Below are 54,958 nucleotides of genomic sequence, written 5' to 3' on the forward strand. Positions count from 1 at the left end.
ATGCAGATGAATACGGCCAGGACGGCTGGTGCATTCGCAAACGGGGAAAATGCACGACAGACGCTCCCGCAAGAAGGGGCGCAAGAGGCGGCGGGGGTTGCATCCGACATGAAGCATGATGCGCTTTTCGAACGGGTCAGTGCGCGCCTGAAGGCGCAGGTTGGACCGGACGTTTTCGCAAGCTGGTTCGGACGCCTGAAAATCCATTCCGTATCCAAGAGCGTGGTGCGTCTGTCGGTGCCGACGACGTTCCTGAAATCTTGGATCAACAACCGTTATCTCGACCTCATCACCAGCCTCTTCCAGCAGGAAGACGCGGAAATCCTCAAGGTGGAGATTCTTGTGCGGACTGCGACCCGCGGCGTGCGCATCGGCGTGGCCGACGACGCCGTTGCCGTGGCGGAGCCCGCGCCGCAGGCCCAGCCGCGCCGTTCGGCGGGTAGCCCGCAGCCGGTGGCAAGCGTCGCCGCTTCCGTCACCGCCACGGCCCAGCCGCGCGCCCAGCATTCCGGCCCGCTCTTCGGCTCGCCGCTCGACCAGCGCTACACGTTCGACGCCTTCGTCGAGGGCACCTCGAACCGCGTCGCCCTTGCCGCCGCCCGCACCATCGCGGAAGCCGGTGCCGGCGCCGTGCGCTTCAACCCGCTCTTCGTCCATTCCAGCGTCGGCCTCGGCAAGACGCATCTTCTGCAGGCCATCGCGCTCGGGGCCCTTTCGAGCGCCCGCAACCCGCGCGTCGTCTATCTGACGGCCGAATATTTCATGTGGCGCTTCGCCACCGCGATCCGCGACAACGATGCGCTCTCCCTCAAGGAAACGCTGCGCAACATCGATCTCCTGATCATCGACGACATGCAGTTCCTGCAGGGCAACTCGATCCAGAACGAGTTCTGCCACCTGCTCAACATGCTGCTCGATTCGGCCAAGCAGGTCGTGGTCGCTGCCGACCGTGCGCCCTGGGAGCTGGAATCGCTCGACCCGCGCGTGCGCTCGCGCCTGCAGGGTGGCGTCGCCATCGAGATGGAAGCGCCGGACTACGAGATGCGCCTTGAAATCCTCAAGCGCCGCCTTGCCGCCGCGCAGCAGGAAGACCAGTCGCTCGACATTCCGGTCGAGATTCTCAGCCATGTCGCGCGCAACATCACGGCCAGCGGCCGCGAGCTGGAAGGCGCCTTCAACCAGCTCCTTTTCCGCCGCTCCTTCGAGCCGAACCTGACGATCGAGCGTGTCGACGAGCTGCTCGGCCATCTGGTCGCCGCCGGCGAGCCGCGCCGCGTGCGCATCGAGGACATCCAGCGCGTCGTCGCCAAGCACTACAACGTCTCGCGCCAGGAACTGGTCTCGAACCGCCGCACGCGCGTCATCGTCAAGCCGCGCCAGATCGCCATGTATCTGTCGAAGACCCTGACGCCGCGCTCCTTCCCGGAGATCGGCCGCCGTTTCGGCGGACGCGACCATACGACCGTGCTGCATGCCGTGCGCAAGATTGAGGAACTGATCTCGGGCGATACCAAGCTCAGCCACGAGATCGAGCTTCTGAAGCGCCTGATCAACGAATAGTACGGATCCGACCGGGCTCTGCTTAAAAAAGGGGGCCGCAAGGCCCCTTTTCTTTGCCGCGGGATCGAAAGTCCCTCTGCGTCATGGGTTGCGTGGGCGCGCGCGGACCCTCGGAGCGAGCCCGGCGGTCGGCGTTCAAGACAGATATGGGAGAGAGCGCCGGCCCTAGCAGGCGAGATCGGCGACGACGGCGTCGAGGATCAGCATCCCGGCCGGCGTGCAGCGCAGGCGCGAATTGCCGAGCCGCTCGATGAAGCCGTGATCGATGAGGAATTGTTCGCGGTCCGGGTCGAGATCGCGGCCGGAAAAGGCCTGCCAGCGGGCAAGATCCACGCCTTCCTTCAGCCGCAGGCCCATCAGCAGGAGCTCGTCCGCCTGCGCCTCGTATTCCAGCACTTCCTGGTCGACCATGCCGTGGCCTTCGGCCTCGACAAGCGACAGCCAGCCCTCCGGCTTGCGCTCCGTCGCGGTCGCGATCTTCGCGCCGCCCGTCGTCAGCCGGCCATGGGCGCCGGGGCCGATGCCGACATAATCGCCATAGCGCCAGTAGGTGAGGTTGTGGCGACTTTCCGAGCCGGGGCGAGCGTGGTTGGAAACCTCATAGGCCGGCATGCCCTCGCGCTCGGTGATCTCCTGCGTCGCCTCGTAGAGCACGGCGGACTGCTCTCCATCCGGCACCACCAGCTTGCCGGCCTTGGCGAGGCCGTAGAAGGGCGTGCCCTCCTCGATAGTGAGCTGGTAGAGCGAGAGGTGATCGACCGCGTAGGACACGGCCTCCTTCAATTCGCGGTCCCATTCCTCCACCGTCTGGTTCGGGCGGGCATAGATGAGGTCGAAGGACATGCGCGGGAAGATGTCGCGCGCAAGGCGGATCGCCTTCAGCGCGTCGGCGACGTCATGCAGCCGGCCGAGGAATTTCAGGTCCCGGTCGTTCAGCGCCTGCACGCCGAGCGAGACGCGGTTGACGCCGGCGGCGCGGTAGCCTCGGAAGCGCTCGGCCTCGACGCTGGAGGGGTTCGCCTCCATGGTGATCTCGATACCGTCAGGCACATGCCAGTGGCGGGCGATGCCGTTGAGAATGGCATCCACCGTCTCCGGCGCCATCAGCGAGGGCGTGCCCCCACCCATGAAGATGCTGGTGACAGTGCGCGAGCCGGTCAGCCGGCGCATCGTCGCCATTTCCTTCAGGAAAGCCTGCACGAAGCGCGGCTGGTCGACCGGCTGGTGGCGCACATGGCTGTTGAAGTCGCAGTAAGGGCATTTGGCGGCACAGAACGGCCAGTGCACATAGATGCCGAAGCCGGGATCGGAAAGGTCCGCTCCCGTGCTCGGCCGGATATCGAAGGGCACCGCCGTCATGACGTTTCAGGCTTTCAGGCAGGTTTCGACGAAGATCTTGAAGGCGCGGGCGCGGTGCGAGAGCGCGGTCGCGTCACCCGGCTTCCAGCCGTGCTTTTCTTCCGCGCTCATCTCGCCGAAGGTCGTCTCGTACCCTTCCGGCTGGAAGACGGGGTCATAGCCGAAACCCTTGTCGCCGCGCGGCGGCCAGACCACATGGCCCTCCACTTCGCCGCGGAAGAGTTCCGTATGGCCGTCCGGCCAGGCAAGGCACAGCACGGAGACGAAGCGCGCGGTGCGATCCTTGGCGTCCGTCGCGCCTTTTTCGGAAAGTGCCTTTTCGACCTTCTCCATGGCCATGGTGAAATCGCGCGTGCCGTCTTCCTTCTCCGCCCAGTTGGCGGTGTAGACGCCCGGTGCACCGTCCAGCGCGTCGATCACGAGGCCGGAATCATCGGAAAGGGCCGGCAGGCCGGAGGCCTTTGCCGAGGCGAGCGCCTTGATCGTCGCGTTTTCCTCGAAGGTCGTGCCGGTCTCGTCCGGTTCTTCGAATTTCAGTTCCGCGGCGGACTTGGCGGAAAAGCCGAAGGGGCCGATCAGGTCCTCGATCTCGCGGATCTTTCCGGCATTGTGGCTGGCGACGACGATCGTCTTGGTATCGAGCTTGCGCATAAGGGTTCCTAAGCGATGTTCCAGAGACCGGGCTCTGCACATTCGAGACTGTTGCCGGCGGGGTCGCGGAAATAGATCGAGCGGGCGCCGTTCGGCCAGCGAAAATCCGCTTCGATGGCGATTCCGGCTTCTTCCAGCTTTTTCACCCAGAAATCAAGCGCGGGACCGGCAACACGGAAACAGGCATGGCCGGGGCCGGCAGCGCCGTGCACCGGCACGGGAAAGGCCTGCGGCGGTGGGGGCACGGCGGTCTCCTTCGCATTGAAGATCAGGAGAACGCCCGGCCCGCAGCGGAAGAAGACGTGGCGGTTGCCGTGCCGCGTGATTTTCTCGAGACCGAGAATGCCGCCATAGAAGGCCTCCGCCGCGTCGAGGTCATCCGCGTAAAGCGCGGTTTCGAGAATGCCTTCAATCGCGGCGGTCATGGTCTTGCGCCTTTTCTCAGGCGATGGCCTGCTTCTGCAGGGCGACGAGGTCGGCAATGCCGCCCCGGGCAAGCGCCATCAGGCTGGAGAATTCCTCCTCCGTGAACGGCTTGCCTTCCGCGGTGCCCTGGATTTCGACGATGCCGCCCGAGCCGGTCATGACGAAGTTGGCGTCGGTCTCGGCGGCGGAGTCTTCGAGATAGTCGAGGTCGATCACTGACTGCGCGGCGAAGATGCCGCAGGAGATCGCAGCGACGTGGTCCTTCAGGACCTTCTCCACCTTGATCATGCTGCGCGCTTCCATCCATTTCAGGCAGTCGTGGAGGGCGATCCACGCGCCGGTGATGGAGGCCGTGCGGGTGCCGCCGTCGGCCTGGATAACGTCGCAGTCGACGGTGATCTGGCGCTCGCCGAGCGCTTCGAGGTCGACGATGGCGCGCAGCGACCGGCCGATGAGGCGCTGGATTTCCTGCGTGCGGCCACCCTGCTTGCCGGCGGCGGCTTCGCGCTTCATGCGGTCGCCGGTGGCGCGCGGCAGCATGCCGTATTCGGCCGTCACCCAGCCCTTGCCGCTGTTGCGCAGCCACGGCGGCGTCTTGTCCTCCAGACTTGCCGTCACCAGCACATGCGTGTCGCCGAACTTGACGAGACAGGAACCCTCGGCATGCTTGGAAACGTTGCGCTCGAAGGAAACCTTGCGCATCTGATCGGTTTTTCTGCCGGACGGCCGCATTGCGAACTCCTGTCTGAGATGTGTTTGAGGCTGCTTTAGACCGTTTCGCCGGGCGAGGGAATGGCGGAGGGGCAAGGTGGGGGAAAATCCGTTTTGCGCCGGCCGGTGAAATCACTATATTCCGGGCGGACAACAGGGTTGCAGTTCGAAGATGGTTTTGAAGAATCCTCCGGGACCTGACATTCAGGCGGCGCTCGACGAGCGTTCGGGCGAGATCTTCCGCCGCATTGTCGAGACCTATCTCGAGAGCGGCGAGCCGCTCGGCTCGCGCAACCTTTCGCGCATCCTGCCCATGTCGCTCTCGCCTGCCTCCGTGCGCAACGTGATGAGCGACCTGGAGGAGCTCGGTCTCATCTATTCGCCGCATATCAGCGCGGGCCGCCTGCCGACGCAGCTCGGCCTGCGCTTCTTCGTCGATGCCTTCATGCAGGTCGGCAATATCTCCGCCGAGGACCGCGCCTCCATCGAGCGCCATGTGCGTCCGCATGGGCAGAAGCACTCGGCCGTCGAGACCATGATGAACGAGGCGAGCCAGGCGCTGTCCGGCATGTCGCGCGGCGCCGGCCTCGTCATCACCACCAAGAACGACGCCGTGCTGAAGCATGTCGAGTTCATCCGGCTGGAGCCGACCAAGGCGCTGGTCGTGCTGGTGGGCGATCACGACCAGGTGGAGAACCGCATCATCGAGCTGCCGGCGGGGGTTACCAGCTCGCAGCTCACGGAAGCGGCGAACTTCCTCAACGCGCATCTTTCCGGCAACACGCTGCTGGAGGCGCGCTCGCAGCTGGAGCGCCTGCGCGGCGAGATCAGCAGCGAGCTCGACAAGCTGTCGCAGGACCTCGTCGAACGCGGCCTTGCCGTCTGGTCCGGCGGCTTCGAGGAGGCAAAGCCGACGCGCCTCATCGTGCGCGGCCGGGCGAACCTGCTGGAAGGCCTTGCCGGCGCCGACGATATCGACCGCCTGCGCATGCTCTTCGACGACCTGGAGCGCAAGGACAGCCTGATCGAACTCCTGAACCTTGCCGAGACAGGACCGGGCGTGCGCATCTTCATCGGTTCGGAGAACAAACTCTTCTCGCTCTCCGGCTCCTCGCTCATCGTCGCGCCCTACAGGGACGGCGACGACAAGATCGTCGGCGCGGTCGGCGTCATCGGGCCGACGCGGCTCAACTATTCCCGCATCGTGCCGATGGTGGACTATACGGCGCAATTGATGTCGCGGCTTTCGCGCTGAAGCATGCCGCGTGAAGGCGTGCAGCGGCCCTGCGAGAACGGCATGCCATCCGTTGCGCCGGCTTTCCGGCCGTCAGCCCTTGATTTTTCAGGCCCGAAGCTCGATATCGGGCGCAACCCCTTAGCAATGCAATTCGGAGTACGTCATGACCGACGAGACCAAGAAACACGGACCTGACGAAGCGGTGGACAGCAACCTTGCCGCTGAAGCATCCGCAGCGGACGCCGCCGTCGACGCGGAAGTCCCGGCCGAACCCGATCCGGTCGAGGTTCTGAAGGCGGAGAACGCCGACCTTCGCGACAAGTACCTGCGCCTCGCCGCCGAGATGGACAACCTGCGCCGCCGCACCGAGCGCGATGTGAAGGACGCCAAGTCCTATTCCGTCGCGGGCTTTGCGCGTGACATGCTGGCCGTGTCCGACAACCTGCGCCGCGCGCTCGACGCCATCCCGGCCGAAGCCCTCGCGGGCGACGATGCCGGCCTCAAGGCGCTGGCGGACGGTGTCGAGATGACCGAGCGTTCCATGCTGTCGGCGCTGGAGCGCCATGGCGTGCGCAAGCTCGATCCGATCGGCGAGAAGTTCGACCCGCATTTCCACCAGGCCATGTTCGAGGTGCCGAACCCCGACGTTGCCAGCAACACGGTCGTCCAGGTCGTGCAGGACGGCTACGTCATCGGCGAGCGCGTCCTGCGCCCCGCCATGGTCGGCGTCTCCAAGGGCGGCCCGAAGGCTCCCGCCGGCGAGACGAGCACCGCGCAGGCCTGACCGGTCTTCCAGGTAAGTTCCAACGCCCGCATCAGCAATGGTGCGGGCGTTTTCCTGTGCCGTTTCCGATGCGCCCGAAACGCGAAGACCGCCGCAGGATTCTGGTCCGCGGCGGTCTTCCCAAGCAATCGAATAGGGTATTGCGCAGCCTCAGGCCGCGGATGCCTGTTCCTCGCTGAGGCAGGCATAGATGGCGCTCTCGCTGTCGGAGGCGCGCAGCTTTGCGACCATGGCCGGGTCGCGCAGCACGCGGGCGATGCGCGAAAGGGCCTTCAGGTGGTCCGCGCCGGCGCCTTCCGGCGCGAGCAGCAGGAAGACGAGGTCCACCGGCTGGTCGTCCAGTGCCTCGAAGTCCACGGGGGTTTCGAGCCTCGCGAAGAGGCCGGTGATCTGCGAAAGCTCCTTCAGCTTGCCGTGCGGAATGGCGATGCCATTGCCGACGCCGGTCGAACCGAGGCGCTCACGCTGAAGGATGACGTCGAAGATTTCGCGTTCCGGAATCCCGGTAATCTTTGCCGCTTTTGCTGCCAGCTCCTGAAGCAACTGCTTCTTGGAATTGGCCTTCATCGCCGGAATAATCGCACTCTGCTGCAGTAGACCTGCCAATGCCATGCTCTTGTCCTCGTGCGCTGGGTGAAGGGTTTGAAGAAGCGTGGTGCCCGTCCCGGCACCACGCTCCCGTCACTCAGCCTTTGATACTGGCTGCATCGATCCAGCCAATATTTCCGTCGTTGCGTCGGTAGACGATATTGAGCTGCTCCGACCCCGCGCTGCGGAAAAGAAGAACCGGTTCGTCCGTCATGTCGAGCGCCATGACGGCGCTTGCCACGGACAGGGTCCGGAGTTTCTTCGTGCTTTCCGCGACGATGGTCGGCGCGTAGTCCTCGGGAAGCTCTTCGTCTTCGTCGGGGACCGAATCCATCACCGTGTAGGCCACCTCTGCAAAGGCGTCATGACCGTTGCCGTTATGGTGTGCCTTGAGTTTGCGCTTGTACCGGCGCAGGCGCTTTTCGATCCGCTCCGAGGCTGCCTGGAAGGCTGCCAGGGGATCGTTGGCCTCGCCATTGGCCTGCAACGCCGTACCTGTGTCCAGGTGAAGCTTGCAGTCCGCACTGTACCGCGATCCCGCCTTTTCCACGGTGACCTGGCTCGAATATCCTCCGTCGAAATATTTGGTTACGGCCTCCTCCACCTGCTCTTCAATACGCTGGCGGAAGCTGTCGCCGATTTCCATATGTTTACCGGACACACGCACACTCATGGAGGGTACCTCTCTTTCATGATTTGCGTACACCAGTCTATTCCAACCTCATCTGCGTTCCAAGCGTTTCACACACGCGCTGTTTGCTGCATCGCACGCTTGGGAAAAGCGGGGATAGTCTGGAAGTCCGGCCTGCCTTCCCTTCGGAAGTGGGGCGCGCATTAGCCCTTCCAGCCCGCGAAGTCAATCGGCCGATTCAGCCATCGTTAACTTCTCACAGGCCGGAACGCGGCTGTCCCGGGCTTTGTTTCAGGTGGCCGAGGCCTTGGCGAGCGCGCGTTTTTCGCGCCGGCGCTGCACGGAGGAGGGGATGTTCATCGCCTCGCGGTACTTCGCCACCGTGCGGCGGGCAAGTTCCACGCCGCCCTTGCGCAGGACATCGACGATGTCGTCGTCGGAGAGCACCGCCTCGGGGGCTTCCTGCGCGATCATGCTGCGGATGCGGTGGCGCACGCTCTCGGCCGAATGGGAATCGCCGCCCTCGGCCGAGCCGATCGAGACGGTGAAGAAATATTTCAGCTCGAACAGGCCGCGCGGCGTCAGCATGTACTTGTTCGAGGTGACGCGGCTCACCGTCGATTCATGCATCCTGATCGCCTCGGCGATCGTTTTCAGGTTCAGCGGGCGCAGGTGGTCGACCCCGTTGACGAGGAAGGCATCCTGCTGACGCACGATCTCGCTCGCCACCTTCAGGATGGTGCGGGCGCGCTGGTCGAGGCTGCGCGTCAGCCAATTGGCCGTCTGGAGGCATTCGTTGAGGAAGCCGTAATCCGCGCTGTCGCGGCTCGTGCGGCTGGAAACGGCGGTATAGTAGTCGCGGTTGACCAGCACGCGGGGCAGGGTGTCGGCATTGAGCTCGACATGCCAGCTTCCGTCGGGCGCGGCGCGCACGACGATATCCGGCACCACGGCCTCGGAAGCGCCCGTCTCGTAGCGCGTGCCGGGCTTCGGGTCGAGCTTGCGGATTTCCGCCAGCATGTCGAGAAGGTCCTCCTCGCCGACGCCGCAGAGTTTCTTCAGCGTCGCGAAGTCGCGCCGGGCGAGCAGTTCGAGATTGCCGACGAGCGCCGCCATGGCCGGGTCGAGCCGGTCCCGGGCCCTCAGCTGGATCGCAAGGCATTCGCTGAGCGAGCGGGCGAAGACGCCGGGCGGATCGAGCTCCTGCAGGCGGGCGAGCACGCGCTCGATCTCGGCGGCGGGCTTGCCGAGCTTTGCGGCGGTCTCCGCCGTGCTGCCCTGGAGATAGCCGGCCTCGTCGAGCTGGTCGACGAGATGCTGGGCGATCAGCCGGTCGACGGGGTCGGCAAGGGCGAAGGGGATCTGCTCGTTCAGGACGTCACGCAGCGTCTTGCGGCTCGCCACGAAGTCGTCGAGGTCGTAGCCCTCGCCGTCCCCGCCGCCGCCCGGCATGGACTTCCACTGGCCGATCAGCTCCGGCGCGTCCGCCGCGCGGGGCCCGGCATCGTCGGGAAAGACATTGTCGAGCCCGCCGTCGAGGGTTTCGGGCGCGCTGCCGGCGGTGCCGCTGGTGGCGGTTTCGTAAAGGTCCGCCTGGCCGCCATCCCCGCCGCGCTCGGTGGGGGATGGCTCGGCCTCGGCGGTAAAGCGCTCGTCGCGCCCACCGTCGTCGTTCGCGGCGATTTCGAGGAGCGGGTTCTTCTCGACTTCCTGCTCGATGAACTGCGTCAGCTCGCCATGCGTCATCTGCAGCAGCTGGATCGACTGCATGAGCTGCGGCGTCATGACCAGCGACTGGTTCTGGCGCAGGAAAAGGCTGGCGGCGAGGGCCATGCGGACGCTCTACTCTCCGGAAATCCGCCCGAAGCCACAGGATCGGGGCGGCAGAAACCAACTGGCCCAAAAATTGCTTTTTAAAAGCGTTTGGTCAAGCGGCGGGCGCGAACTTGATGAAGATCGCGGCAACCGGGCGCGTCCCGCCCTCAGAGGCTGAAATTGTCGCCGAGATAGAGGCGGCGCACGTCGGCATTGCTGACGATGTCGTTCGCCCGGCCGTGGGTCAGCACCTCGCCGGCATGGATGATATAGGCGCGGTCGATGAGGCCGAGCGTCTCGCGCACGTTATGGTCGGTGATCAGGACGCCGATGCCGCGCGAGGTGAGATGACGCACCAGCGCCTGGATGTCGGCGACCGAGATCGGGTCGACGCCCGCGAAGGGTTCGTCGAGCAGCATGAAGGTCGGGTCGGTGGCAAGTGCGCGGGCGATCTCGAGGCGCCGGCGCTCGCCGCCGGAAAGCGCGATGGCGGGCGACTTGCGAAGATGCGAGATCGAGAATTCGGCGAGCAGGCTGTCGAGTTTTTCCTCCCGCCGCGCCTTGTCCTTGTCGTGCACTTCCAGCACGGCGCGGATGTTCTCCTCCACCGTGAGACCGCGGAAGATCGAGGCTTCCTGCGGCAGATAGCCGACGCCGAGGCGTGCCCGGCGGTACATCGGCATGGTGGTGACGTCGTGGCCGTTGATCTCGATCGAGCCCTCGTCGACGGGCACGAGACCGGTGATCATGTAGAAACAGGTCGTCTTGCCGGCGCCGTTCGGGCCGAGCAGGCCCACGGCCTCGCCGCGCCGGACGACGAGCGACACGCCGTTGACGACGCGCCGGTCGCGATAGGTCTTCGTCAGCCCTCGCGCAATGAGGGTTCCCTCGTAGCGCGACAGGTCGGTGCTGCGGTGGGGTTCCTGCGCACCCTTCTTCGGGTGGCGCGTCAGGCGGGTGAGCAGGGAAGATGACACGGGAGAAGCGCTATATCAGTTCGTTTTCTGGCGGGATTTAGGGTCGAGCTGGATCATGACGCGGCCGCCGCAGGCATCCAGCTTCGCTTCACCGGTGCGCATGGTGACGGAGAGCTGACAACCGACGAAGACGTTCTCGCCTTCCGACAGCACCACCTTCTTGCCCTTGAGGACCAGCGTCTCGTTGTCGAGGTTGAACGTTCCGGTATCGGCGGTCGCTTCCTGCGTCTGCGACTTCAGGTAGACCTTGTCGAAGACGTCGATCTTCTCGATGTCGGCATTGCCGCTGGCGACCGAGCCCTTGCCGCCCGACTTGTAGTGAACGACCATGCGGCCGGCCTGCAGCGTCGTCGTGCCCTGCACGACCTTCACATTGCCGGTGAATTCGGCCTTGTTCTCCTGGTCGCGGATTTCCAGCGCGTCGCTCTGGATCTGGATCGGCTGGTCGTTCGAGAGCTGCACGCCCTTCATCTTGCTCGCCGTCTGCTGGGCGCCGGCATGGCCCGCGGCCAGTGCGAAGCCCGCGGCAAGAACGAAAAGGCTGGCGGCCCGGACAGGGGCGGAGAGAGTGGCGAACATGGCGCTCTTACTTTTCTCGGTTGCGGATGGCGGCAGGGTCGACGTCGACGACGACCTTGCCCTCGAAGACGACGACACGGCCTTTATCCGTCATTCGCAGCGACTGCGCAACAATGGATGCGCCGGGCGAATGGATGGAAACGGGGTCCTTCGTTTCCATCGTTCCGCCGTTGATGTCGAGATGGGCCGAACGGAAGGCGGCGGCAAGGCCGGTATTGAGGTTGATGGTGAAGGGCCGGGTCATGTCGAGCAGGTTCTTGCCGCGGTCGTAGACGCCGGTCTCGGCCGTCACTTCCGCGGTGGTCTTGTCGTTGACCGGCATCTTCGCCGTGATGTTCTCGAGCGTGATGACGTCGGGCGTCTTCATGTCCTGCAGCGCCCGCTCGGCCTTCATCGAATAGCTGATGCCGTCCTTGTTGCGGCCGGCGATCGCCGGATAGCGCATGACGATCTTGCCGTCCTCGATGGTGGCGCTCTCCACATGGAGGTCGGAGGGCAGGTAGGTGCGCACGATGGAGACGACGGCGAAGACCGCGGCGATGATCAGGGCTGCGACCGGCAGGGCGATCTTGAGGATCCGCACGCGCGCGGAATGGCGCGTCGCCAGGCGATAAGCCTCGGCGGAAATGCCCATGCCCTGTGCACCGGTCGGTGCTTCTGTCACGCTGTTCAGCATAGTGCCTGCTTGAATGGTCCGGTTTCGGCCCTCGCCGCGCATGAGGGGCCGCAACTATAACGGGCCCCATATGGCGATTATTCCTGAACAAACAATGGATGTCCAAGAAAGTTCGGCGACGAATTGCCATTTGAGCGGGGAATGCCATATCGATAGGGCCTTCCGCAAGCCACCTTGATGCAAGGCGGCCATCAGCACCGAGGACAGGACATGGAACAATCCGCCATCGCCGACCGCCGGCAACTGCGCCGCAAGCTCACCTTCTGGCGCGTCGCGGCCGTGCTGATCGCGCTGGCCGCGATCTGGGCCGCCGTTGCCTGGCGCGCGCCCGACATCGGTTCGGGCGACCATATCGCCCGCGTCAGCATTTCCGGCATCATCCAGGACGACAAGGACCTCCTGGAGCGCCTCGACCGCATCGCGAAGAACGACCGGGCCAAGGCGCTCGTCGTGACGATCTCATCCCCCGGCGGCACGACCTATGGCGGCGAGGTGATCTTCAAGGCGCTGCGCAAGGTGGCGGAAAAGAAGCCGGTCGTCTCGGACGTGCGCACGCTCGCCGCCTCCGCCGGCTACATGATCGCGACTGCGGGCGACACGATCGTCGCCGGCGAAAGCTCGATCACCGGCTCCATCGGCGTTCTTTTCCAGTATCCGCAGATGAAGGAGCTGATGGACAAGATCGGCGTCTCGCTGGAGGAGATCAAGTCCGCGCCGCTGAAGGCCGAGCCCTCGCCCTTCCATCCGGCCAGCGAGGACGCCAAGACGATGATCCGCGCCATGGTGATGGACAGCTACGACTGGTTCGTCGACCTCGTCGCCGAGCGCCGCAAGCTGCCGCGCACCGATGTGCTGCGCCTTGCCGACGGCAGCATCTTCACCGGCCGGCAGGCGCTCGCCGCCAAGCTGGTCGATACGCTCGGCGGGCCGGAGGCGATCCGCGCCTATCTCGACACCCGCAAGGTGGCCAAGGACCTGCCCTTCGTCGACTACGAGCCGACGAGCCGGTCAGGCATTCCCTTCATCGGCGGCAGCATCCGGGAATTGGCCCGCTCGGTGTTCGGCCTGTCGCTCGACCTTCAACCGACGATCGAAAAGCTGGCCGGCGAAAAGTTGTTTCTTGACGGTCTTGTTTCGGTTTGGCAGGTTGATCGCGATTGAAAAACAAGAATTTTTAAGGGGGATACCGTGATCAAGTCGGAACTGGTCCAGATCGTCGCAGCCCGTAATCCCCATCTCTATCACCGCGATGTCGAGAACATCGTCAACGCGGTGCTGGACGAGATCACGGATGCGCTGGCCGGCGGCAACCGCGTGGAGCTGCGCGGCTTCGGCGCCTTCTCCGTCAAGAACCGCCCCTCGCGCTCGGGCCGCAACCCGCGCACGGGCGATGCGGTCTTCGTCGAGGAGAAATGGGTCCCGTTCTTCAAGACGGGCAAGGAACTGCGCGAGCGCCTCAATCCCGGCCAGGCCGATCAGGACGATTGAAGCAATTCCGGCGGGCAGCGTGAAACGGCCTTGCGGGGATTGCCAGGGGCAGGGCGGGGCTTCCCGCCGGCGCCGCGCGCAAGAAAGGTGACGCAATGGTCAAGAGAATAGTCAACGTCCTCATCCTGATCCCGATCGCCATCGTGCTGATCGTGCTGTCGGTGGCGAACCGGCAGTCGGTGACGCTGGCGCTCAATCCGTTCCGGCCGGAGGACAGCGTGCTTTCGGTCACCGCGCCCTTCTTCGTCTATCTCTTCCTCGCGACGATCCTCGGCCTCGTGCTCGGCGCGCTCATCACCTGGTTCGCGCAGGGCAAGCACCGCAAGCGCGCCCGCATCGAGGCGAGCGAGGCGGTCAAGTGGCACACGGAGGCTGAAAGGCACCGCGGCCGCGCCGAGGCGCTGGCCTCGCAGGCCGTCGTGCCGGTTTCCGGGAAATGATCAGGCGGCTCCGCCGTTCAGCTTCGCGCCGAGATCGGAGAAGAACTGCGTCGCCAGTTTCTTCGACGTCGAATCGATGAGGCGCGAGCCGAGCTGGGCGAGTTTGCCGCCGATCTGCGCCTTCACGTCATAGGCAAGGATCGTCTCGCCGCCGTCCTCGATGAGGCGGACATCCGCGCCGCCCTGCGCAAAACCGGCAATGCCGCCCTTGCCCTCGCCGGAAATCGTGTAGCTTTCCGGCGGGTTGAGGTTGGAGAGCGTCACCTCGCCGTTGAAGGTCGCCGAGACCGGGCCGATCTTGATCTTCACGGTCGCCTCCAGCTCGGTCGGCGATTTCATGGTCAGCGACTGACAGCCCGGAATGCAGGCCTTCAGGATCTCCGGATCGTTGAGTGCGGCCCAGACGGCCTCGCGCGGGGCGGCAATGCGTTCTTCGCCGGACATGTCCATGGTCGATCCTCCTCCCGGAACGGTTCCAGATTTATCGCAATCGGAAAGCGCTTTGCCAAGTGGGGGAGGGATGGTATGGGAGCCGCTTGTTTTCCGGCTTTGCCGGCAAGGTTTCAACCGACGACGGACGATCGATCGTGAAGGACAAGCACCGCCGGCCGAAGAGCGGCCCCGCCGCGCCCGCCAGGGCGAAGGCCCATACGCGGCCGGCCGTGAAGGCTGAGGCTCCAAGGGCCGCGGCACCCAGGCCGCCGGCCCCGAACAGGGAGCCGCGCCCCGCGCCCGAGGCCCCCGCCCGCCCGCTGATGCGCCGCGAGGGCGAAAAGCCCGCCGAGCGCGTGCCGGTCATCCTCGAGACCGCCGGCTCCGACCAGTACCGCCTCATCGACAGCGGTGCCGGCGAGAAGCTGGAGCAATATGGCCCCTACCGCATCGTGCGCCCGGAGGCGCAGGCGCTCTGGCAGCGAAGCCTGCCGTCCCTCTGGGACAAGGCCGATGCCCTCTTCACCGGCGATACGGACGAGGACGGTATGGGCCGCTGGAAGTTCCCCAAGGCGGCGCTCGGCGAAACCTGGCCGATGCAGCTCCTCGGCGTCGATTTCCACGGCCGCTTCACCGCCTTCCGCCATGTCGGCGTCTTCCCTGAACAGCTCGCCCACTGGCGCTGGATGAAGGAGAAGGTCGAGACCGCCGGCCGGCCCGTCAAGGTGCTGAACCTCTTCGGCTATACCGGCGTCGCCTCGCTGGTCGCGGCAGCCGCCGGTGCCGAAGTCACCCATGTCGACGCCTCGAAGAAGGCCATCGGCTGGGCGCGCGAGAACCAGGCGCTCGGCCGCATGGAGAAGCTGCCGATCCGCTGGATCTGCGAGGATGCCATGAAGTTCATCCAGCGCGAGGAGCGCCGCGGCAGCAAATACGACATCATCCTCACCGATCCGCCGAAATTCGGCCGCGGGCCGAACGGCGAGGTCTGGCACCTCTTCGACCACCTGCCGCTGATGCTCGACATCTGCCGCGAGATCCTGTCGCCCAAGGCCATCGGCCTCGTGCTGACGGCCTATTCGATCCGCGCGAGCTTCTATTCCATCCACGAGCTGATGCGTGAGACCATGCGCGGCGCCGGCGGCACGGTGGAATCGGGCGAGCTCGTCATCCGCGAGAGCGGCCCGGACGGCGGCGAGGCCGGCCGCGCCCTCTCCACCTCCCTCTTCAGCCGATGGATCAGCGCATGAGCCACGACCACCACGGAACCCGCCGCGTCGGTCAGGTGAAGGAGGTCACGAGCCTTTCGAACCCGATCGTCAAGGACATCAAGGCGCTGTCCGACAAGAAGCACCGTGACGAGACGAAGAGCTTCATGGCCGAGGGCCTGAAGCTCGTCATCGACGCGCTGGAACTCGGCTTCGAGATCAGGACGCTGGTCTATGCCAAGAACGTCAAGGACAAGCCGCAGGTCGTGCAGGCCGCGACGAAGACCGTGGCGCGCGGCGGGCTGGTGCTGGAGGTCAGCGAGAAGGTGCTCTCGTCGATCACAAGGCGCGACAACCCGCAGATGGTCGTCGGCATCTTCACCCAGCGCTGGACGAGCCTGCGGGACCTGAAGCCGAAGGCGGACGAGACCTATGTGGCGCTCGACCGCGTGCGCGACCCCGGCAATCTCGGCACGATCATCCGCACGGCGGATGCGGCGGGCGCGAGCGGCGTCATCCTCCTCGGCGAGACGACGGATCCCTATTCGATGGAGACCGTGCGCGCCACCATGGGCTCGGTCTTCGCGCTGCCGCTGGTCAAGGCGAGTCCCGCCGACTTCCTCGCCTGGAAGAAGGGCGCCGGCGTTTCCGTCGTCGCCACGCACCTTGCCGGCGCGGTCGACTACCGCACCATCGACTACCGTAAGAAGCCCGTCCTCCTCCTCATGGGCAACGAGCAGGCGGGCCTGCCGGACGCGCTCGCCAGCGAAGCCGATGCGCTCGCCCGCATCCCGCAGGCCGGCCTTGCCGATTCGCTGAACCTTGCCATCGCCACCGGCATCATGCTCTTCGAGGCGCGCCGCCACCTCCTGACGCTGGAAGAGCGGGCATGAACGAACGCATTCCGCTGTTCTCCCGGCCGCTGCCGGTCGTCGTCTTCATCCTGCTCGCGCTGCTGCTCGATCAGGCGGTGAAATTCGCCGTGGAGACCTGGCTTCCCTTCCAGGAGGCGGTGCATGTCGTGCCCATGCTGGCGCTCTACCGCACCTACAATTACGGCGTCGCCTTCTCCATGCTGTCGGGCATGGAGGGCTGGTTCATCGTCACGCTCAGGCTCTTCGTCGTCGCCTTCGTCGTCTGGCTCTGGCGGCAGACGCCCAAGGCGCGGGGCCTTGCCCATGCCGGCTATGCCTTCATCATCGCCGGCGCCTTCGGCAACCTCATCGACCGCGCGCTCTTCGGTTACGTGATCGACTATGTGCTCTTCTATACCGAGACCTGGTCCTTCGCCGTCTTCAACCTCGCCGACAGCTTCATCACCATCGGCGCAGGCCTCGTCATCCTCGACGAGCTCCTGTCGATGCGCCGCGCGAAACGTTAAAATTCGAACGACTTGCTGAAGCCGTTCTGAACGGTCCGCATGCTATGCGGGCCTCATGAGCGAACCTGTCAAGCTACAGAACCGGCTCAAGGCCGAATTTGCCGAGGCGCCGCCCCGTGCCCCCCGCACCCGTTCCGAAAGGGCGGCGACGCCGGATGACCGCGCCGTGGAGGCGTCCGCCAGCGCGCCGGCGCCGGACAAAAATCTTCCATTCCGGGCCATTCTTTCCGGCCTCATCCTGTTCCTTTCCGGCCTCGCGCTGGCGACGGGCCTGTCGTCCGGCTTCCCTATCGCCGCCACGGCCCTTGGCCTTGCCGGTGTTGGGAGCGCCGCCTTCCTCTTCTTCACGCGCGGCGCCGCCACCGGCGTCGAGCACGCGCACGACCGCTCCTGGGAGCGCAGCGAAACCTCGCAGATCCTCTCGGCCATCCATGACGTGCTCGGCGACATCGTCGTCGTGCGCGCGCTCGACGGCCGCATCCTCAGCGCCAATGCCGTGCTCGGCGAGCTGACGGGCATGGCCGACGTCGAGGGCAGGACATGCGAGGCGCTCGGCCTCACCTTCCGCTCGCAGGCGATCCCCCATCGCTACGACGTCGATGTGGTGGGCCCCGCCTGCCGGCGCGTCTATTCCTGGCATGATGTCACCGTGCGCGATCCCGCCTCCGGCGAACTGGTCGTCCATTCCATCGCCCGCGACGTGACGGAGGAGCGCCTTGCCGAGGGCGAGCGCGAACGCGCCCGCCAGCGCGCGGAGGAGGCGAGCGCCGCCAAGTCGCGCCTGCTTGCCACCGTCAGCCACGAGATCCGCACGCCGCTCTCCGGCATTCTCGGCATGTCGCACCTCATCGGCCAGACGCGGCTGACCGCCGAGCAGAAGAACTATCTCGCCGGCATGCGCCAGTCCGGCCATGCGCTGGTGCAGCTTGTCGACGACCTCCTCGATTTCTCGACCATCGAGGCCGGCCGCTTCCAGCTCCGCCCCTCGGAGGAGCCGGTGCGCCCGATGCTGGAAAGCGTTGTGGAGATGCTCTCCCACCGGGCGCATGAGAAGGGCATCGAGATCGGCTCCTTCGTGGCGCCGGACGTGCCGGGCCTCCTGATCTACGATGCGCCGCGCCTGCGCCAGGTGCTCTACAACGTCGTCGGCAATGCCGTGAAGTTCACCCATGCCGGCGGCGTCTCGCTCGAGGCCGCGCTAGACCACGGCGCCGTCGTCATCCGCGTCACCGATACCGGCCCCGGCATGAATGCGGAGGAGCAGGCCCGCATCTTCGAGGAATTCGAGCAGACCGGCAGCCCGGCCCAGCGCAGCGGCGGCACCGGCCTCGGCCTTGCCATCTCCGCCCGCATCCTGAAGGAGGCCGGCGGCGCGCTGACGCTCGAAAGCACACCCGGAAAGGGCAGCACCTTCACCATCCGCATGCCCGTCGATATCCGCACGCCGAAGCCCGCGCGCGGCGCGCGCAAGGGCATCCTTGCCGGCAGCCTCGTTTTCCTGCTGGCCCCCGCCGGCCCGGCCTCGGCAGCGCTCGCCCGCACCGTGGAGGCCCTCGGCGGCGCTTGCCACCTCGCCACCTCCGCCGACGAGGCGCTCGACCTCGTGCAGCATCTTTCCGGCCGAAAGGCGAGGCTCACCGACATCATCGTAGACAACCGCCTTGCCGGCGCCTATCGCCGCGACCTTGCGGATCTCGCCTTCCTGCGCGACAGCAAAGCGCGCCGCATCTATCTCGTCAATCCGGAGGAGCGCGGCGGCCGGGCGCTCGGCAATGGCGAGGGTTTCGATTCCTGGCTCATCCGGCCGCTGCGCGAGCGCTCGCTGGTCGAGGTACTGCGCGGCCGCATGAAGGGCGTGGAGGTTCGCGACGCGATCAACGACAACCGCCCGATCCTCAAGGACCTGCCGCAGCAGACAATGTTTCCGATCCCGGCCGAGCCCGCCGGCATCCGCATCCTTTTGGCCGAGGACGATCCGGTGAACGCCATGCTGGTGCGCTCCGTGCTGGAGCGGGCGGGCCATACGGTGCGCCACGTGCCCGATTATCCGGCGCTCGTTGCCGCGCTTGCCGGCGCGACGGCGGCGGGGCCATTCGCGGCCGACCTCATCGTCACTGATCTCGGCATGCCGGGCGGCGACGGCAGGGAGATGATCGCACGCATCGTCCGGCGCGACTATGGCAATGCCGGCCTGCCGGTGCTGGTCCTGACGGCCGACAGCCGCGCCGGCCTGCGCGAGGAGCTTCTGGCCGTCGGTGCGGATGCGGTGCTGGCAAAGCCTGCCGATCCCGCGCGGCTCATCGCCGAGATCGCCCGGCTGGCGCGGCGCGCCAGCGCATAGGCGCAGACGCTTTGGGGTGTTCAAGCCTGCGTTGCGTCATTATCCTGTTGCAGAATCGTGGTTAAACCCACGAAGCTTCGCTTGACAGGTACATTGCCATGACGCTCGACCTCGCACAGACCATCGCCCCGGCGGATATCGCCAAGCAGCCGGCTCCGGTCGCGGGCCGCACGGCTACCGACGTGCTCGGCCGCATCGGCAATCTCGAAACGCGCGTCGCCCGCTCCGTCTCGGAGATCGATGCGGCGCAGGCCGTGCGCTACCGCGTCTTCGCCGAGGAAATGAACGCGCAGCTTTCACCGGATGCCGTGCGCCGCAAGCGCGATATCGATGCCTGGGACATGGTCTGCGACCATCTCCTCGTGCTCGACACCGCCATCGAGGGCGATGCCGAGGAGCAGATCGTCGGCACCTACCGCCTGCTGCGGCAGGATATTGCCACGGTCTCCGGCGGCTTCTATTCCCAGTCGGAATTCGACGTCGATACGCTGATCGCCCGGCATGCGGACAAGCGCTTCATGGAACTCGGCCGCTCCTGCGTGCTGCCGGCCTACCGCACCAAGCGCACGGTCGAGCTGCTCTGGCAGGGCGCCTGGGCCTATTCGCTGAAACACGGCATCGACGTGATGTTCGGCTGTGCCTCGTTCCACGGCATCGTGCCGGAGGAGCATGCGCTGGCGCTTTCCTTCCTGCACCACAATGTCCTGGCGAAGGACGAATGGCACGTCTCGGCCCGCCCGGAGCTTTTCCGCACCATGGACCTGATGCCGCCCGAGGGCGTCGATGCGCGCAAGGCGCTTTCCGCCATGCCGCCGCTGATCAAGGGCTATCTGCGCCTCGGCGCGGCCATCGGCGAGGGCGCCGTCGTCGACCACGGCTTCAACACGACGGACGTGCTGATCGTCCTGCCGATCGGCAAGATCTCCGGCCGCTACCTCAATTATTACGGTGCGGATGCGGGGCGTTTCGCCAGCTAGAGCATTTCCGCTTTTCTCCGAATCGCGAAAACGCTCTATCCTTTTGTTTCTACGCAATTCCGGACGCAAAACCGCTGCGCACTTTTGCTGGAATTGCTCTAGGGAAAAGTTCGGAATTTTTTGCCGCCCGCCCCGTGACCTCCGGGACGGGCGGTTTTTTATGCGTCAGGTGCCCGAATTATAGGCGGCCAGCGTCGCCATGTTGACGATGTCGCTGTCCTTGGCGCCCATGGTGACGATCTGCACCGACTTGTCGAGGCCGACGAGCAGTGGGCCGATGACGGTCGAGCCGCCGAGTTCCTGCAGCATCTTGGTCGAGATCGATGCCGAGTGGAACGCCGGCATGACCAGCACGTTGCCGGGGGCGGAGAGGCGGCAGAACGGATATTGCTCCATCATGCGCGGGTTGAGCGCCACGTCCGCGGCCATCTCGCCGTCATATTCGAAATCGACGCGGCGGCGGTCGAGGATCTTCACCGCCTCGCGCACCCGCTCGGAGCGTTCGCCCGACGGATGGCCGAAGGTCGAATAGGCGAGCATGGCGACGCGCGGCTCGTAGCCGAGGCGGCGGGCGAGGCCGGCCGCTTCCTCCGCGATATCCGCCAGCTCCTCCGAGGAGGGCATGTCGTGCACGGCCGTATCGGCGACGAGCACGGCGCGACCGCGGCAGAGCGCCAGCGAGGCGCCGATGACCCGGTGGCCCGGCTTGGCGTCGATGCAGCGGCGCACGTCCTCCAGCGCCGTGGAATAGTTGCGGGTCAGGCCCGTCACCATCGCATCGGCATCGCCGAGCGCCACCATGCAGGCCGCGAAGTGGTTGCGGTCGTTGTGGATCAGGCGCTGGGCATCGCGGAAGAGATAGCCCTTCCGCTGCAGGCGGGCATAGAGATAGTCGATATAGACATTGTTGCGGGTCGAGATGCGGGCGTTCACCAGCTCGATGCCGGGGCGGTCGAGGTCGATGCCGGCCCGTTCCGCCGTTTCGCGGATATGCTCCTCGCGGCCGAGCAGGATGGCGGTGCCGAGCTGCTGGTTGGCGTAGGAGACGGCCGCGCGCATCATCTGCTCCTCCTCGCCCTCGGCGAAGACGACGCGCTTCGGCTGGCGCCGGACGCGGGCATAGATCTGCTGGAGCGTCGAGGCGATCGGGTCGCGGCGGGCGCGCAGGTCGCGGGCATAGGCGTCGAGGTCGGGAATGTCCTTGCGCGCGACGCCCGTCTCCATTGCCGCCTTGGCGACGGCGACGGGGATTGCCGAGATGAGGCGCGGATCGAAGGGCACGGGGATGATGTATTGCGGCCCGAAGCGCGGGCGCACGCCCTGATAGGCGGCGGCGACGTCGTCCGGCACGTCTTCCTTGGCAAGATGCGCCAGCGCCTCGGCGGCGGCGATCTTCATCGCGTCGTTGATGGTGGAGGCGCGCACGTCGAGCGCGCCGCGGAAGATATAGGGGAAGCCGAGGACGTTGTTGACCTGGTTCGGATAGTCCGAACGGCCGGTCGCCACGATGGCGTCGTCACGGATGCGGGCGACTTCCTCCGGCGTGATTTCCGGATCGGGATTGGCCATGGCGAAGATGATCGGCTTCGGCGCCATGGAGCGGATCATCTCCTCCGAAAGCGCGCCCTTGGCCGAAAGGCCGAAGACGACGTCGGCGCCATTCATGGCCTCGGCCAGCGTGCGGCGATCCGTCTTGACGGCATGCGCCGACTTCCACTGGTTCATGCCGTCTTCGCGGCCCTGGTAGATAACGCCCTTGGTGTCGCAGAGGATGACGTTCTCGGGCGAAAAGCCCATCGACTTGATCAGCTCGATGCAGGCGATGGCCGCCGCGCCCGCGCCGTTGCACACGAGCTTGGTCGTCTTGAAGTCGCGGCCGGTCAGCGCCAGCGCGTTGATGAGGCCGGCAGCGGCGATGATGGCGGTGCCGTGCTGGTCGTCGTGGAAGACCGGGATATCCATCAGCTCGCGAAGGCGCTGCTCGATGATGAAGCAGTCGGGCGCCTTGATGTCTTCCAGGTTGATGCCGCCGAAGGAGGGGCCGAGATAGCGCACGCAGTTGATGAACTCGTCGACATTCTCGGTGTCGACCTCGAGGTCGATGGAATCGACGTCGGCGAAGCGCTTGAACAGGACGGACTTGCCTTCCATCACCGGCTTGGAGGCGAGCGCGCCGAGATTGCCGAGGCCGAGGATGGCGGTGCCGTTGGAGATGACGGCGACCATGTTGCCGCGCGTCGTGTAGTCGTAGGCAAGGCCGGGATCATCGGCGATGGCCTTCACGGGCACCGCGACGCCCGGCGAATAGGCGAGCGAGAGGTCGCGCTGCGTCGCCATCGGCTTGGTCGGCGTGATCTCGAGCTTGCCGGGACGGCCGTTCGCGTGGAAATCCAGCGCCTCCTGGTCCGTGACGGTTGCCCTCTGGCGATCTGATTTGTCGGTACCCGGCATGCTCCCCCCTTCACACTCCTGTGGGCGATAGGCCCGTAGCTGCTGACAGCTGTTGTTTTCTATATCGCTGCGCGGCTAGGGTGGCACCTCTTTTTTGGGAAGAACAGACCCTTCATTTTAGAAGAAACAGAATCTCCGTGAACGATCAGATCGTGCGACCGAACGATATCCTGTCGACGGCCGAGCTCGCCAGCGACGAAAGCCGCGCATCGGCAACGCCGATGATGGAACAGTATATCGAGATCAAGGCTGCCAATCCGGACAGCATGCTGTTCTACCGCATGGGCGACTTCTACGAGCTGTTCTTCCAGGACGCGGTGGACGCCTCCCGCGCGCTGGGCATCACGCTCACCAAGCGCGGCCAGCATATGGGCCTCGATATCCCGATGTGCGGCGTGCCGGTCCATGCGGCGGACGATTATCTCCAGAAGCTCATCGCCGTCGGCTTCCGCGTCGCCGTCTGCGAGCAGGTCGAGGACCCGGCAGAGGCCAGGAAGCGCGGCTCGAAGTCCGTCGTGCGCCGCGATGTCGTGCGCCTCGTCACACCCGGCACGCTGACCGAGGAAAAGCTCCTCTCGCCGTCCGACGCCAACTACCTGATGGCCGTCGCGCGCATCCGCGGCGGCGGCGAGCCCGCCATGGCGCTCGCCTGGATCGACATCTCCACCGGCATCTTCCGCCTCTCCGAGACGGCGCAGGGCCAGCTTCTCGCCGATATCCTGCGCATCGACCCGCGCGAATTGATCGTGCCGGACACTTTGTTCCACGACCCGGAATTCCGCCCGGTGCTGGACGTCGTCGGGCGCGTCGCCGTTCCCCAGCCCGCCGTGCTCTTCGACAGCGCGACGGCCGAGGGCCGCATCGCCCGCTATTTCGGCGTCGCGACGCTCGACGGCTTCGGCACTTTTTCGCGCGCGGAGTTGGCGGCCGCCTCGGCGGCGATCTCCTACGTGGAGAAGACGCAGATCGCCGAGCGCCCGCCGCTCGGAAGGCCGGAGCGCGAAAGCTCGGCCTCCACGCTCTTCATCGACCCGGCGACGCGCGGCAATCTCGAACTGGTGCGCACCCAGTCCGGCGACCGCGCCGGTACGCTGCTGAAGGCCATCGACCGCACCGTCACCAGCGGCGGCGCGCGCCTTCTCGCCGAACGGCTGATGTCGCCACTGACCGATCCCGAGGCGATCAACATCCGCCTCGATTCCATTTCGACGCTCGCCGACCGCCCCTCCTTCTGCGAGGACCTGCGCCGGACGCTGAAGCAATTGCCCGACATGCCGCGCGCCCTCTCGCGCATCGCGCTCGGCCGCGGCGGCCCGCGCGATCTCGGCGCGATCCTCCAGGGTCTTTCCGTGTCCGCCGACATCGCGCGGCTGATGGCGGTGGAAGAGCTGGAAGGCGAGCTTGCCGGCGCCCGCACCGCCATAGCCGAACTGCCTGTCGACCTGTCGCACCGCCTCGCCGTGATGCTGGCCGACGAGCTGCCGCTCCTCAAGCGCGACGGCGGCTTCATCCGCGAGGCGGCGGACGGGGAGCTGGACGAGATGCGCGCGCTACGCGACCAGTCCCGCCGCGTCATCGCCGGCCTGCAATTGCAATATGCCGAGGAGACGGGCGTCAAGTCGCTGAAGATCAAGCACAACAACGTGCTCGGCTATTTCATCGAGGTCTCCGCCGGCAATGCCTCGGCGCTGACGGACGGCGACGAGGCCAAGGCCCGCTTCATCCACCGCCAGACCATGGCCGGCGCCATGCGCTTCACGACCACGGTGCTCTCCGAGCTCGAAACCAAGATCGCCAATGCCGCCGACCGGGCGCTCGCCATCGAGCTTACCGCCTTCGACGGGCTGGTCGAGGCGGTCGTCGCGGAGGCCGAAGCCATCAAGGCGGCGGCGCGGGCGCTTGGCGTGGTCGACGTCTCCGTCGGCCTTGCGGCGCTTGCAGAGGAACAGGCCTATTGCCGGCCGGTGGTCGACAATTCCACCATGTTCGCCATCGTCGGCGGCCGTCATCCGGTGGTGGAGCAGGCGCTGCGCCGCCAGCAGGCCGCCGCTTTCGTCGCCAATTCCTGCGACCTCTCGCCGACGGACGGCAAGGGCCACGGCGCGATCTGGCTGCTGACCGGCCCCAACATGGGCGGTAAGTCGACCTTCCTGCGCCAGAACGCCCTCATCGCCATCCTAGCGCAGATGGGCGCCTACGTTCCGGCCGAAAGCGCCCATATCGGCGTGGTCGACCGGCTCTTCTCGCGCGTTGGCGCCTCGGACGATCTGGCGCGCGGCCGCTCCACCTTCATGGTCGAGATGGTCGAGACGGCGGCGATCCTCAACCAGGCGACCGAGCGCTCGCTGGTCATTCTCGACGAGATCGGCCGCGGCACGGCGACCTTCGACGGGCTTTCCATCGCCTGGGCCGCCGTCGAGCACCTGCACGAGGCGAACCGCTGCCGCGGTCTCTTCGCCACTCATTTCCACGAGCTGACCGTGCTGTTGGAAAAGCTCGCCCGCCTTTCCAATGCCACGATGCGCGTCAAGGAATGGGACGGCGACGTCATCTTCCTGCACGAGGTCGGCCCCGGCGCGGCGGACCGCTCCTACGGCATTCAGGTGGCGCGCCTTGCCGGCCTGCCGCCCTCGGTGGTGGCGCGGGCGCGGGACGTACTCGCCAAGCTGGAGGATGCCGACCGCAAGAACCCGGCAAGCCAGCTCATCGACGACCTGCCGCTGTTCCAGGTCGCGGTGCGCCGCGAGGAGGAGAGGCGCAGCGGCCCGTCGAAGGTGGAAGAGCTGGTCAAGGGCCTCAACCCGGACGACATGACGCCGCGCGAGGCGCTCGATGCGCTCTACGCGCTGAAGAAAGAACTTGGCAAAGCCTAGCGGCTCGGATCATTGTCCTTGCATGCTGAAAGGGTCTATAGGCATGCGAATCGAACGGGCGATGGACGATAAGCGGGACCCGGGCCGGCATCCGATGGAAAAGAAGCTTCTGGCACCGGCCGAATCCGGTCTCCTCGACGTTCCGGCGCTGCGCGCCCGCTGCGAGTTCATCGCCAGCACCAATGCCGATTACCGCGACCGCATGCGTGGCGCGCTTCTGGCCGAGTTCAAGAAGGCCAATGCGGCGGGCCGCGAGCGGGCGCGCGAACTGCTTTTCGAGGACGGCAGCGGCCTGCAATGCGCCGCGCGCATTTCCTGGCTGCAGGACCAGCTCATCGCGGTCCTGCACGATTTCGCGCTCAACCATGTCTTCAGCGCGGGGCAGGCCCCGCCCGCCGCGCGCATCACGGTCACGGCCGTCGGCGGCTACGGGCGCGGCACGCTGGCGCCGGGCTCCGACATCGACCTGCTCTTCCTGCTGCCGGCAAGGCCGGCCGCCTGGAGTGAGCCGGCCATCGAGTTCATGCTCTATATCCTGTGGGACCTCGGCTTCAAGGTCGGCCATGCCACGCGCAATCTGGAGGAATGCATCCAGCTCTCCAAGGGCGACATGACCATCCGCACGGCGATCCTCGAGGCACGCTACATCTGCGGCTCGGCGGCGCTGTTCGAGGAGATGGCGGTGCGCTTCGACCGCGAGATCGTGCGCGGCACCGGCCCGGAATTCATCGCGGCGAAGCTCGCCGAGCGCGACGAGCGCCACCGCAAGGCCGGCGACACGCGCTATCTCGTCGAGCCCAACGTCAAGGAAGGCAAGGGCGGGCTTCGCGACCTGCACACGCTGTTCTGGATCGCCAAATATTTCTACCACATCAAGGACCCAGCCGAGCTGGTGAAGCTCGGCGTCCTCTCGCGGCAGGAATACAAGCTGTTCCGCAAGGCGGACGATTTCCTCTGGGCGGTGCGCTGCCACATGCATTTCCTGACGGGCAAGGCGGAGGAGCGACTGTCCTTCGACATCCAGCGCGAGATCGCCGAATGCCTCGGCTATCAGCCGCATCCCGGCCTTTCCGCCGTCGAGCGCTTCATGAAGCACTATTTCCTCGTGGCCAAGGATGTCGGCGACCTGACCCGCATCTTCTGCGCCACGCTGGAGGACCAGCAGGCCAAGGAGGCGCCCGGCATCACCGCCGCGATCAGCCGCTTCACGCGGCGCGCGCGCAAGATCGCCGGCACGCTGGATTTCCTGGAGGACCGCGGCCGCATCACCATCGCAGACCCGGATGTCTTCAAGCGCGATCCGGTCAACCTCATCCGCCTGTTTCATATCGCCGACATCAACGGGCTGGAATTCCATCCCGATGCGCTGAAAGAGGTCACGCGCTCGCTGAAGCTCATCAACGCCGCGCTGCGCGAGGACGAGGAGGCGAACCGCCTGTTCCTCTCCATCCTCACCTCGCCGCGCGATCCGGCGCTGATTCTCCGCCGCATGAACGAGGCGGGCGTGCTCGGCCGCTTCATTCCGGATTTCGGCAAGATCGTCGCGATGATGCAGTTCAACATGTATCATCACTACACGGTCGATGAGCACCTGATCCGCTCCGTCGGCGTGCTGGCGGATATCGACCAGGGCCGCGAGAAGGAGGCCCACCCCCTCAGCTACCAGGTGATGCCGAGCATCGAGGACCGCATCCCGCTCTATGTCGCGGTGCTGCTGCACGACATCGCCAAGGGCCGCCCGGAGGACCATTCCTCGGCGGGCGCGAAGGTCGCGCGAAAACTCTGCCCGCGCTTCGGGCTCTCGCCCAAGCAGACGGAGCTGGTCGTCTGGCTGATCGAGGAGCACCTGACCATGTCCATGGTCGCGCAGACCCGCGACCTCAACGACCGCAAGACCATCGTCGACTTCGCCGACAAGGTGCAGTCGATGGAGCGGCTGAAGATGCTGCTGGTGCTGACGGTCTGCGATATCCGCGCGGTCGGCCCGGGCGTCTGGAACGGCTGGAAGGGCCAGCTCCTGCGCACACTCTACTACGAGACCGAATTGCTCATCTCCGGCGGCTTTTCCGAGCTGTCGCGCAAGGAGCGGGCGCAGGCCGCCCGCGAAATGCTGTCGGAGGCGCTGCCGGCCGACTGGAGCCAGAAGGACCGCAACACCTATGCGCGCCTCCATTACGAGCCCTACCTGCTGACCGTCTCGCTGGAGGACCAGGTGCGCCATGCCGCCTTCATCCGCGAGGCGGACAGGGCGAGGCAGACGCTCGCCACCACGGTGCGCACCCATTCCTTCCACGCCATCACCGAGATCACGGTGCTCTCGCCCGACCATCCGCGCCTGCTGACGGTCATCGCCGGGGCCTGCGCGGCGGCGGGGGCGAACATCGTCGATGCGCAGATCTTCACGACTTCCGACGGCCGCGCGCTGGATACGATCCTCGTCAACCGCGAATTCCCCGACGATGCCGACGAGATGCGCCGCGCCGGCACGATCGGCCGGATGATCGAGGACGTGCTGTCCGGCCGCAAGCGCCTGCCGGAGGTGATCGCGACGCGCGCCAGGGGCCGCAGGCGCAGCCGCACCTTCACGGTCTCGCCGGCCGTCACCATCTCCAACACGCTGTCGAACAAGTTCACCGTCATCGAGATCGAGTGCCTCGACCGTCCCGGGCTTCTCTCCGAGGTGACGGCCGTGCTTTCCGACCTCTCGCTCGACATCGCCTCGGCGCATATCACCACCTTCGGCGAGAAGGTCATCGATACCTTCTACGTCACCGACCTTGTCGGCCAGAAGGTCACCAACGAAAACCGGCAGGCCAATATCGTCGCGCGGCTGAAGGCCGTGATGGCCGACGAGGCGGATGAACTGCGCGATCGCATGCCGCCCGGCATGATCGCGCCCGTTGCCGCCATGGCGAAAAGGATCAGGGCAGAACAATGAGTCTCGTCAGGAAATTCGCGACCGTGGGCGGCGCGACGCTCGGCAGCCGCGTGCTCGGCTTCGCGCGTGAAACGCTGATGGCCGCGGCCCTCGGCACCGGGCCGATGGCCGACGCCTTCTACGCCGCCTTCCGCTTCCCCAACCTCTTCCGCCGGCTCTTCGCCGAGGGCGCCTTCAACGCCGCCTTCGTCCCACTCTTCGCCAAGGAGATCGAGGAAGGCGGCATAGACGGGGCCAAGCGCTTCTCCGAGGAGGTCTTCGGCGTCCTCTTCACCGTGCTCCTGATGCTGACGATCGCGATGGAGCTGATGATGCCGCTCATCGTCTCCTGGATCATCGCGCCGGGCTTCGTCGGCGATACGGAAAAATTCGATGTGACGGTGAAGCTCGCCATCGTCATGTTCCCCTATCTCATGTGCATGTCGCTGACGGCGATGCTGTCGGGCATGCTGAACTCGCTGCATCACTATTTCGCCGCCGCCGTCGCCCCCGTCTTCCTCAATTTCGTGCTGATCGGCGCGCTCGCCTACGGACTCTGGCAGGGCGCCTCGCCGCTCGATACGGCCTGGTATCTCTCCTGGGGCGTGCTCGCCGCCGGCCTTCTGCAGATGGCCGTGCTCTATGCGGGCGTGCGCCATGCCGGCATGCGCATCGGCTTCCGCCGCCCGCGCATGACGCCGAACGTCAAGCGGCTTTTGTGGCTGGCGCTTCCGGCCGCAGTGACGGGCGGCATCACCCAGATCAACCAGCTCATCGGCCAGATGATCGCCTCCACCAAGGACGGCGCCATCGCCGCCCTGCAATATGCCGACCGTGTCTACCAGCTTCCGCTCGGCGTCGTCGGCATCGCCGTCGGCGTGGTGCTGCTGCCGGAGCTGGCGCGGGCGCTGAAGGGCGGCCACGAGCGCGAGGCCGGCAACCTGCAGAACCGCTCGATGGAATTCGTGCTGTTCCTGACGCTGCCGGCCGCCGGCGCCCTCTGGGTGATGTCCGACGAGATCGTCCGCGTCCTCTACGAGCGCGGCGCCTTCAGCCCCCAAACCACGTCCGTCGTGGCGGGCACGCTCGCCATCTACGGCCTCGGCCTGCCCGGCTTCGTGATGATCAAGGCGCTCAATCCCGGCTTCTTCGCCCGCGAGGATACAAAGACGCCGATGCGCATTACCCTCTTCTCGGTGGTCGTCAACTGCGTGCTGGCCGTCTCGCTCTTCCCGCTCTTCTACGAGCGCGGCATCGCCACCGCCGAGGCCGTCTCCGGCTGGCTGACGGCGCTGATGCTCTTCGTCACGCTGGTGCGCCGTGGCCACTGGCCGCTGGAAAAGGCGCTCGCCTGGCGCGTCGCGCGGCTGCTGGTCGCGACCGTCGTCATGGCGGCCACGATCGAATATGCCTCCGGCTACCTCGCCGACCGCCTCTCCTCCACTGCGCGGCTCTACGAGCAGGTCTCGGCGCTCGGCATGCTCATCGTGCTTGCCATGGTCGTCTATTTCTCCGTCGCCTTCCTTATCGGCGGCGCCGACCTTGGCATGATCCGCCGCAATCTCAAGCGCGGCGGCAAGGCCGAAGCGGCGCCGTCGGAATAGGTCGGGCGGGCAGGCGCTTGCCGCGTCAGCGGGCGGCGAAGCGCGCCCGCTTCGTCAGGCGCGCGAGCCCGCCGCAATGGCTCCAGCTCCGCCTCGGCCCCACATCGACATGCACGATGCCGTTGCAATAGGTACCGACACCGCCGATGGCCGGTGCAGAGCGCGCCGCCGCGAGGATCCTCTGCACGGCAATGCCGGGAACGCGAATATCGGCGGCAAGGCATTTGCGGTGATAGGAGCCGCGCCGTCCGTTCGAGCGGTGGCCGGAGGTGACAAGCGGCCGCCGGCCGACCTGCCGCGCGATATGGGCGAGCACCGCCCGCAGCCGGCCCGGAAAGCATCGGTGCCGCACGCGCGGCGTCTGGATGGAATAGATCTTCGCCACGCTCGCCTTTTCGGTGCGGGAGGCATGCCTGTGGCTGCGGCCCGCGCTGGTCTCGGTCGCCAAGAGCGATGTCAGCGCGACGACGCAGGCAAGCAGGATGGAACCGTTCTTTCGCACGGGTCATCTCCGTTCTGTGCCCCTTCGTCACAAAACGGCCGATCGGGACCGGCCTTCCCCCAAATCCCCGCCGGGAAGGGACGACCGGAAAATGTCTTTTATAAGGACTCCCTCATGCGCGAGGCGCCCACTTGATCGGGGCTTCGGCGCCGTGCATAAGCGCGACGTATTTTTTACGCAGTTCCGGCTGAAAAATTCCCCGGAATTGCTCGTGTAACAGGGACCAGGCCCTCCACCCGCCTGAAGGAAACACCGTCATGAGCGCATTCAAGCCTCTCGTCTTCTCCGGCGTCCAGCCGACCGGCAATCTCCACCTTGGCAATTATCTCGGCGCGATCCGCAAGTTCGTCGCCCTGCAGGAAGACAACGATTGCATCTATTGCGTCGTCGACCTGCACGCGCTCACCGCGCAGCTGGTGCACGAGGACATGCGGAACCAGATCCGCTCCATCGCCGCCGCCTTCATCGCCTCCGGCATCGACCCGAAGAAGCACATCGTCTTCAACCAGTCCGCCGTGCCGCAGCATTCGGAACTCGCCTGGATATTCAACTGCGTGGCGCGCATCGGCTGGATGGAGCGCATGACGCAGTTCAAGGACAAGGCCGGCGGCAAGAATGCCGAGCAGGTCTCGCTCGGCCTGCTCGCCTATCCGAGCCTGATGGCCGCCGACATCCTCGTCTACCGCGCGACCCACGTACCGGTCGGCGACGACCAGAAGCAGCATCTGGAGCTGACGCGCGACATCGCGCAGAAGTTCAACATCGATTTCGGCAGCCATATCCGCAAGGCCGGCACGGGCGTCGACATCGTCGTCGGCGAGGAGCCGGTGCATGCCTATTTCCCGATGGTAGAGCCGCTGATCGGCGGCCCGGCGCCCCGCGTCATGAGCCTTCGCGACGGCACGAAGAAGATGTCGAAGTCGGATGCCTCGGACCTGTCGCGCATCAACCTGCTCGACGACGCCGACACCATCTCCAAGAAGATCCGCAAGGCCAAGACCGACCCGGATGCCCTGCCGAGCGAGGCCGAGGGCCTGAAGGGCCGCCCCGAGGCGGAAAACCTCGTCGGCATCTATGCGGCGCTCTCCGACAAGTCCAAGGCCGATATCCTGGCCGAGTTTGGCGGCCAGCAATTCTCCGTCTTCAAGCCGGCGCTGGTCGACCTTGCCGTCAACGTGCTCTCGCCGATCACCGACGAGATGCGTCGCCTGATGGACGACACCAGCCATATCGACGCGATCCTCCGGGACGGCGGCGAAAGGGCGCGGGCAAGGGCGGAAAAAACCATGAAGGAAGTTCGCGACATCATCGGCTTTGTGCAGTAAGGTCGCCGCGAAAAGACCGCATATCAGGAGCGCGCATGGTTTCTCGACGACTTTCCCGCCTTGAAGGTCACCGCCGCAAGTTCCTCGCGGTCATCGACGATACGCCGGAATGCCAGCGTGCCGTCCATTTCGCGGGAATGCGTGCGAAGAACTCCAATGGCGGCGTCGTCCTGCTCTACGTGATCGCCAATGCCGATTTCCAGCAATGGCTCGGCGTCGAGGAGATCATGCGGGCGGAAGCCCGCGAGGAGGCGGAGGCCGTGCTCGCCAAGGCGGCGCAGGCGCTGCGCCAGGCGATCGGCATCGAGCCGGAGACGGTGATCCGCGAGGGCGTGGCCAGCGAAGAGATCAACGGCCTCATCGAGGAGGACCGCGATATCGCGATCCTCGTCCTGGCCGCCGGCTCCGCCAAGGAAGGGCCGGGGCCGCTGGTCTCCTCGCTCGCGAGCCGGGCGCAGGCCTTCCCGATCCCGGTGACGGTCATTCCGGACCAGCTCACCGACGAAGAGCTGGACGCGATGAGCTGACCTTCGCCTTGAAGAGTGGCGACTTGAAGAGCGGCGCCGAAGCGCCTATCTTCTTTTGAATTGTTCTAAATGTACGGGGCCGACCCAAGCGCCCGGCCGCACGGAGAGAAAGATGTTCATCCAGACCGAAGCGACGCCGAACCCGTCGACCCTGAAGTTCCTGCCGGGCAAGGTGGTGCTGGAGACCGGCACGGCCGAGTTCCGCGACGAGACGGAGGCGCGCGCCGCCTCGCCGCTCGCCGCCCGCCTCTTCGGCATTCCGGGCGTCACCGGCGTCTTCCTCGGCTACGACTTCATCACCGTCACCAAGGACGATGCCGACTGGCAGCACATGAAGCCGGCCATCCTCGGCAACATCATGGAGCATTTCATGTCCGGCCAGCCGGTGCTTGCCGGCGGCGCGCTCGGCGGCAGCGACGACATGGAAGGCGAGTTCTTCGACGAGGGTGACGAGACCATCGTCGCCACCATCAAGGAACTGCTCGACACGCGCGTGCGCCCCGCCGTGGCGCAGGACGGCGGCGACATCACCTTCAAGGGTTTCCGCGACGGCGTCGTCTATCTCAACATGAAGGGTGCCTGCTCGGGCTGCCCCTCCTCGACGGCGACGCTCAAGCACGGCGTTCAGAACCTTCTTCGCCATTTCGTACCGGAAGTGCAGGAAGTTGAAGCCGTCATGTAAGGCCCGCCGCGGGATGCCGGAGTGCCCCGCATGATCGTTCTGGCCATCGATACGGCGGGCGTCGGCTGCTACGCGGCGCTCTACGATCCCGATCAGGATGCCGTCCTCGGTGCCGCCGGCGCCGAGATCGGTCGCGGCCATGCCGAGCGGCTGATGGAATTCGTCGACGCGGCGCTCGATGCGGCCGGCATGGACCTTGCGGCCGCCGGCCGCATCGCCGTCACCGTCGGCCCCGGCTCCTTCACCGGTATCCGCGTCGGCGTCGCGGCCGCCCGCGGCCTTGCGCTCGCCCTCGGCGTTCCGGCCGTCGGCGTCTCCACCCTTTCGGCACTCGCCGCCGAGCACGGCGCCGGCGCGCCGCTTCTGGTGGCGATGGATGCCAAGCGCGATGAGGTCTACTGGCAGCGTTTCGCCGCAGACGGCGCGGAGGCGTCGCCGCCGGCGCTCGCCGCGCTTTCCGAGGCGCGCGATATCGCCGCCGGGCACGAGGGCGTGCTCGCGGGCTCCGCGGCCGCCCTTCTGCGCGACGATGCGGCGCCTGCGGCCGACGGCGTTTCGATCGTCACCGTCGCCCGCCTCGGTGCCCGGCTCGATCCTTCGAGCCATCAGCCGAAGCCGCTTTATCTGCGCGGTCCCGATGCCAAGCCGCAGGCGGGTTTCGCGATCCGGAGAGCCTGAATGTCCCTCGGCGACTATTTCACCCGCAAGCCCGTCTTCGAGATCTTCCCGCTCGAAACGGACGATGCCGGCATTGCCGCGGCCCTGCATCGCACCCGCTTTCCCCAGCCGTGGAACGACGGCGAATTCCATTCGCTGCTCTCGCAGGACCCGGTCTTCGGTTTCCTTGCCCTGAAGGAGGGCGTGCTCGGCCGGACGGCCGGCGGCTTAGTGCTGGCGCGCGCGGCGGCGGGCGAGGCGGAGATCCTCACCATCGGCGTCGACGAGCGATTCGGCCGTGCCGGCCTCGGCTGGCGGTTGATGCTGGCGGCGCTGCGCGAGGCGAAGATGCGCGGCGCGGAGGCCATCTTCCTCGAGGTCGACGAGGGCAATGCCGCTGCCCGTGGGCTCTATGCCAAGCTCGGCTTTTCCAAGGTCGGCGAGCGCAAGGCCTACTATGCCGCCGCCGATGGCAGCCGGTCCACGGCGCTTGTCATGCGGCGCGATCTTCGCTAGTCCCCTTGCGGGGGGCATAACGAGAAGGGCTGGTCGCATGGCGGACGCGGAAAAATCGCTGGAAGAGCTTTGTGTCGAGCGCGGCATGCGCATGACCGAGCAGCGCCGCGTCATCGCGCGCGTGCTGGAAGCCTCCGACGATCACCCGGATGTCGAGGAACTCTACCGCCGCTCCTCCGCCGTCGACGCGCGCATCTCCATCTCCACGGTCTACCGCACGGTCAAGCTCTTCGAGGATGCCGGCATCATCGAGCGCCACGATTTCCGCGACGGTCGCTCGCGCTACGAGACCGTGCCGGACGAGCACCACGACCACCTGATCGACCTGAAGAGCGGCGAGGTCATCGAATTCCATTCGCCCGAGATCGAGGCGCTGCAGGAGCGCATCGCCCGCGAGCACGGCTTCCGGCTCGTCGACCACCGGCTGGAGCTCTACGGCGTTCCGCTCAAGGAGGGCGAGTGAGGCGGACGGTATTGCGGCACCCCCCTCTGCCCTGCCGGGCATCTCCCCCACAAGGGGGGAGATTGGATGGGGCGCTGTCTCGCCCATCTCTGACGTTGCTGATTGAGCAAGGTTTGCGCGTCTTGCCGATCTCCCCCCTTGTGGGGGAGATGCCCGGCAGGGCAGAGGGGGGTAGCTGCGGAACGCGAGGAGAAGCCTTCCCCCACCTTTCGGTGATCCCGTGATCACCTGGCTGCGCATCGCCCTCGGCCTCGTCATCCTCGCCACGGTCACCCTCGTCCTGCTGCCGGCCCAGCTTGTCGGCCTGCGCTTCAATCTGAAGATCCGCCGCTACCTGCCGCGCCTCTGGCACCGCGTCGCCTGCCGCGTGCTCGGCCTCAAGGTGCGCGTGCACGGCGCGCTGGAGAAAAACCGCCCCCTCCTGATCGCCGCCAACCATGCCTCCTGGAAGGACATCATGGTGCTCGGCTCCGTCGCCGACGTCGTCTATATCGCCAAGTCCGAGGTGCGAGGCTGGCCGGTCTTCGGCATTCTCGCCCGCCTGCAGGCGACGATCTTCGTCGAGCGCGAGCAGCGCCAGAAGACCGGCGACCAGGTGGACGAAATCGCACGGCGGCTGGCGGACGGCGAGATCGTCGTGCTCTTTCCGGAAGGCACCACCTCGGACGGCAACCAACTCCTGGAGATCAAGTCCTCGCTCTTCGGCGCCGCCGCCTCCGCCGTGCCGCATGCGCCGGAGGGCGTCGTTCATATCCAGCCGGTCTCCATCGCCTATACGGGCCTCCACGGCATGGCGATGGGCCGCTACCACCGCCCCATCGCCGCCTGGCCCGGCGATATCGAACTCCTGCCGCATCTTCTCGGCATTGCGCGGGAAGGGGCGGTCGATGTCGACGTCGATTTCGGCGAGCGTGTCGACTACACGCGGGCAAGCAACCGCAAGGACGTGAGCCGCACGGTCGGAGCGCGCATCCGCGCCATGCTCGGCGCTCGGCTGCGCGGCCGGTAGAGGCGAGATGCGGCGGGGCTTCAATTTCCGGCCTTTTTCCACTATGGAACGGCCATGAGCGAACAGTCCGTCATCCCTTCCCCGGCCGATGCCAAGCCGAACACCCGCAAGGTCTTCGTCAAGACCTACGGCTGTCAGATGAACGTCTATGACAGTGAGCGCATGACGGATGCGCTGTCGAAGGACGGCTATCAGGCGACGGACGTGCTGGAAGAGGCCGATCTCGTTCTCCTCAACACCTGTCATATCCGCGAGAAGGCCGCAGAAAAGGTCTATTCCGAGCTCGGCCGCCTGCGCGAGATGAAGAAGGCCCGCGCCAGGGACGGCCGCGAGATGGTGATCGGCGTCACCGGCTGCGTCGCCCAGGCCGAAGGCAAGGAAATCCTGCGCCGCGCCCCCGCCGTCGATCTCGTCGTCGGCCCGCAGACCTATCACCGCCTGCCGGAAGCGCTGCGCCGCGCCAAGGGCGGCGAGCGCGTGGTCGAGACGGATTATGCGCTGGAAGACAAGTTCGAGCACCTGCCCGCGCCGGAAAAGGCGAAGACCCGCGCGCGCGGCGTCACCGCCTTCCTCACCGTGCAGGAAGGCTGCGACAAGTTCTGCACCTTCTGCGTGGTGCCCTATACCCGCGGCTCGGAAGTCTCCCGCCCCGTCATGCAGATCGTCGCCGAGGCCGAGCGCCTCGCCGAGGCGGGCGTGCGCGAAATCACCCTGCTCGGCCAGAACGTCAACGCCTGGCACGGCCTCGGCCCCGATGGCCGCGAATGGGGCCTCGGCGATCTCCTCTATCGCCTGGCCGAAATCGAGGGCCTCGCGCGCCTGCGCTACACCACCAGCCACCCGCGCGACATGGACGACCGCCTCATCGAGGCGCATCGCGACCTACCCAAGCTGATGCCCTATCTGCATCTGCCGGTGCAGGCCGGCTCCGACCGCATCCTGAAGGCCATGAACCGCCGCCATACGGCAGCCGAATACATCGCCCTCATCGAGCGCATCCGCGCCGTCCAGCCGGAGCTCGCCATATCCGGCGATTTCATCGTCGGCTTCCCCGGCGAGACCGATCAGGACTTCGAGGACACGATGCGCCTCGTCGAGACCGTCGGTTATGCACAGGCATTTTCGTTCAAGTATTCCACCCGCCCCGGCACGCCCGGCGCGGAGATGGACGGCCATGTCGAAGAGGCCGTGAAGGCCGAACGCCTTGAAAGATTGCAGGCTTTGCTCTTTCGCCAGCAGGGCGAATTCGCCCTCGGCTGCGTCGGCAAGGAGATCGACCTGCTTCTGGAGAAGCCTGGACGCAAGCCCGGCCAGCTTGTCGGCCGCTCGCCCTGGCTGCAGCCTGTGAATATTGATGCAAAAGGTTCGGAAATCGGTGACATTATCCGGGTACGAATCACCGATGCCGGGCCCAACAGCCTCTTCGCGCAAGCGATCGGTTGACGGGCGGATTTCAAGGAGCTTGACCGCTTGAACGGACACGAACTGACGACGTCATCGCCGCGCCAGTCGAAAAGCCAGACCGACGCCAATCAATTCGTGCTCACTTTCGAGAACAATCGATACGCAAGCGAGCTTTTCGGCCAGTTCGACCAGAACCTGAAGCTTCTGGAACAGCGCCTCAACATCGATGCGCGAGCGCGGGGCAATTCCGTTTCCATCTCCGGCGAAGTGATGGCCACCAACCAGGCCCGCCGCGCGCTGGATTATCTCTACGACCGGCTGCAGAAGGGCGGCTCGATCGAGCTTTCCGATGTCGAGGGCGCTATCCGCATGGCGATCGCGGCCGACGACCAGTTGTCGCTGCCGACGATGGAGCGTAAAGCCAAGCTCACCATGTCGCAGATCTCCACCCGCAAGAAGACCATCGCCGCCCGCACGCCGACGCAGGATACCTACATCCGCGCGCTGGAGCGCTCCGAGCTCGTCTTCGGCGTCGGCCCGGCCGGCACGGGCAAGACCTATCTCGCCGTCGCCTATGCCGCCCAGCTTCTGGAGCGCGGTGCCGTCGACCGCATCATCCTCTCCCGTCCGGCCGTCGAAGCCGGCGAACGCCTCGGCTTCCTGCCCGGCGACATGAAGGAGAAGGTCGATCCCTATCTCCGCCCGCTCTATGACGCGCTTTACGACATGATGCCGGGCGACAAGGTCGAACGCGCCATCACGGCCGGCGTCATCGAGATCGCGCCGCTCGCCTTCATGCGCGGCCGCACGCTCGCCAACGCCGCCGTCATCCTCGACGAGGCGCAGAACACGACCTCGATGCAGATGAAGATGTTCCTGACGCGTCTCGGCGAGAACGGCCGCATGATCGTCACCGGCGATCCGAGCCAGGTCGACCTGCCGCGCGGCGTGAAGTCCGGCCTCGTGGAAGCCCTGCAAATCCTCAAGGGCGTCGAGGGCGTCTCGGTCGTCCGCTTCAAGGATGTCGACGTCGTGCGCCATCCGATGGTCGCCCGTATCGTGCGCGCCTACGAGGCGCAGACGGCCGTGCAGGACGAAAGCGAGCTGCCGGACCGCTGAGGTCCGGATACCTGATGAGCGAACTCGATATCCAGATCTCCATAGAGGAGGGCGCATGGCCCTCCGAGGAACACCTTTTCGAAATGAGCGGGCGCGTGCTCGGCGCAGCGGCGGATTACCTGCGAAAGCAGGAAAAGCAGCCCTTCCCGAAGACCGGCGCGCCGGAAGTCTCCCTCGTCTTCACGAATGACGAGAGCATCCGCGCCATCAACGCGGAATGGCGCAGCCAGGACAAGCCCACCAACGTTCTGTCCTTCCCCGCCTTCCCGGTGACGCCCGGAAAAATGCCGGGTCCGATGCTCGGCGACATCATCTTCGCCGAGGAGACATTGACCCGCGAAGCGGCCGATCTCGGCAAGTCTTTCGACGATCATCTCACGCATCTCATGGTGCATGGATTTCTGCATCTCTTCGGTTATGATCATATGGAAGACGAAGAGGCTGAAAAAATGGAGGGGCTGGAGACTCGCATTCTTGCCGAGCTTGGCCTATCTGACCCCTACGGGGATGGCCCCGAAGAATAGTTTGGACCAATGAGCGACTTTAGAAATCAGCCGGCAGCGGCGGAAAAGAACGAGGCGGACGCCTCAAGTCAGGACGAGGCGGGCAGTAGTAGCAGCGCGCCGAAGCAGGAAAGCGGGGGCCGGTCATCCTTCTGGTCCCGCGCGACACGGCTTTGGCGCATGACTGGCGCCTCCACGCTGCGCAAGGACCTCGCAGACGCCCTGATGACGGAAGACACCGGCGGCGAGCCGGCCTTCCTGCCCGAAGAGCGGGCGATGCTGCACAATATTCTCCGCTTCCGCGAGGTGCGCGTCGAGGACGTCATGGTCCCGCGCGCCGATATCGAGGCCGTCGACCAGGACATCACCATTGCCGAGCTGATGGTGATCTTCGAGGATTCCGGCCGCTCGCGCATGCCGGTCTATAACGAGAGCCTCGATGATCCGCGCGGCATGGTCCATATCCGCGACCTGCTCGCCTATGTCACCAAGCAGGCCCGCAACAAGCGCCGCACCGGCGCGAAGAACGGCAGCGCCGCGGCCGCTACCGGCGAAAAGCCGGCGCGAACGCCGAAAGCCGAATTCGACCTCGGCCGTGTCGATCTTTCCAAGACCGTTGCCGAAGCCGGCATCATCCGCCAGGTCCTCTTCGTCCCGCCGTCCATGCTGGCCGCCGACCTCATGGCGCGCATGCAGGCCGACCGCACCCAGATGGCCCTCGTCATCGACGAATATGGCGGCACGGACGGCCTCGCCTCGCTGGAAGACATCGTCGAGATGGTCGTCGGCGACATCGAGGACGAGCACGACGACGAGGAGGCGATGATCCAGCGCGTCAGCGACGACGTCTTCATCGCCGATGCCCGCGTCGAGCTTGAGGAACTGGCCGAAGCCATCGGTTCCGATTTCGACATCCGAGAACAGCTGGAAGACGCCGATACGCTCGGCGGCCTGATCTTCGCCTCGCTCGGCCGCATACCGGTGCGCGGCGAGGTGGTACAGGCCGTGCCCGGCTTCGAATTCCACGTCCTCGACGCGGACCCGCGCCGCGTCAAGCGCGTGCGCGTCACCCGCAAGCGCGCCAGCTCCGTCCGCCGCCGCGAGCGCCGGCCCGGCGAGAGCCTTCCCGCCGATCGCGCCAACCCGGCCGAGCAGCGCAGCGACGAGGCGGGGGCGGAGTAAGGCTCACTTCTTTACGGAACAGGGCGTCGTATTGTCCCTCACCCTGACCCTCTCCCCGCAAGCGGGAGAGGGGACTTGCCCTACGCATCGTTGGAGAGTTGAGGAAAACGGTGCGGCATATCTCCTTCGCCCCGCTTGCGGGGAGAAGGTGGCCGGCAGGCTGGATGAGGGGCAAGGCATCCCCACTACCCTCCAGAAAGCGCCATCCCGACATCCCCCCTCATGACACAGGACAAGACGCTGCTTTTTTGGAACACTGGCGCGGCTGATTCGGGGACATGTGAAGGGGACGGCATGGAGCGGCTGGCGGGCAAGGTCATGCTCCTGTCTGGGACGAGACGGGCGCTGACGGCATTTCTTGCGGGGGTCGCCGGCGTGCTGGCGCTGCCGCCCTTCGGCTTCTTCGCGGCGCTCTTCGTGTCCTTCACCCTGCTAGTCTGGCTGCTCGACGGGGCGAGCGGCGCGCCGGAAGCCGGCTTCCTCCGGCGTCTTGCGCCCGCCTTCCGCATCGGCTGGTTCTTCGGCTTCGGCTATTTCGTCGGCGGGCTCTGGTGGCTGGGCAATGCGCTGCTGGTCGAGGCGGATGCCTTCGCCTGGGCGCTGCCGCTCGCCGTCTTCGGCCTGCCGGCCTTCCTCGCCATCTATTACGGCATCGCCGCCGCGCTCGCCCGGCTCCTCTGGTCGGACGGCATGGGCCGCATCGCCGCGCTCGCCTTCGCTTTCGGGGTGGGGGAATGGCTGCGCGGCACGCTCTTCACCGGCTTTCCCTGGAACGCCGTCGGCTACGGCATCATGCCCGTGCCGCTCCTCATGCAGTCGTCCGGCATCGTCGGCATCGCCGCGATGAACGTGCTCGCCGTTTTCGTCTTCGCCGCGCCCGCCCTTCTCGGCACGCGGCGGGGCAGGGGGATCGGCCTTTCGCTCGCCGCGCTGCTCTTCGCCGCCCATGTAGGCTACGGCTACTACGCGCTGAACCTCCTGCCGGCGCCGGACGACGACAGCACCGTCGTCCGCCTCGTCCAGCCGGTGATCGACCAGGCGATGAAGCTCGACGACACCGCAAGGGCCGAGATCTTCGAGCGGCATCTGGCGCTGAGCGCCGCAAAGCCCGAGGGCGGCGGCAAGCGGCCGGACATCATCGTCTGGCCGGAAACCTCCATCCCCTTCATCCTGACGGACAATCCCGATGCCCTCGTGCGCATCGCCGCCGTGCTCGACGACGACCAGGTGCTGATCGCCGGCGCGGTGCGCACCGAAAGTGCGGGCTCCGGCAAGGCGCCGCGCTACTACAATTCCATCTACGCCATCGACGGCAAGGGCCAGATCATCGGCGCGGCCGACAAGGTGCATCTCGTGCCCTTCGGCGAATACATGCCCTTCGCCGAGGTCTTCGAGAGCTTCGGCGTCAGCGCCGTCGCCATGCCGGGCGGCTTTTCCGCCGCGCGCGAGCACCAGCTCCTGACGGTCCGCGGCAAGGGGCTCTATCCGCTGGTCTGCTACGAGGCGATCTTCCCCTCCGAGATCAACGGCGCGGGGAAGACGGCCGCCGCGCTGCTGAACGTCACCAACGACGCCTGGTTCGGCAATACGCCCGGTCCCTACCAGCATTTCCTGCAGGCGCGACTGCGCGCGGTCGAGCGCGGCATGCCGCTGATTCGCGCCGCCAATAACGGCATTTCGGCCGTGGTGGATGCCAAGGGGCAGGTCGTTTCCGGCCTTGCCTACGATGTCCCCGGTTTTGTGGATGCAACCCTTCCGGGTAAATTCGCGCCGACGGAACGGGCAACACGGCAGAACCGGGCGTTTCTGATTGCCCTGTCCATTCTCCTCGGGACGGCGCTTATTTCTCGCATGGGTTTTAGAAATCGGATGAATTGACCCAAAACCCCTAAAATAGCATAGTGCACGCCGCCGGCCGTTCTCCTGTATTGTAGCGACCTTCAGAGTCTGCGCATACAACGTGACGTTAAGTTTTCGTTAAGGCTGCCGGTGGGTAGGGGCCATTCCGCGTTAGGACGAAAGTGATGATGGAAAACAAGAAGAAGCCGAATCCGATCGATATACATGTCGGCAGCCGGATCCGGCTTCGCAGGACCATGCTCGGCATGAGCCAGGAGAAGCTGGGCGAAAGCCTCGGCATCACCTTCCAGCAGATTCAGAAATACGAGAAGGGCACGAACCGCGTCGGCGCCAGCCGCCTGCAGAACATTTCGAGCATTCTCAACGTGCCGGTCTCCTTCTTCTTCGAGGATGCCCCGGGCGAGCAGGCGGATGCCCAGGCCGGCTTCGCCGAAGCCTCCAGCTCCAACTATGTCGTCGACTTCCTCTCCTCCTCCGAAGGCCTGCAGCTCAACCGCGCCTTCGTGAAGATCGGCGATCCCAAGGTGCGCCGCAAGCTGGTCGATCTGGTGAAGGCGCTGGCCGCCGAGGCCGAGGTCGAGTGACCTGTCCCTGCCGGAACGCATGAAGGAACGGCCCTGCGGGGCCGTTTTTCATGCCTGCCGGCCGCTTCTGCGCGGCGGATGCGGCAAATCATCCGGGAATTTGGGACATAAAGATATACTTATGTCCTTGTCTTTGCCGCGCGAACTGAATAACTACGGTCGTAGTCCATTTCTTTGAGGGGAATTCCCGCATGCGCAGCAGTTACCTCTTCACCAGCGAGTCCGTCGCCGAAGGCCATCCGGACAAGGTGTGCGACCGTATCTCCGACGAAATCGTCGATCTGGTCTACCGTGAAGCCGTGAAGTCGAAGATCGATCCCTGGTCGGTCCGCATCGCCTGCGAGACGCTTGCAACGACCAATCGCGTCGTCATCGCCGGTGAGGTCCGCCTGCCGCCGAGCCTTCTCAAGAAAGACAAGAACGGCGCCGACGTCATCAATCCGTCCAAGTTCAAGTCCGCCGCCCGCAAGGCGATCCGCGATATCGGCTACGAGCAGGACGGCTTCAACTGGAAGACCGTGAAGATCGACGTGCTGCTGCACTCGCAGTCCGCCGACATCGCCCAGGGCGTCGACAACGCCGCCGACAAGCAGGGCGACGAGGGCGCGGGCGACCAGGGCATCATGTTCGGCTATGCCTGCCGCGAAACCCCGGAACTGATGCCGGCCCCGATCTACTATTCGCACCGCATCCTCCAGCTTCTCGCCGCCGCCCGCAAGACGGGCGAGGGCGATGCCGGCAAGCTCGGCCCGGACGCCAAGAGCCAGGTGACCGTGCGCTATGTCGACGGCAAGCCGGCCGACGTCACCTCCATCGTGCTGTCCACGCAGCATCTCGATGCGAGCTGGGATTCCAAGAAGGTGCGCCAGGTCGTCGAGCCCTATATCCGCGAGGCGCTGGCCGACCTGAAGATCGCCGACGATTGCTCCTGGTACATCAACCCGACGGGCAAATTCGTCATCGGCGGCCCGGACGGTGACGCCGGCCTCACCGGCCGCAAGATCATCGTCGACACCTATGGCGGCGCGGCCCCGCATGGCGGCGGCGCCTTCTCCGGCAAGGACACGACCAAGGTCGACCGTTCGGCCGCCTATGCCGCGCGCTATCTCGCCAAGAACGTCGTTGCCGCCGGCCTTGCCGACCGCTGCACGATCCAGCTCTCCTACGCCATCGGTGTCGCCCAGCCGCTATCGATCTATGTCGACCTGCACGGCACCGGCAAGGTGAGCGAGGATGCGGTGGAAGCGGCGATCCGCAAGGTCATGGACCTGTCGCCGTCGGGTATCCGCCGCCATCTCGACCTCAACAAGCCGATCTATGCCAAAACCTCCGCCTATGGCCATTTCGGCCGCAAGGCCGGCCGTGACGGCTCGTTCTCCTGGGAGCGCCTCGACCTCGTCAAGGCCCTCAAGGACGCCATAAAGAACTGAGGCCGACATGACCGATGCAGAGCGCCGTAGCCGCGCGACCGAAGCCTTCTTCGGTCGCCGCAAGGGAAAGCCGCTGCGCGAGCGGCAGGCGCAGCATCTCGAGACGCTGCTACCGGTGCTGAAGGTCGACCTCTCGACCCCGGCTCCGGCGGATCTCGCAACGCTCTATGATTTCACGCCGGCCCGCACCCGCCTCGAGATCGGTTTCGGCGGCGGCGAGCACCTGATCCATCGCGCGGTGGAAAGCCCGGACACCGCCTTCATCGGCGTCGAGCCCTTCGTCAATTCCATGGCGAAGCTGGTCGGCAGCGTGGAGGAGAAGGGCGCGAGGAATATCCGCCTTTACGACGACGATGCGACGGAACTCCTGGACTGGCTGCCGGCGGCCTCGCTCGACCAAATCGACCTGCTCTATCCCGATCCCTGGCCCAAGCGGAAGCACTGGAAGAGGCGCTTCGTGTCGAAGGTCAATCTGGATCGCTTCGCCCGCGTTATGAAGCCGGGCGGCATCTTCTGCTTCGCGTCCGACATCGACACCTATGTCAACTGGACGCTGATGCATTGCGGGGCGCATCCCGCCTTCGTCTGGACCGCGGAAAACGCGGCCGATTGGCTGACGCCCTATGCCGGCTGGCCGGGCACGCGCTACGAGGCCAAGGCCAGGCGCGAGGGCCGCAAGTCGGCCTATCTCACCTTCCGCCGGCTCTGACGGAAAGCGTTTTTCAGGGCACTATCGTCAGTGCAGGCTGACCGTGCGCAGATCGTCCTCGGCGGCCTTGTAGAAGGTGCTGGAACGGTTGTCGGTGAGCAGGATCGGCGTGCCGTCCGCGCCGAACAGCGCCCACAGGTCGAGGCTCGGGTCGATTTCGGGCGCTTCCGGGAAGACGCGGGAGACTTCCTCGGCCTTCATCTTGCGGATGTAGCCGACTTCGCCGGCGCCCAGATGCGCAAGATCCGCCTTCGATACGGTGGTGGGGGTAACGGTTTTCAGGCCCATTTTTGCCTCCATGGCAATGCCGGACTTGCCGGCCACCGGACGCTGATGGCCACCATGGCCCATCGGTCGTTCGGCGATCAGGTTATGCGCGAAACGGTCCGGCGGGTGTTCCCGCAGGAACGGCTCACGTTCTAGTCTGGTACGGAAATGTTAATTTTCTTTACCATACGCACGGGCTCCGGCCGGACGAGGTCCACCGAGAGCAGGCCGTTCTTCAGTTCGGCGCCGGAAACATGCATGCCGTCGGCAAGCACGAAGGTACGCTGGAACTGGCGGGCGGCGATGCCGCGGTAAAGATAGTCCCTTTCGCCGGGGTCTGTCTGCCGGCCGCGGATGACGAGCTGGTTTTCCTCCGTCGTCACGTCCAGCTCCTCCTCGGAGAAGCCCGCCACGGCAAGCGTGATGCGCAGGCGCTCCGGGGCGCCCGTCTCGCCGTCCGGCCGAAGCCGCTCGATATTGTACGGCGGATAGCCATCGTTGCCCTTGGCGATGCGCTCGAGGGTCTTTTCCATGGCGTCGAAGCCCAGCAGCAGCGGGCTCGTGAAAGGGGTCATGCGTGTCATCGTCCAGTCCTTGGCTTCAAGCGACTTTGGCGAGGCCCGGCTGCGGCGCCCCGACGGCTGCAATATGGTGATTGCGCGATGCCGGCGCAAGACGCTTGCGAAAGGCGGCCCGGCAAATATAGTCGCCGCTTCCCCGCCGGTCCGGCGCAATCAGAAAACAGGAATGAAGCGGCATGTCCGAGCCAAGGAAAATCATCATCGACACCGATCCCGGCCAGGACGACGCCGCCGCCATCATGCTGGCGCTTGGCAGCCCGGAGCTGGAAATCCTCGGCATCACCACGGTCGCCGGCAACGTGCCGCTGTCGCGCACCTCCACCAATGCCCGCATCATCCTGGAATTCTGCTCCCGGCCGGACGTCAGGGTCTTCGCCGGCGCCGACAGGCCGATCGCCCGTCCGCTGGTGACGGCCGAGCACGTCCACGGCAAGACCGGCCTCGACGGCCCGGACCTGCACGAGCCGAAGATGCAGCTCGAAACGCAGCACGCCGTCGACTTCATCGTCGAGACGCTGAAGCGCGAGCCGGCCGGCACCGTAACGCTCTGCACGCTCGGCCCGCTGACCAACATCGCGCTCGCGCTGGAAAAGGCGCCGGAGATCGCCGGCCGCGTGCGCGAGCTGGTCATGATGGGCGGCGGCTTCTTCGAGGGGGGCAACATCACGCCGGCCGCCGAATTCAACGTCTATGTCGACCCGGAGGCGGCCGCCGCCGTCTTCAGGTCCGGCATCCCGATCATCATGATGCCGCTCGACGTCACCCACAAGGTACTGACGCTGAAGAGCCGCGTCGAGAAGCTGCGCGCGATCGGCAACCGCCCGGCGCTCGCCCTCGTCCAGATGCTGGAATTCTTCGAGCGCTTCGACATCGAGAAATACGGTTCCGACGGCGGCCCGCTGCACGATCCGACCGTCATCGCCTATCTGCTGAAGCCGGAGCTTTTCGGCGGGCGCGATTGCAATGTCGAGGTCGAGACGGTTTCGCCGCTCACCGTCGGCATGACCGTTGTCGATTGGTGGCAGGTGACCGACCGCAAGCACAATGCGCGCGTCATGAAGGATGTCGATGCGGACGGCTTCTTCGCGCTCCTCACCGAGCGCGTCGGACGCCTTTGATGCGCGGCCCCGCTCCGGGGACCGAGGCCCGCTTCCACAAGGAGATGGCGGGCCTCTACGACCGCTTCGCCGAACTCGGCTTCCGCCCCGTCCTGCTGCGCCGCTGCGTCACGCTCAATGGCGGCGTGGCGGCGGCGAAGGAGTTCGTCTTCACGCCCGGCGCGACCGGCCTTGAGCGCCTTATCGACGCCGGCAAGCCGGAACTTTCCATGGAAGCGCTGATGCTGCGTCCCGAATACCGGGGCCTCTTCACCGAGCTGGAGCTGAAGGAGGCCGCCCGCCGCCTCGCCAATGCCGCGCCCGGCCGCTCCCGCGGCCGCCTCCAGCCCCAGCCGACGGAACGCAAGTAACCGGCCCGCAGGCGCGGCGTCACGTTCATTCGCCTGTCATCGCGGCATGGTCAAAGAGGCCATGCTCGAAGACATCGCTCCAGATTCGTCCTTCCCCGCCGCGTCCGATGACCGGGCGCCCACCGTCCTCGTCGTGACGGATGCCTGGCGGCCGCAGCTCAACGGCGTGGTGCACACGCTGGAGGAGCTGGCCCGCTCGGCGGCGGAGGAGGGGGTCGATGTCGTCTTCCTGACGCCCGAGAAATTCACGACCATCCCGCTGCCGTCCTATCCGGAGATCCGGCTCGCCATCGCCTCGAGCCGCCAGGTGCTGGCCGAGATCGAGGCCGTCGCGCCGGATTACATCCATATCGCGACCGAGGGTCCGCTCGGCATGGCGGCGCGGCGCGCCTGCCTGCAGCGCCGGCTGCCCTTCACCACGGCCTATCACACGCGCTTTCCCGAATTCATCAGCGCGCGCCTGCCCATACCGGAAAGCTGGAGCTATTGGTGGCTGCGGCGCTTCCACAATTCCGGCGCGGGCATGATGGTGGCCACCAGGTCGCTGGGTGCGGAAATGGCGGCGCGCGGCTTCGTGCGCATCAAGCGCTGGTCGCGCGGGGTGGATACCAAGCTGTTCGACCCGGCAAGGCGCCGCGATCTCGGCCTGCCACGGCCGGTCTTCCTCAATGTCGGGCGCGTGGCGGTGGAAAAGAACCTGCCCGCCTTCCTCGGCCTCGATTTACCGGGCAGCAAGGTCGTCGTCGGCGACGGGCCGGACCTTGCGGCGCTGCGCCAGCGTTATCCCGACGTGCATTTCCTCGGCCGCAAGACCGGCGAGGAGCTTGCGGCCGTCTACGCCTCGGCCGACGTCTTCGTCTTCCCGAGCCGCACGGATACGTTCGGCAATGTCATGCTGGAGGCTTTGGCGAGCGGCGTTCCCGTTGCCGCCTTTCCAGTCACTGCCCCGCGCGATGTGCTGGGTGAGGCAGGTGCCTTGTCGGAAAACCTGCGGGAAGCAGCCCTTGCCGCGCTCGATATCCCGAAGGAGGTCGCGCTTGCCCGCGCGGCCACCTATAGCTGGCGCGCCTGCGCCCGCGAATTCCTCGGGAACCTCGCCCGCGTGCCGCGCGGTGCTTTCGCGGCACGCCGTTTGAGCCTGCGGTAGCATTTCCAGCAAAAGTGCGAAGTGGTTTTGCGTTCGGAAATGCGGAAATAGTCTAGTTTGCAGCCTTCAGCAGCGCCGCGACCAGCCCGGCCGTCGAGGAATCGTGCCCTGCAGCGCTCTCCTTGCCTTCCACGACCGGCAGCAGGCCCGTCGCCAGCTCCTTGCCGAGTTCCACGCCCCACTGATCGAAGGAATTGATGTTGAAGAGCGCGCCTTCCACGAAGACGCGGTGCTCGTAGAGCGCGATCAGCCGGCCGAGCGCGAAGGGCGTCAGGCTGTCATAGACCATGGTGATCGACGGGCGGTTACCCGAGAAGACGCGGTGCGGTGCGATCCGGTCTGCCTTCGCCTCGTCCATGCCCTTCGAGGTGAGCTGCGCCTTCGCCTCGGCGAGCGAGCGGCCCTTCATCAGCGCTTCCGACTGCGCAAGGCAATTGGCGATGAGCAGCTGGTGCTGGTGGCGCAGGTTCTCCTCATGGCCGTTGGCCGCGATCATGAATTCGGTCGGGATGATCGAGGTGCCCTGGTGGATGAGCTGGTAGAAGGCGTGCTGGCCGTTGGTGCCGGGCTCGCCCCAGACGACCGGGCCGGTCTTGCATTCGACGGGCGTCGAATCCACCGTCACCGACTTGCCGTTCGATTCCATGTCGAGCTGCTGCAGATAGGCCGGGAAGCGCGACAGGCGCTGATCATAGGGCAGGATGGCGCGCGAGGGATAGTTCAGCACGTTGCGATGGTAGAAGCCGATGAGGCCGAGCAGCATCGGGATGTTTTCGCGGATCGGCGCCTCGCGGAAGTGATTGTCGATGGCATGGCCGCCGGCGAGGAACTGCGCGAAGTCCTCCTTCCCGATGGCGATCATCAGCGGCAGGCCGATGGCCGACCAGATCGAATAGCGCCCGCCGACCCAGTCCCAGAAGCCGAAGACGCGCGCTTCGTCGATGCCGAAGGCCGCGACCTTGTCGAGCGCCGTGGAGACGGCGCAGAAATGATGGCCGACGGCGGAATCGCCCAGCTTGTCCGCGATGAACTTGCGCGCCGTTGCGGCATTGGTCATCGTCTCGATGGTGGTGAAGGTCTTGGAGGCGACGATGAAGAGCGTCGTCTCGGCCGTGAGCAGCTTCAGCGTGTCCGCGATATGCGCGCCGTCGATATTGGAGACGAAGTGCAGGCGCGGGCCGTCATGGTAGGGCGCGAGCGCCAGCGTCGCCATGACCGGGCCAAGATCCGAGCCGCCAATGCCGATATTGACGACGTCGGTGATCTTCCTGCCGGTCGCGCCCTTCAGCGCACCCGAGCGGATGGCCTCGGCGAAAGCACCCATGGCGTCGAGCACCGAATTGACATCCGGCATGACGTCCTTGCCCTCGACGAGGACGGGCGTGTTGGAGCGGTTGCGCAGCGCCGTGTGCAGCACCGCGCGCTCTTCCGTGATGTTGATGATCTCACCGGCGAACATGGCGTCGCGCTTCTTCTCGACGCCGGCATCCTTCGCCAGCGCCTCCAGCGCGTCGAGCACCGCGTCGTTCACCGCGCATTTGGAATAGTCGAAGAGAAAGTCGCCGAGCGTGGTGCTGTAGCGGGAGAACCGCTGCGGGTCGGCCGCGAAGGCGGCCCGGATGTCTGTGGCATTGGTATCGCGGACGATGGATTTCAGCTTTTCGACAAGCGCGTTCATCGGCGTCTTCCCTGGCTTTGGACGATGCCGCTAGCTAGTCGCTTTGATATGGTCAAATCAAGACCGGAAAGGCCGCTTGCCCGAAAAAATTAAATCGGTTTAACCGCGGCCGCCCGTCAGCCGCGCAGGTCCTTGCGCAGAATCTTGCCGACATTGGACTTGGGTAGCTCGGTGCGGAATTCGACGAATTTCGGCCGCTTGTAATTGGTGAGGTTCGCCGCGCAATGCGCCTTCACGTCGGCTTCCGTCAGCGCCGGGTCCTTCTTCACGACGAAGAGCTTCACCGCCTCGCCGGAATGCTCGTCTGGCACGCCAATGGCCGCGCATTCGAGGATGCCGGGATGCGACATCGCCACTTCCTCCACCTCGTTGGGAAAGACGTTGAAGCCGGAGACGAGGATCATGTCCTTCTTGCGGTCGACGATCTTGGTATAGCCCTCCCCCGTCATGAAGCCGATGTCGCCGGAGCGGAAGAAGCCGTCGGGCGTCATCACCTTGGCCGTCTCGTCAGGGCGCTGCCAGTAGCCGGCCATGACCTGCGGGCCGCGGATGCAGATCTCGCCGACCTCGCCGAGCGCCAGCGTGCGGCCGTCGTCGTCGCGGATCTCGATCTCGGTGGAGGGCAGCGGCAGGCCGATCGTGCCGGTGAATTCCGGCCGGTCGAAGCGGTTGGCGGTCGCCACCGGCGAGGTTTCGGAAAGGCCGTAGCCCTCGGTGATCGCGCAGCCCGTCATTTTTTGCCAGCGTTCTGCGACCGGCCGCTGTACCGCCATGCCACCGCCAAGCGTCAGGACGAGTTCGGAGAAATCGAGTTTGGAGAAATCCGGATTGTTCATCAGCGCGTTGAACAGCGTGTTGAGGCCCGGGAAGATGTGGGTTCGGTATTTCGCCAGTTCCTTGACGAAAGCGGGGATGTCGCGCGGATTGGCGATCAGCACGTTATGGCCGCCGAGCGCGATACCCATCAGCCCGTTCACCGTCAGCGCGAAGATATGGTAGAGCGGCAGCGCGCAGATGAAGGTGAGCTGCTCCGGCCGCTTCTTGATCGTGAAGGTCGGCTCGATCCACAGCTTGATCTGCTCCATGTTGGAGAGCAGGTTCGCATGGGTGAGGATGGCGCCCTTGGAAACGCCCGTCGTGCCGCCGGTATATTGCAGGAAGGCCATGTCGCCCGGCGCGATCGCGACCGGCTTCACCGCGCCGCGCGCGCCCTCCGTCATGACCTGCCTGAACGGCACATGCCCCGGCAGCGACCATTCCGGCACGAGCTTCTTCACCTTGCGCACGACGAGATTGACGATGAGGCCCTTGAGGCCGAGCATGTCGCCCATCGTCGCGACCACAACGTGGCGCACGTCCGTGCGCGCGACGACCTGCGCCACGGTGCTCGCGAAATTCTCCAGCACGAACAGCGCCTTGGCGCCGGCATCCTTGAGCTGGTGCTCGAGCTCGCGCGGCGTATAGAGCGGGTTGACGTTCACCACCACGAGCCCGGCGCGCAGGATGCCGAAGATGATCACCGGATTCTGCAGGATGTTCGGCATCATCACGGCGACGCGGTCGCCCTTTTCAAGCCCCCGCGCCTGCAGCCAGGCGGCGACCGTCCGGGAGGCGGCATCGAAGTCGCGGAAGGTCAGCGTCCTGCCCATGCTGGTGAAGGCCGGGCGGTCGGCAAAGCGCGCGCAGCAGTTTTCCACCAGCGCGCCGATGGAATCGTGGGTGAGTGGGGCGATCTCTTCCGCCATGCCGTCCGGATAGGAGGAGAGCCAGAAACGGCCGGACGGCGCGGTGGACGGGTGCATCTGTGAGACCGACATATGTGCTCCTCCTCGTTGGGCGCGGGCATCGTCCGTCCCGCCGCAGCGAAAGGTCCTCCAACCGTCCGATGCCGACAAGATGATGCTTTTGGCGGGCGCCATCAAGGTATACTGCTATCTTACATTGACGTAAACGTCAACGATCTGCATCGTCGCCTTCGACTACCCCTTCGGGCCGCCGCCTGCGGCGTCTCCGCGCGCCGCCGCCGAAAAAACCACGTATATGTTTAACATTCTTCCGCTACACCTTATCTTGGTGGTCCGGCGCGGACGCCGGAGCCATGGAGTGGACGAGTTTGTTGCATTCGGAACATCGCAGAAGTGAGCCCCGGTTTCTCGGCGCGGCGCGCCAGGGCGGCGCTGCGCTCATCTCCCCGATCTCGGCGGCGCGGTGGCTTCTCGTCCTCATCGTCTTCGCCGGCATCTATTTCTTCCACGGCTTCGTCGTGCCGGTGCTGGCCGCGCTGGTCATCGCCTTTGCGAGCTGGCCGCTCTATTCGCGCCTTCTGGCGCAGGTGAAGGGCAACCGCACGCTCGCCGCTTCCATCGCCATCCTCCTCATCCTCGCCTTCATCGTCGGGCCGATCGTGATCGCCTCGACCTATGCGCTGCACGAGATCCGCGACTGGATCGGCTGGGCCGTCGAGACGAACCGCACCGGCGCGCCGACGCCGGAATGGATCGGCGCGCTGCCCGTGGTCGGCGGCTGGCTCGATATGCAATGGGCGCGCTTCCTCGATCATCCCGGCGCGATCGGCGAGCTGACGCAGATCGTCAGCGGCGCCAATATCGGCAATATCTACCGCGTGGCGCTCGCGGCCGGCGGCAAGGCGTTCAACCTGCTGCTCGCCATGCTCTTCATGCTGATCGCGCTGTTCTTCATCTACCGCGACGGCCAGGCCTTCGCCGGCCAGGTCGACCGGCTCGGCGAGCGCATCCTGCCGATGCGCTGGGAGCGCATCTCGCGCATCGTGCCCGCGACGATCAGCTCGACCGTCACCGGCATGACGCTGATCGCCATCGGCGAGGGCATCGTTCTCGGCGTCGCCTACTGGATCGCCGGCGTGCCCTCGGCCGTCACGCTCGGCGTGCTCACTGGCGTCATGGCGCTGTTCCCGGGCGGCGCGCCGCTATCCTTCACGCTGGTCTCGGTCTATCTCGTTTCCAGCGGCTCGCCCGTGGCGGGCCTCGCGCTCTTCGCCTGGGGCTCGGTGGAGCTCTTCATCGTCGACAAGACGCTGCGCCCGCGCCTCGTCGGCGGCCCGATCAAGCTGCCGTTCCTGCCCACCTTCTTCGGCCTCATCGGCGGGGTGAAGACCATGGGCTTCCTCGGCCTCTTCATCGGCCCGGTCCTGATGGCCCTGCTGGTCGCCATCTGGCGCGAATGGATCCGCGAGGTCGAAGCGACCGAGCCCGCCTCGACGATCCTGCTCGACCCCCACGCCGAGCCGCCCCCCTTGCCCGACAAGGAACGCAACGTCGGCTGAAGCCCGGCCGCTTAGCCGTCTCCCTCGCCGCAGAACCGGGCGAAATCCGCAAGATAGGCACGCATCGTCTCGACGGCATCCGCGGCGCGCAGCCGCTCGCCGATATCGTCCGGTGAAAGCGCCATCAGGGAAAAGCGCAGGAAAATATCCGCGCTGAACCGCCCGCTGACCGTCGCAAGCACGGTGCGCAACTGCCCGAGCATGTCGTCGCCGCGATGGGAGGCATGGCGGCAAGGGAGGCACGGCGAGTCAGGCGAGGAAGGCGGCATCACGGGGCTTTAGGGTTTTGGCATTTTATCCGCCCGGACAAGCATGCCTCGCCTATGGCGGACGATGTATATGACAGGAGCGTGATATATGTTTGATGCTCCGGCAGCCTGTAATGGGCCTTCACGATCATCCTTTGCGTCTTGCGCCCCAGAAATGGCCACCAGGGCTCCAGCTTCCCCTTCAAGAATATTTCCTGGACGAGACATTTTTTCAATTCGGCCGCCTGTTCGTTTGCGTCCAGCATCCTTGCGACCAAGCCCTTGCAAAAAACTTCGGTCTGAAGCTGAGGGAATGGGTATTCTTCCTCAGCGGATGCGGACGAGGTCGTGTAGCCGAGTAACAGGCATAGTGCGAAAACTGCGTCGCGCATGAGGCCTCTCCAGGGATTCTGGTTGAAACATATGACGAACCTGGCCAATCTGCAATTGCAGGGCCATGCGCTCAACCGACCGGCTTCGTCGAATACCCATCCCTCGATAACTGTGAGATCATATGGATTTCGCCTTGGCAATGCTTTGTTTTCTAACCGCTTTTGCACTCGTGATCATAGGCATCGTTGTGCTTGTCTTTCTCGGCCTTCGCCGAATCTGGCGACGGACGAGATCCGATCAGCTCGTTCTGCGCGGCCTCATCGTCGTGTTGGGCGTGGGGGTCGTTGTGGCGCCCTACATGGCATTCAAGTTTGAAGAACGACGCTGGATTCTGGCACACGTTCCCCAGCCTCTCGACGTTGCAGAGATCGAATTCAGGGTGGAGGAACTCTACGGCATGGGTTTCATGCCCGGCGACAACGAAACTGGCTTTGTCGTTTATCGATTGACCGACGCCAGCGCATTATGGGCGCGGGACCAAGGGCGCCGCCTGGGTGAAGCGCTCGAAGGCACCGAAGGCACATGGCTCGTGACGCCGGTCGATGACAGGAGCACTGAGCAAGCCGTCAGCCAGTGGCATCCCTACGACAACCCGCCGGTTCGGGGAGCTGAACGCATTGCCCGCGATCCTCCAAGCGTATCGGAGTTCCTGAGCAAGTATGGCTTTGAAATCTCCATCGATGCACGGTTCGAGCGCGAAGCCAACGAAGCGATACAGTCCGGAGGATCGCTTTACCATTATGGACCGGGTGGCAGCGTTACGATCGTCGATCCGAACAAGGGAAAGGTGTATTTCTTCTACGCTGGGTGAATGCGCTGGCTTCCGATGGATTGCCATTCCCTCATTCGTTCGTGCGGTTCCAGTAATCGTGATCCAGATCCGTCCAGACATAGAAGCCGTTCCACAGGCCGAGCCACACGCGCAACGGGGCCAAGGCGCCTGAAAGCATGATTTCGATGCCGGTGCCTTGTCGTTCCTCAGGGAAAAAGGCCAGGGTGGCCGCACCCATGAGTGCACTCCCCGCCCACAGTCCGTAGATCAGCCAGAGTGTGGGCCAGACATAGGCGACGACCGCCAGGCAAATGAGCAGGATCGCGCGGTAGATACTGAGCTTCGACAAGAACGCCTCCAGACCGCTTTCAAGCATGTCGCCATCGGCACTATCTTGGCAACAGGGAGCATCTGCGACGAGACCAAGCAGCCCTGCCATCCACCTCGCGCAGACTGATGGGTAACCGCAGAGGACCGCTGGGTTTTGACTTTACCTAGATGCTTGAAGAAAATGGTGCCGCT

54 protein-coding genes and 1 tRNA gene (1 of these 55 cut by a window edge) are annotated in these 54,958 nt (G+C 65.6%); 34 read left to right on the forward strand and 21 right to left on the reverse strand.

The annotated features are described in order from the left end of the window. The first annotated feature begins 108 nt into the window (after nt 1-108). Nucleotides 109-1,560: a chromosomal replication initiator protein DnaA gene (gene dnaA / locus ShzoTeo12_RS00005; RefSeq protein ID WP_318910693.1), complete on the forward strand. Its 1,452-nt coding sequence runs from the start codon at nt 109-111 to the stop codon at nt 1,558-1,560. Nucleotides 1,561-1,725: 165 nt separating this feature from the next. On the opposite strand, the gene hemW is transcribed toward dnaA, so the two are convergent. From hemW to rph, 4 genes are read right to left on the reverse strand one after another with little or no spacing between them, the layout of a single operon-like run. Beyond that, complete coding sequence (hemW, locus tag ShzoTeo12_RS00010; protein WP_318910695.1) at nt 1,726-2,919, reverse strand: radical SAM family heme chaperone HemW; 1,194 nt, start codon at nt 2,917-2,919, stop codon at nt 1,726-1,728. A 6-nt stretch (nt 2,920-2,925) separates the two neighbouring features. Then, nucleotides 2,926-3,570: an RdgB/HAM1 family non-canonical purine NTP pyrophosphatase gene (rdgB, locus tag ShzoTeo12_RS00015; protein WP_318910696.1), complete on the reverse strand. Its 645-nt coding sequence runs from the start codon at nt 3,568-3,570 to the stop codon at nt 2,926-2,928. An 8-nt stretch (nt 3,571-3,578) separates the two neighbouring features. After that, nucleotides 3,579-3,995 (reverse strand): VOC family protein, encoded by a 417-nt coding sequence (locus tag ShzoTeo12_RS00020; RefSeq protein WP_318910697.1) that lies wholly within the window; start codon nt 3,993-3,995, stop codon nt 3,579-3,581. Between the two features lie 16 nt (nt 3,996-4,011). Then, a complete protein-coding gene (gene rph / locus ShzoTeo12_RS00025; protein ID WP_318910698.1) occupies nt 4,012-4,728 on the reverse strand; it encodes a ribonuclease PH in 717 nt (238 codons plus the stop codon). A 151-nt stretch (nt 4,729-4,879) separates the two neighbouring features. On the opposite strand from rph, the gene hrcA reads away from it, so the two are divergent. Both hrcA and grpE read left to right on the forward strand, forming a co-directional pair. After that, a complete protein-coding gene (gene hrcA / locus ShzoTeo12_RS00030) occupies nt 4,880-5,962 on the forward strand; it encodes a heat-inducible transcriptional repressor HrcA (protein ID WP_318910700.1) in 1,083 nt (360 codons plus the stop codon). A 145-nt stretch (nt 5,963-6,107) separates the two neighbouring features. Continuing rightward, the gene (gene grpE / locus ShzoTeo12_RS00035) at nt 6,108-6,728 is read left to right on the forward strand and encodes a nucleotide exchange factor GrpE (RefSeq protein WP_318910701.1); all 621 of its coding nucleotides are present in this window, start codon (nt 6,108-6,110) and stop codon (nt 6,726-6,728) included. 150 nt (nt 6,729-6,878) lie between these two features. Here the strand turns inward: grpE and ptsN are convergent, their stop codons facing one another. The 6 genes from ptsN to lptC all read right to left on the reverse strand — a co-directional run bounded on the left by ptsN (nt 6,879) and on the right by lptC (nt 11,994). Further along, the gene (gene ptsN / locus ShzoTeo12_RS00040) at nt 6,879-7,340 is read right to left on the reverse strand and encodes a PTS IIA-like nitrogen regulatory protein PtsN (RefSeq protein WP_119257409.1); all 462 of its coding nucleotides are present in this window, start codon (nt 7,338-7,340) and stop codon (nt 6,879-6,881) included. A 73-nt stretch (nt 7,341-7,413) separates the two neighbouring features. Next, on the reverse strand, nt 7,414-7,989 hold the full coding sequence (hpf, locus tag ShzoTeo12_RS00045) for a ribosome hibernation-promoting factor, HPF/YfiA family (RefSeq protein WP_318910704.1): 576 nt from the start codon (nt 7,987-7,989) through the stop codon (nt 7,414-7,416). A 249-nt stretch (nt 7,990-8,238) separates the two neighbouring features. Next, the gene (gene rpoN / locus ShzoTeo12_RS00050) at nt 8,239-9,780 is read right to left on the reverse strand and encodes an RNA polymerase factor sigma-54 (protein ID WP_318910705.1); all 1,542 of its coding nucleotides are present in this window, start codon (nt 9,778-9,780) and stop codon (nt 8,239-8,241) included. Nucleotides 9,781-9,929: 149 nt separating this feature from the next. Continuing rightward, on the reverse strand, nt 9,930-10,727 hold the full coding sequence (lptB, locus tag ShzoTeo12_RS00055) for an LPS export ABC transporter ATP-binding protein (RefSeq protein ID WP_413251159.1): 798 nt from the start codon (nt 10,725-10,727) through the stop codon (nt 9,930-9,932). 27 nt (nt 10,728-10,754) lie between these two features. Continuing rightward, entirely contained in the window at nt 10,755-11,318 is a 564-nt protein-coding gene (locus ShzoTeo12_RS00060) for an LptA/OstA family protein (protein WP_119257412.1), read from the reverse strand. A gap of 7 nt (nt 11,319-11,325) precedes the next feature. Next, complete coding sequence (gene lptC, locus ShzoTeo12_RS00065) at nt 11,326-11,994, reverse strand: LPS export ABC transporter periplasmic protein LptC (protein WP_318910708.1); 669 nt, start codon at nt 11,992-11,994, stop codon at nt 11,326-11,328. A 210-nt stretch (nt 11,995-12,204) separates the two neighbouring features. Between lptC and sppA the strand changes: the two genes are divergently transcribed. The 3 genes from sppA to ShzoTeo12_RS00080 all read left to right on the forward strand — a co-directional run bounded on the left by sppA (nt 12,205) and on the right by ShzoTeo12_RS00080 (nt 13,922). Then, nucleotides 12,205-13,155, forward strand: coding sequence for a signal peptide peptidase SppA (gene sppA, locus ShzoTeo12_RS00070; RefSeq protein ID WP_119257414.1), 951 nt, complete (start codon nt 12,205-12,207; stop codon nt 13,153-13,155). A 27-nt stretch (nt 13,156-13,182) separates the two neighbouring features. Then, nucleotides 13,183-13,482, forward strand: a complete 300-nt coding sequence (locus ShzoTeo12_RS00075) for an integration host factor subunit beta (protein WP_023513227.1) — start codon at nt 13,183-13,185, stop codon at nt 13,480-13,482. Between the two features lie 95 nt (nt 13,483-13,577). Next, nucleotides 13,578-13,922: a DUF1049 domain-containing protein gene (locus ShzoTeo12_RS00080; RefSeq protein WP_318910713.1), complete on the forward strand. Its 345-nt coding sequence runs from the start codon at nt 13,578-13,580 to the stop codon at nt 13,920-13,922. On the opposite strand, the gene ShzoTeo12_RS00085 is transcribed toward ShzoTeo12_RS00080, so the two are convergent. Then, nucleotides 13,923-14,372, reverse strand: a complete 450-nt coding sequence (locus ShzoTeo12_RS00085; RefSeq protein WP_119257416.1) for an SRPBCC family protein — start codon at nt 14,370-14,372, stop codon at nt 13,923-13,925. A 137-nt stretch (nt 14,373-14,509) separates the two neighbouring features. Here ShzoTeo12_RS00085 and ShzoTeo12_RS00090 point away from each other — a divergent pair, with 137 nt between their 5' ends. The 5 genes from ShzoTeo12_RS00090 to ShzoTeo12_RS00110 all read left to right on the forward strand — a co-directional run bounded on the left by ShzoTeo12_RS00090 (nt 14,510) and on the right by ShzoTeo12_RS00110 (nt 20,261). Continuing rightward, entirely contained in the window at nt 14,510-15,604 is a 1,095-nt protein-coding gene (locus ShzoTeo12_RS00090) for a class I SAM-dependent methyltransferase (protein ID WP_318910714.1), read from the forward strand. Beyond that, a complete protein-coding gene (locus tag ShzoTeo12_RS00095) occupies nt 15,601-16,455 on the forward strand; it encodes an RNA methyltransferase (RefSeq protein ID WP_318910716.1) in 855 nt (284 codons plus the stop codon). The genes ShzoTeo12_RS00090 and ShzoTeo12_RS00095 overlap by 4 nt, the downstream gene beginning before the upstream one ends. Further along, on the forward strand, nt 16,452-16,943 hold the full coding sequence (gene lspA / locus ShzoTeo12_RS00100; RefSeq protein WP_119257418.1) for a signal peptidase II: 492 nt from the start codon (nt 16,452-16,454) through the stop codon (nt 16,941-16,943). The genes ShzoTeo12_RS00095 and lspA overlap by 4 nt, the downstream gene beginning before the upstream one ends. 55 nt (nt 16,944-16,998) lie before the next feature. After that, the gene (locus tag ShzoTeo12_RS00105) at nt 16,999-19,284 is read left to right on the forward strand and encodes a hybrid sensor histidine kinase/response regulator (RefSeq protein WP_318910717.1); all 2,286 of its coding nucleotides are present in this window, start codon (nt 16,999-17,001) and stop codon (nt 19,282-19,284) included. A gap of 98 nt (nt 19,285-19,382) precedes the next feature. Then, nucleotides 19,383-20,261, forward strand: a complete 879-nt coding sequence (locus tag ShzoTeo12_RS00110) for a GNAT family N-acetyltransferase (RefSeq protein WP_119257420.1) — start codon at nt 19,383-19,385, stop codon at nt 20,259-20,261. A 165-nt stretch (nt 20,262-20,426) separates the two neighbouring features. Here ShzoTeo12_RS00110 and ShzoTeo12_RS00115 read toward each other — a convergent pair whose 3' ends face one another. Further along, complete coding sequence (locus tag ShzoTeo12_RS00115; RefSeq protein ID WP_318910718.1) at nt 20,427-22,712, reverse strand: NADP-dependent malic enzyme; 2,286 nt, start codon at nt 22,710-22,712, stop codon at nt 20,427-20,429. 137 nt (nt 22,713-22,849) lie between these two features. Here ShzoTeo12_RS00115 and mutS point away from each other — a divergent pair, with 137 nt between their 5' ends. From mutS to murJ, 3 genes are all read left to right on the forward strand, one after another. After that, entirely contained in the window at nt 22,850-25,585 is a 2,736-nt protein-coding gene (gene mutS, locus ShzoTeo12_RS00120) for a DNA mismatch repair protein MutS (RefSeq protein ID WP_318910720.1), read from the forward strand. A gap of 94 nt (nt 25,586-25,679) precedes the next feature. Beyond that, entirely contained in the window at nt 25,680-28,523 is a 2,844-nt protein-coding gene (locus tag ShzoTeo12_RS00125; RefSeq protein ID WP_119257503.1) for a [protein-PII] uridylyltransferase, read from the forward strand. After that, nucleotides 28,520-30,106 (forward strand): murein biosynthesis integral membrane protein MurJ, encoded by a 1,587-nt coding sequence (murJ, locus tag ShzoTeo12_RS00130; protein ID WP_318910721.1) that lies wholly within the window; start codon nt 28,520-28,522, stop codon nt 30,104-30,106. The genes ShzoTeo12_RS00125 and murJ overlap by 4 nt, the downstream gene beginning before the upstream one ends. A 25-nt stretch (nt 30,107-30,131) precedes the next feature. Here the strand turns inward: murJ and ShzoTeo12_RS00135 are convergent, their stop codons facing one another. Further along, complete coding sequence (locus tag ShzoTeo12_RS00135) at nt 30,132-30,608, reverse strand: YcbK family protein (RefSeq protein ID WP_318910722.1); 477 nt, start codon at nt 30,606-30,608, stop codon at nt 30,132-30,134. A 257-nt stretch (nt 30,609-30,865) separates the two neighbouring features. Here ShzoTeo12_RS00135 and trpS point away from each other — a divergent pair, with 257 nt between their 5' ends. The 15 genes from trpS to trmB all read left to right on the forward strand — a co-directional run bounded on the left by trpS (nt 30,866) and on the right by trmB (nt 44,578). Continuing rightward, nucleotides 30,866-31,933, forward strand: a complete 1,068-nt coding sequence (gene trpS / locus ShzoTeo12_RS00140) for a tryptophan--tRNA ligase (RefSeq protein ID WP_119257424.1) — start codon at nt 30,866-30,868, stop codon at nt 31,931-31,933. Between the two features lie 35 nt (nt 31,934-31,968). Further along, nucleotides 31,969-32,460 carry a universal stress protein gene (locus ShzoTeo12_RS00145; RefSeq protein WP_119257425.1) on the forward strand — a complete coding sequence of 164 codons (492 nt, stop codon included), beginning with the start codon at nt 31,969-31,971 and terminating at the stop codon, nt 32,458-32,460. 112 nt (nt 32,461-32,572) lie between these two features. Then, a complete protein-coding gene (locus tag ShzoTeo12_RS00150; RefSeq protein WP_313195602.1) occupies nt 32,573-33,142 on the forward strand; it encodes a NifU family protein in 570 nt (189 codons plus the stop codon). 30 nt (nt 33,143-33,172) lie between these two features. Next, nucleotides 33,173-33,820 (forward strand): tRNA (adenosine(37)-N6)-threonylcarbamoyltransferase complex dimerization subunit type 1 TsaB, encoded by a 648-nt coding sequence (gene tsaB, locus ShzoTeo12_RS00155; protein ID WP_318910724.1) that lies wholly within the window; start codon nt 33,173-33,175, stop codon nt 33,818-33,820. Beyond that, nucleotides 33,821-34,315: an N-acetyltransferase gene (locus tag ShzoTeo12_RS00160; protein ID WP_318910725.1), complete on the forward strand. Its 495-nt coding sequence runs from the start codon at nt 33,821-33,823 to the stop codon at nt 34,313-34,315. Nucleotides 34,316-34,352: 37 nt separating this feature from the next. After that, on the forward strand, nt 34,353-34,778 hold the full coding sequence (locus tag ShzoTeo12_RS00165) for a Fur family transcriptional regulator (RefSeq protein ID WP_119257429.1): 426 nt from the start codon (nt 34,353-34,355) through the stop codon (nt 34,776-34,778). Between the two features lie 220 nt (nt 34,779-34,998). After that, nucleotides 34,999-35,787 carry a lysophospholipid acyltransferase family protein gene (locus ShzoTeo12_RS00170; RefSeq protein ID WP_318910727.1) on the forward strand — a complete coding sequence of 263 codons (789 nt, stop codon included), beginning with the start codon at nt 34,999-35,001 and terminating at the stop codon, nt 35,785-35,787. 54 nt (nt 35,788-35,841) lie between these two features. Then, on the forward strand, nt 35,842-37,230 hold the full coding sequence (gene miaB, locus ShzoTeo12_RS00175) for a tRNA (N6-isopentenyl adenosine(37)-C2)-methylthiotransferase MiaB (protein ID WP_318910729.1): 1,389 nt from the start codon (nt 35,842-35,844) through the stop codon (nt 37,228-37,230). 27 nt (nt 37,231-37,257) lie between these two features. Further along, nucleotides 37,258-38,310: a PhoH family protein gene (locus ShzoTeo12_RS00180; protein WP_119257432.1), complete on the forward strand. Its 1,053-nt coding sequence runs from the start codon at nt 37,258-37,260 to the stop codon at nt 38,308-38,310. A gap of 14 nt (nt 38,311-38,324) precedes the next feature. After that, nucleotides 38,325-38,834 (forward strand): rRNA maturation RNase YbeY, encoded by a 510-nt coding sequence (gene ybeY / locus ShzoTeo12_RS00185; RefSeq protein ID WP_318910731.1) that lies wholly within the window; start codon nt 38,325-38,327, stop codon nt 38,832-38,834. 9 nt (nt 38,835-38,843) lie between these two features. Next, nucleotides 38,844-39,995 carry a hemolysin family protein gene (locus ShzoTeo12_RS00190; protein ID WP_318910733.1) on the forward strand — a complete coding sequence of 384 codons (1,152 nt, stop codon included), beginning with the start codon at nt 38,844-38,846 and terminating at the stop codon, nt 39,993-39,995. A gap of 294 nt (nt 39,996-40,289) precedes the next feature. Beyond that, entirely contained in the window at nt 40,290-41,873 is a 1,584-nt protein-coding gene (lnt, locus tag ShzoTeo12_RS00195) for an apolipoprotein N-acyltransferase (protein ID WP_318910734.1), read from the forward strand. A gap of 146 nt (nt 41,874-42,019) precedes the next feature. After that, nucleotides 42,020-42,439: a helix-turn-helix domain-containing protein gene (locus ShzoTeo12_RS00200; RefSeq protein ID WP_119257436.1), complete on the forward strand. Its 420-nt coding sequence runs from the start codon at nt 42,020-42,022 to the stop codon at nt 42,437-42,439. Nucleotides 42,440-42,630: 191 nt separating this feature from the next. Continuing rightward, nucleotides 42,631-43,869: a methionine adenosyltransferase gene (metK, locus tag ShzoTeo12_RS00205; RefSeq protein ID WP_318910737.1), complete on the forward strand. Its 1,239-nt coding sequence runs from the start codon at nt 42,631-42,633 to the stop codon at nt 43,867-43,869. 7 nt (nt 43,870-43,876) lie between these two features. Continuing rightward, complete coding sequence (trmB, locus tag ShzoTeo12_RS00210) at nt 43,877-44,578, forward strand: tRNA (guanosine(46)-N7)-methyltransferase TrmB (RefSeq protein ID WP_318910738.1); 702 nt, start codon at nt 43,877-43,879, stop codon at nt 44,576-44,578. 27 nt (nt 44,579-44,605) lie between these two features. Here trmB and ShzoTeo12_RS00215 read toward each other — a convergent pair whose 3' ends face one another. Together ShzoTeo12_RS00215 and ShzoTeo12_RS00220 are read right to left on the reverse strand one after the other, a co-directional pair. Beyond that, on the reverse strand, nt 44,606-44,866 hold the full coding sequence (locus ShzoTeo12_RS00215) for a DUF1150 family protein (protein ID WP_119257505.1): 261 nt from the start codon (nt 44,864-44,866) through the stop codon (nt 44,606-44,608). A 131-nt stretch (nt 44,867-44,997) separates the two neighbouring features. Then, complete coding sequence (locus ShzoTeo12_RS00220; protein ID WP_119257439.1) at nt 44,998-45,429, reverse strand: Hsp20 family protein; 432 nt, start codon at nt 45,427-45,429, stop codon at nt 44,998-45,000. Nucleotides 45,430-45,602: 173 nt separating this feature from the next. Between ShzoTeo12_RS00220 and ShzoTeo12_RS00225 the strand changes: the two genes are divergently transcribed. From ShzoTeo12_RS00225 to ShzoTeo12_RS00235, 3 genes are all read left to right on the forward strand, one after another. Next, the gene (locus tag ShzoTeo12_RS00225) at nt 45,603-46,544 is read left to right on the forward strand and encodes a nucleoside hydrolase (protein WP_318910740.1); all 942 of its coding nucleotides are present in this window, start codon (nt 45,603-45,605) and stop codon (nt 46,542-46,544) included. Continuing rightward, the gene (locus ShzoTeo12_RS00230) at nt 46,544-46,894 is read left to right on the forward strand and encodes a hypothetical protein (RefSeq protein WP_318910741.1); all 351 of its coding nucleotides are present in this window, start codon (nt 46,544-46,546) and stop codon (nt 46,892-46,894) included. Before ShzoTeo12_RS00225 ends, ShzoTeo12_RS00230 begins: the two co-directional genes overlap by 1 nt. 61 nt (nt 46,895-46,955) lie before the next feature. Then, nucleotides 46,956-48,041, forward strand: coding sequence for a glycosyltransferase family 1 protein (locus ShzoTeo12_RS00235; protein WP_318910743.1), 1,086 nt, complete (start codon nt 46,956-46,958; stop codon nt 48,039-48,041). 52 nt (nt 48,042-48,093) lie between these two features. Here ShzoTeo12_RS00235 and pgi read toward each other — a convergent pair whose 3' ends face one another. Together pgi and ShzoTeo12_RS00245 are read right to left on the reverse strand one after the other, a co-directional pair. Next, on the reverse strand, nt 48,094-49,719 hold the full coding sequence (pgi, locus tag ShzoTeo12_RS00240) for a glucose-6-phosphate isomerase (RefSeq protein WP_318910744.1): 1,626 nt from the start codon (nt 49,717-49,719) through the stop codon (nt 48,094-48,096). A gap of 116 nt (nt 49,720-49,835) precedes the next feature. Further along, nucleotides 49,836-51,536, reverse strand: a complete 1,701-nt coding sequence (locus tag ShzoTeo12_RS00245; protein ID WP_318910745.1) for a long-chain fatty acid--CoA ligase — start codon at nt 51,534-51,536, stop codon at nt 49,836-49,838. Nucleotides 51,537-51,904: 368 nt separating this feature from the next. Here ShzoTeo12_RS00245 and ShzoTeo12_RS00250 point away from each other — a divergent pair, with 368 nt between their 5' ends. Further along, nucleotides 51,905-53,023 carry an AI-2E family transporter gene (locus tag ShzoTeo12_RS00250; RefSeq protein WP_413251160.1) on the forward strand — a complete coding sequence of 373 codons (1,119 nt, stop codon included), beginning with the start codon at nt 51,905-51,907 and terminating at the stop codon, nt 53,021-53,023. Nucleotides 53,024-53,034: 11 nt separating this feature from the next. Here the strand turns inward: ShzoTeo12_RS00250 and ShzoTeo12_RS00255 are convergent, their stop codons facing one another. Further along, nucleotides 53,035-53,226, reverse strand: a complete 192-nt coding sequence (locus ShzoTeo12_RS00255) for a hypothetical protein (protein ID WP_318910746.1) — start codon at nt 53,224-53,226, stop codon at nt 53,035-53,037. Between the two features lie 65 nt (nt 53,227-53,291). Continuing rightward, a complete protein-coding gene (locus tag ShzoTeo12_RS00260; RefSeq protein ID WP_318910747.1) occupies nt 53,292-53,663 on the reverse strand; it encodes a hypothetical protein in 372 nt (123 codons plus the stop codon). Nucleotides 53,664-53,785: 122 nt separating this feature from the next. Here ShzoTeo12_RS00260 and ShzoTeo12_RS00265 point away from each other — a divergent pair, with 122 nt between their 5' ends. Beyond that, the gene (locus ShzoTeo12_RS00265) at nt 53,786-54,475 is read left to right on the forward strand and encodes a hypothetical protein (protein WP_318910749.1); all 690 of its coding nucleotides are present in this window, start codon (nt 53,786-53,788) and stop codon (nt 54,473-54,475) included. Nucleotides 54,476-54,506: 31 nt separating this feature from the next. Here ShzoTeo12_RS00265 and ShzoTeo12_RS00270 read toward each other — a convergent pair whose 3' ends face one another. Both ShzoTeo12_RS00270 and ShzoTeo12_RS00275 read right to left on the reverse strand, forming a co-directional pair. Next, nucleotides 54,507-54,812: a hypothetical protein gene (locus tag ShzoTeo12_RS00270; protein ID WP_318910750.1), complete on the reverse strand. Its 306-nt coding sequence runs from the start codon at nt 54,810-54,812 to the stop codon at nt 54,507-54,509. 136 nt (nt 54,813-54,948) lie between these two features. Next, nucleotides 54,949-54,958: transfer RNA gene (locus ShzoTeo12_RS00275), tRNA-Thr, on the reverse strand (it continues 66 nt past the right edge of the window).

This window comes from Shinella zoogloeoides, assembly GCF_033705735.1.
GTDB classification, from domain to species: Bacteria; Pseudomonadota; Alphaproteobacteria; order Rhizobiales; family Rhizobiaceae; genus Shinella; species Shinella zoogloeoides_A.

What these genes read in the sequence shown, in the direction of transcription:
- ShzoTeo12_RS00190 (WP_318910733.1), top strand. Translation starts at nt 38,844, where the DNA reads ATGAGCGACTTTAGAAATCAGCCGGCAGCGGCGGAAAAGAACGAGGCG.
- hrcA (WP_318910700.1), top strand. Translation starts at nt 4,880, where the DNA reads ATGGTTTTGAAGAATCCTCCGGGACCTGACATTCAGGCGGCGCTCGAC.
- rdgB (WP_318910696.1), bottom strand. Translation starts at nt 3,570, where the DNA reads ATGCGCAAGCTCGATACCAAGACGATCGTCGTCGCCAGCCACAATGCC.
- ShzoTeo12_RS00220 (WP_119257439.1), bottom strand. Translation starts at nt 45,429, where the DNA reads ATGACACGCATGACCCCTTTCACGAGCCCGCTGCTGCTGGGCTTCGAC.
- lspA (WP_119257418.1), top strand. Translation starts at nt 16,452, where the DNA reads ATGAACGAACGCATTCCGCTGTTCTCCCGGCCGCTGCCGGTCGTCGTC.
- rpoN (WP_318910705.1), bottom strand. Translation starts at nt 9,780, where the DNA reads ATGGCCCTCGCCGCCAGCCTTTTCCTGCGCCAGAACCAGTCGCTGGTC.
- ShzoTeo12_RS00200 (WP_119257436.1), top strand. Translation starts at nt 42,020, where the DNA reads ATGATGGAAAACAAGAAGAAGCCGAATCCGATCGATATACATGTCGGC.
- sppA (WP_119257414.1), top strand. Translation starts at nt 12,205, where the DNA reads ATGGAACAATCCGCCATCGCCGACCGCCGGCAACTGCGCCGCAAGCTC.
- hpf (WP_318910704.1), bottom strand. Translation starts at nt 7,989, where the DNA reads ATGAGTGTGCGTGTGTCCGGTAAACATATGGAAATCGGCGACAGCTTC.
- ShzoTeo12_RS00165 (WP_119257429.1), top strand. Translation starts at nt 34,353, where the DNA reads ATGGCGGACGCGGAAAAATCGCTGGAAGAGCTTTGTGTCGAGCGCGGC.
- hemW (WP_318910695.1), bottom strand. Translation starts at nt 2,919, where the DNA reads ATGACGGCGGTGCCCTTCGATATCCGGCCGAGCACGGGAGCGGACCTT.
- ShzoTeo12_RS00020 (WP_318910697.1), bottom strand. Translation starts at nt 3,995, where the DNA reads ATGACCGCCGCGATTGAAGGCATTCTCGAAACCGCGCTTTACGCGGAT.
- ShzoTeo12_RS00215 (WP_119257505.1), bottom strand. Translation starts at nt 44,866, where the DNA reads ATGGGCCTGAAAACCGTTACCCCCACCACCGTATCGAAGGCGGATCTT.
- tsaB (WP_318910724.1), top strand. Translation starts at nt 33,173, where the DNA reads ATGATCGTTCTGGCCATCGATACGGCGGGCGTCGGCTGCTACGCGGCG.
- ShzoTeo12_RS00095 (WP_318910716.1), top strand. Translation starts at nt 15,601, where the DNA reads ATGAGCCACGACCACCACGGAACCCGCCGCGTCGGTCAGGTGAAGGAG.
- ShzoTeo12_RS00150 (WP_313195602.1), top strand. Translation starts at nt 32,573, where the DNA reads ATGTTCATCCAGACCGAAGCGACGCCGAACCCGTCGACCCTGAAGTTC.
- ShzoTeo12_RS00255 (WP_318910746.1), bottom strand. Translation starts at nt 53,226, where the DNA reads ATGCTCGGGCAGTTGCGCACCGTGCTTGCGACGGTCAGCGGGCGGTTC.
- ShzoTeo12_RS00225 (WP_318910740.1), top strand. Translation starts at nt 45,603, where the DNA reads ATGTCCGAGCCAAGGAAAATCATCATCGACACCGATCCCGGCCAGGAC.
- grpE (WP_318910701.1), top strand. Translation starts at nt 6,108, where the DNA reads ATGACCGACGAGACCAAGAAACACGGACCTGACGAAGCGGTGGACAGC.
- ShzoTeo12_RS00080 (WP_318910713.1), top strand. Translation starts at nt 13,578, where the DNA reads ATGGTCAAGAGAATAGTCAACGTCCTCATCCTGATCCCGATCGCCATC.
- rph (WP_318910698.1), bottom strand. Translation starts at nt 4,728, where the DNA reads ATGCGGCCGTCCGGCAGAAAAACCGATCAGATGCGCAAGGTTTCCTTC.
- dnaA (WP_318910693.1), top strand. Translation starts at nt 109, where the DNA reads ATGAAGCATGATGCGCTTTTCGAACGGGTCAGTGCGCGCCTGAAGGCG.
- lptC (WP_318910708.1), bottom strand. Translation starts at nt 11,994, where the DNA reads ATGCTGAACAGCGTGACAGAAGCACCGACCGGTGCACAGGGCATGGGC.
- ShzoTeo12_RS00145 (WP_119257425.1), top strand. Translation starts at nt 31,969, where the DNA reads ATGGTTTCTCGACGACTTTCCCGCCTTGAAGGTCACCGCCGCAAGTTC.
- lnt (WP_318910734.1), top strand. Translation starts at nt 40,290, where the DNA reads ATGGAGCGGCTGGCGGGCAAGGTCATGCTCCTGTCTGGGACGAGACGG.
- ShzoTeo12_RS00105 (WP_318910717.1), top strand. Translation starts at nt 16,999, where the DNA reads ATGAGCGAACCTGTCAAGCTACAGAACCGGCTCAAGGCCGAATTTGCC.
- ShzoTeo12_RS00245 (WP_318910745.1), bottom strand. Translation starts at nt 51,536, where the DNA reads ATGTCGGTCTCACAGATGCACCCGTCCACCGCGCCGTCCGGCCGTTTC.
- ShzoTeo12_RS00260 (WP_318910747.1), bottom strand. Translation starts at nt 53,663, where the DNA reads ATGCGCGACGCAGTTTTCGCACTATGCCTGTTACTCGGCTACACGACC.
- pgi (WP_318910744.1), bottom strand. Translation starts at nt 49,719, where the DNA reads ATGAACGCGCTTGTCGAAAAGCTGAAATCCATCGTCCGCGATACCAAT.
- ShzoTeo12_RS00085 (WP_119257416.1), bottom strand. Translation starts at nt 14,372, where the DNA reads ATGGACATGTCCGGCGAAGAACGCATTGCCGCCCCGCGCGAGGCCGTC.
- ShzoTeo12_RS00230 (WP_318910741.1), top strand. Translation starts at nt 46,544, where the DNA reads ATGCGCGGCCCCGCTCCGGGGACCGAGGCCCGCTTCCACAAGGAGATG.
- ShzoTeo12_RS00265 (WP_318910749.1), top strand. Translation starts at nt 53,786, where the DNA reads ATGGATTTCGCCTTGGCAATGCTTTGTTTTCTAACCGCTTTTGCACTC.
- ptsN (WP_119257409.1), bottom strand. Translation starts at nt 7,340, where the DNA reads ATGGCATTGGCAGGTCTACTGCAGCAGAGTGCGATTATTCCGGCGATG.
- ShzoTeo12_RS00270 (WP_318910750.1), bottom strand. Translation starts at nt 54,812, where the DNA reads ATGCTTGAAAGCGGTCTGGAGGCGTTCTTGTCGAAGCTCAGTATCTAC.
- ShzoTeo12_RS00125 (WP_119257503.1), top strand. Translation starts at nt 25,680, where the DNA reads ATGGAAAAGAAGCTTCTGGCACCGGCCGAATCCGGTCTCCTCGACGTT.
- ShzoTeo12_RS00115 (WP_318910718.1), bottom strand. Translation starts at nt 22,712, where the DNA reads ATGCCGGGTACCGACAAATCAGATCGCCAGAGGGCAACCGTCACGGAC.
- ShzoTeo12_RS00110 (WP_119257420.1), top strand. Translation starts at nt 19,383, where the DNA reads ATGACGCTCGACCTCGCACAGACCATCGCCCCGGCGGATATCGCCAAG.
- metK (WP_318910737.1), top strand. Translation starts at nt 42,631, where the DNA reads ATGCGCAGCAGTTACCTCTTCACCAGCGAGTCCGTCGCCGAAGGCCAT.
- miaB (WP_318910729.1), top strand. Translation starts at nt 35,842, where the DNA reads ATGAGCGAACAGTCCGTCATCCCTTCCCCGGCCGATGCCAAGCCGAAC.
- trmB (WP_318910738.1), top strand. Translation starts at nt 43,877, where the DNA reads ATGACCGATGCAGAGCGCCGTAGCCGCGCGACCGAAGCCTTCTTCGGT.
- murJ (WP_318910721.1), top strand. Translation starts at nt 28,520, where the DNA reads ATGAGTCTCGTCAGGAAATTCGCGACCGTGGGCGGCGCGACGCTCGGC.
- ybeY (WP_318910731.1), top strand. Translation starts at nt 38,325, where the DNA reads ATGAGCGAACTCGATATCCAGATCTCCATAGAGGAGGGCGCATGGCCC.
- ShzoTeo12_RS00160 (WP_318910725.1), top strand. Translation starts at nt 33,821, where the DNA reads ATGTCCCTCGGCGACTATTTCACCCGCAAGCCCGTCTTCGAGATCTTC.
- ShzoTeo12_RS00235 (WP_318910743.1), top strand. Translation starts at nt 46,956, where the DNA reads ATGCTCGAAGACATCGCTCCAGATTCGTCCTTCCCCGCCGCGTCCGAT.
- trpS (WP_119257424.1), top strand. Translation starts at nt 30,866, where the DNA reads ATGAGCGCATTCAAGCCTCTCGTCTTCTCCGGCGTCCAGCCGACCGGC.
- ShzoTeo12_RS00060 (WP_119257412.1), bottom strand. Translation starts at nt 11,318, where the DNA reads ATGTTCGCCACTCTCTCCGCCCCTGTCCGGGCCGCCAGCCTTTTCGTT.